The 57,671-nt window shown below is 40.3% G+C and carries 46 protein-coding genes, 5 tRNA genes and 7 pseudogenes; 29 read left to right on the top strand and 29 right to left on the bottom strand.

All coding sequences use genetic code 11. From position 1 onward, the window contains the following. A pseudogene (locus Q0Y52_RS15195) lies at positions 1–210 on the bottom strand (peptidase M61); the annotation flags it as partial. Between the two features lie 464 nt (positions 211–674). Here Q0Y52_RS15195 and Q0Y52_RS15200 point away from each other — a divergent pair. The 8 genes and pseudogenes from Q0Y52_RS15200 (at position 675) to Q0Y52_RS15235 (ending at position 7,120) form a co-directional block, all read left to right on the top strand. After that, positions 675–953, top strand: a complete 279-nt coding sequence (locus tag Q0Y52_RS15200) for a hypothetical protein (protein ID WP_297823055.1) — start codon at positions 675–677, stop codon at positions 951–953. Between the two features lie 184 nt (positions 954–1,137). Further along, positions 1,138–1,599, top strand: coding sequence for an Mpo1-like protein (locus Q0Y52_RS15205; protein WP_297823057.1), 462 nt, complete (start codon positions 1,138–1,140; stop codon positions 1,597–1,599). Positions 1,600–1,717: 118 nt separating this feature from the next. Beyond that, positions 1,718–2,826: pseudogene (locus Q0Y52_RS15210) on the top strand (histidine kinase). Beyond that, the gene (locus Q0Y52_RS15215) at positions 2,816–3,634 is read left to right on the top strand and encodes a LytTR family DNA-binding domain-containing protein (protein WP_297823058.1); all 819 of its coding nucleotides are present in this window, start codon (positions 2,816–2,818) and stop codon (positions 3,632–3,634) included. Before Q0Y52_RS15210 ends, Q0Y52_RS15215 begins: the two are co-directional and overlap by 11 nt. 579 nt (positions 3,635–4,213) lie before the next feature. Beyond that, positions 4,214–5,395: an FAD-dependent monooxygenase gene (locus tag Q0Y52_RS15220; RefSeq protein WP_297823060.1), complete on the top strand. Its 1,182-nt coding sequence runs from the start codon at positions 4,214–4,216 to the stop codon at positions 5,393–5,395. A gap of 52 nt (positions 5,396–5,447) precedes the next feature. Further along, positions 5,448–5,624 (top strand): hypothetical protein, encoded by a 177-nt coding sequence (locus Q0Y52_RS15225; protein ID WP_297823063.1) that lies wholly within the window; start codon positions 5,448–5,450, stop codon positions 5,622–5,624. Between the two features lie 59 nt (positions 5,625–5,683). After that, the gene (gene ylqF / locus Q0Y52_RS15230) at positions 5,684–6,697 is read left to right on the top strand and encodes a ribosome biogenesis GTPase YlqF (protein ID WP_297823065.1); all 1,014 of its coding nucleotides are present in this window, start codon (positions 5,684–5,686) and stop codon (positions 6,695–6,697) included. A 24-nt stretch (positions 6,698–6,721) separates the two neighbouring features. Next, positions 6,722–7,120 carry a YkgJ family cysteine cluster protein gene (locus tag Q0Y52_RS15235; RefSeq protein ID WP_297823067.1) on the top strand — a complete coding sequence of 133 codons (399 nt, stop codon included), beginning with the start codon at positions 6,722–6,724 and terminating at the stop codon, positions 7,118–7,120. 347 nt (positions 7,121–7,467) lie between these two features. On the opposite strand, the gene Q0Y52_RS15240 is transcribed toward Q0Y52_RS15235, so the two are convergent. The 5 genes from Q0Y52_RS15240 to Q0Y52_RS15260 form a co-directional block, all read right to left on the bottom strand. Then, positions 7,468–8,874, bottom strand: a complete 1,407-nt coding sequence (locus Q0Y52_RS15240; protein WP_297823069.1) for a sodium:alanine symporter family protein — start codon at positions 8,872–8,874, stop codon at positions 7,468–7,470. 184 nt (positions 8,875–9,058) lie between these two features. Then, positions 9,059–9,133: transfer RNA gene (locus Q0Y52_RS15245), tRNA-Gln, on the bottom strand. Between the two features lie 218 nt (positions 9,134–9,351). Continuing rightward, positions 9,352–9,426 (bottom strand) — tRNA-Gln (locus tag Q0Y52_RS15250). A 15-nt stretch (positions 9,427–9,441) separates the two neighbouring features. Further along, positions 9,442–9,526 (bottom strand) — tRNA-Leu (locus tag Q0Y52_RS15255). Positions 9,527–9,553: 27 nt separating this feature from the next. Beyond that, positions 9,554–9,630, bottom strand: a tRNA-Met gene (locus tag Q0Y52_RS15260). A gap of 579 nt (positions 9,631–10,209) precedes the next feature. Here Q0Y52_RS15260 and Q0Y52_RS15265 point away from each other — a divergent pair. The 11 genes and pseudogenes from Q0Y52_RS15265 to Q0Y52_RS15315 all read left to right on the top strand — a co-directional run bounded on the left by Q0Y52_RS15265 (position 10,210) and on the right by Q0Y52_RS15315 (position 26,498). Next, positions 10,210–11,082 (top strand): sulfotransferase domain-containing protein, encoded by an 873-nt coding sequence (locus tag Q0Y52_RS15265; RefSeq protein ID WP_297823072.1) that lies wholly within the window; start codon positions 10,210–10,212, stop codon positions 11,080–11,082. 258 nt (positions 11,083–11,340) lie between these two features. After that, a complete protein-coding gene (locus Q0Y52_RS15270; RefSeq protein ID WP_297823074.1) occupies positions 11,341–12,153 on the top strand; it encodes a hypothetical protein in 813 nt (270 codons plus the stop codon). A gap of 19 nt (positions 12,154–12,172) precedes the next feature. Further along, positions 12,173–12,796 carry a TylF/MycF/NovP-related O-methyltransferase gene (locus tag Q0Y52_RS15275; RefSeq protein ID WP_297823076.1) on the top strand — a complete coding sequence of 208 codons (624 nt, stop codon included), beginning with the start codon at positions 12,173–12,175 and terminating at the stop codon, positions 12,794–12,796. A gap of 38 nt (positions 12,797–12,834) precedes the next feature. Next, complete coding sequence (locus tag Q0Y52_RS15280; RefSeq protein ID WP_297823078.1) at positions 12,835–13,680, top strand: glycosyltransferase family 2 protein; 846 nt, start codon at positions 12,835–12,837, stop codon at positions 13,678–13,680. 2,411 nt (positions 13,681–16,091) lie between these two features. Continuing rightward, positions 16,092–17,492 carry a sodium/proline symporter gene (locus Q0Y52_RS15285; protein WP_297823081.1) on the top strand — a complete coding sequence of 467 codons (1,401 nt, stop codon included), beginning with the start codon at positions 16,092–16,094 and terminating at the stop codon, positions 17,490–17,492. 187 nt (positions 17,493–17,679) lie between these two features. Beyond that, the gene (locus Q0Y52_RS15290) at positions 17,680–18,039 is read left to right on the top strand and encodes a nuclear transport factor 2 family protein (protein ID WP_297823083.1); all 360 of its coding nucleotides are present in this window, start codon (positions 17,680–17,682) and stop codon (positions 18,037–18,039) included. A gap of 535 nt (positions 18,040–18,574) precedes the next feature. Continuing rightward, positions 18,575–21,248, top strand: a pseudogene (gene nirB, locus Q0Y52_RS15295) (nitrite reductase large subunit NirB). Next, positions 21,232–21,580 (top strand): annotated as a pseudogene (nirD, locus tag Q0Y52_RS15300) (nitrite reductase small subunit NirD). The pseudogenes nirB and nirD overlap by 17 nt, the downstream one beginning before the upstream one ends. A gap of 21 nt (positions 21,581–21,601) precedes the next feature. Beyond that, positions 21,602–24,340, top strand: coding sequence for a nitrate reductase (locus tag Q0Y52_RS15305; RefSeq protein ID WP_297823085.1), 2,739 nt, complete (start codon positions 21,602–21,604; stop codon positions 24,338–24,340). Next, the gene (gene cobA / locus Q0Y52_RS15310; protein WP_297823087.1) at positions 24,337–25,308 is read left to right on the top strand and encodes a uroporphyrinogen-III C-methyltransferase; all 972 of its coding nucleotides are present in this window, start codon (positions 24,337–24,339) and stop codon (positions 25,306–25,308) included. The genes Q0Y52_RS15305 and cobA overlap by 4 nt, the downstream gene beginning before the upstream one ends. Positions 25,309–25,424: 116 nt before the next feature. After that, positions 25,425–26,498, top strand: a complete 1,074-nt coding sequence (locus tag Q0Y52_RS15315) for a glycosyl transferase family protein (RefSeq protein WP_297823089.1) — start codon at positions 25,425–25,427, stop codon at positions 26,496–26,498. A gap of 409 nt (positions 26,499–26,907) precedes the next feature. Here the strand turns inward: Q0Y52_RS15315 and Q0Y52_RS15320 are convergent, their stop codons facing one another. Next, the gene (locus Q0Y52_RS15320) at positions 26,908–27,591 is read right to left on the bottom strand and encodes a hypothetical protein (protein WP_297823091.1); all 684 of its coding nucleotides are present in this window, start codon (positions 27,589–27,591) and stop codon (positions 26,908–26,910) included. Between the two features lie 339 nt (positions 27,592–27,930). Between Q0Y52_RS15320 and Q0Y52_RS15325 the strand changes: the two genes are divergently transcribed. Continuing rightward, the gene (locus tag Q0Y52_RS15325; RefSeq protein ID WP_297823093.1) at positions 27,931–28,167 is read left to right on the top strand and encodes a hypothetical protein; all 237 of its coding nucleotides are present in this window, start codon (positions 27,931–27,933) and stop codon (positions 28,165–28,167) included. After that, positions 28,164–28,592: pseudogene (locus Q0Y52_RS15330) on the top strand (family 43 glycosylhydrolase). The gene Q0Y52_RS15325 and the pseudogene Q0Y52_RS15330 overlap by 4 nt, the downstream one beginning before the upstream one ends. Here Q0Y52_RS15330 and Q0Y52_RS15335 read toward each other — a convergent pair. The 7 genes from Q0Y52_RS15335 to Q0Y52_RS15360 form a co-directional block, all read right to left on the bottom strand. Next, a protein-coding gene (locus Q0Y52_RS15335; protein WP_297823095.1) for an IS3 family transposase occupies positions 28,567–29,723 on the bottom strand; the annotation gives its coding sequence in 2 pieces (ribosomal slippage) (positions 28,567–29,477 and positions 29,477–29,723; 1,158 coding nt in all). The pseudogene Q0Y52_RS15330 and the gene Q0Y52_RS15335 sit on opposite strands and share 26 nt — an antisense overlap. A 378-nt stretch (positions 29,724–30,101) precedes the next feature. After that, on the bottom strand, positions 30,102–30,914 hold the full coding sequence (locus Q0Y52_RS15340) for a hypothetical protein (protein WP_297823097.1): 813 nt from the start codon (positions 30,912–30,914) through the stop codon (positions 30,102–30,104). After that, positions 30,838–31,002, bottom strand: a complete 165-nt coding sequence (locus Q0Y52_RS19600) for a hypothetical protein (RefSeq protein ID WP_366939301.1) — start codon at positions 31,000–31,002, stop codon at positions 30,838–30,840. Before Q0Y52_RS19600 ends, Q0Y52_RS15340 begins: the two co-directional genes overlap by 77 nt. A gap of 188 nt (positions 31,003–31,190) precedes the next feature. Then, entirely contained in the window at positions 31,191–31,553 is a 363-nt protein-coding gene (locus tag Q0Y52_RS15345; protein WP_297823100.1) for a hypothetical protein, read from the bottom strand. 169 nt (positions 31,554–31,722) lie between these two features. Then, positions 31,723–32,879, bottom strand: a protein-coding gene (locus Q0Y52_RS15350; RefSeq protein ID WP_297817961.1) for an IS3 family transposase whose coding sequence is annotated in 2 segments (ribosomal slippage) — positions 31,723–32,633 and positions 32,633–32,879 — 1,158 coding nt in all. Because the reading frame shifts where the segments join, the coding sequence is not laid out codon by codon here. A 404-nt stretch (positions 32,880–33,283) separates the two neighbouring features. Next, on the bottom strand, positions 33,284–34,036 hold the full coding sequence (locus tag Q0Y52_RS15355) for a hypothetical protein (protein WP_297823102.1): 753 nt from the start codon (positions 34,034–34,036) through the stop codon (positions 33,284–33,286). Between the two features lie 846 nt (positions 34,037–34,882). Next, entirely contained in the window at positions 34,883–36,103 is a 1,221-nt protein-coding gene (locus Q0Y52_RS15360) for a saccharopine dehydrogenase NADP-binding domain-containing protein (protein WP_297823103.1), read from the bottom strand. 672 nt (positions 36,104–36,775) lie between these two features. Here Q0Y52_RS15360 and Q0Y52_RS19605 point away from each other — a divergent pair. Both Q0Y52_RS19605 and Q0Y52_RS15365 read left to right on the top strand, forming a co-directional pair. Further along, the gene (locus Q0Y52_RS19605; protein ID WP_366939302.1) at positions 36,776–36,859 is read left to right on the top strand and encodes a GGIII-like transmembrane region-containing protein; all 84 of its coding nucleotides are present in this window, start codon (positions 36,776–36,778) and stop codon (positions 36,857–36,859) included. Between the two features lie 92 nt (positions 36,860–36,951). Then, positions 36,952–37,122, top strand: a complete 171-nt coding sequence (locus tag Q0Y52_RS15365) for a hypothetical protein (protein ID WP_297823105.1) — start codon at positions 36,952–36,954, stop codon at positions 37,120–37,122. A 515-nt stretch (positions 37,123–37,637) separates the two neighbouring features. Here Q0Y52_RS15365 and fadE read toward each other — a convergent pair. From fadE to purM, 4 genes are all read right to left on the bottom strand, one after another. Then, entirely contained in the window at positions 37,638–40,112 is a 2,475-nt protein-coding gene (gene fadE / locus Q0Y52_RS15370) for an acyl-CoA dehydrogenase FadE (protein ID WP_297823107.1), read from the bottom strand. A 185-nt stretch (positions 40,113–40,297) separates the two neighbouring features. Beyond that, a complete protein-coding gene (locus tag Q0Y52_RS15375) occupies positions 40,298–41,020 on the bottom strand; it encodes a DUF3108 domain-containing protein (protein ID WP_297823109.1) in 723 nt (240 codons plus the stop codon). Beyond that, on the bottom strand, positions 41,013–41,678 hold the full coding sequence (gene purN / locus Q0Y52_RS15380; protein WP_297823111.1) for a phosphoribosylglycinamide formyltransferase: 666 nt from the start codon (positions 41,676–41,678) through the stop codon (positions 41,013–41,015). The genes Q0Y52_RS15375 and purN overlap by 8 nt, the downstream gene beginning before the upstream one ends. Beyond that, a complete protein-coding gene (gene purM, locus Q0Y52_RS15385) occupies positions 41,679–42,716 on the bottom strand; it encodes a phosphoribosylformylglycinamidine cyclo-ligase (protein WP_297823112.1) in 1,038 nt (345 codons plus the stop codon). Between the two features lie 202 nt (positions 42,717–42,918). Between purM and Q0Y52_RS15390 the strand changes: the two genes are divergently transcribed. Both Q0Y52_RS15390 and hda read left to right on the top strand, forming a co-directional pair. Further along, positions 42,919–44,034, top strand: a complete 1,116-nt coding sequence (locus Q0Y52_RS15390; RefSeq protein WP_297823115.1) for a DUF2066 domain-containing protein — start codon at positions 42,919–42,921, stop codon at positions 44,032–44,034. Next, positions 44,022–44,741: a DnaA regulatory inactivator Hda gene (gene hda / locus Q0Y52_RS15395; RefSeq protein WP_297823117.1), complete on the top strand. Its 720-nt coding sequence runs from the start codon at positions 44,022–44,024 to the stop codon at positions 44,739–44,741. The genes Q0Y52_RS15390 and hda overlap by 13 nt, the downstream gene beginning before the upstream one ends. Here hda and Q0Y52_RS15400 read toward each other — a convergent pair. Genes Q0Y52_RS15400 through arsC form a run of 3 tightly spaced genes read right to left on the bottom strand, consistent with a single transcriptional unit; the run spans position 44,725 to position 46,163 of the window. Next, positions 44,725–45,159, bottom strand: coding sequence for a DUF2069 domain-containing protein (locus Q0Y52_RS15400; protein WP_297823119.1), 435 nt, complete (start codon positions 45,157–45,159; stop codon positions 44,725–44,727). The two genes, hda and Q0Y52_RS15400, sit on opposite strands and share 17 nt — an antisense overlap. A 25-nt stretch (positions 45,160–45,184) precedes the next feature. Further along, the gene (gene wrbA, locus Q0Y52_RS15405) at positions 45,185–45,790 is read right to left on the bottom strand and encodes an NAD(P)H:quinone oxidoreductase (RefSeq protein WP_297823121.1); all 606 of its coding nucleotides are present in this window, start codon (positions 45,788–45,790) and stop codon (positions 45,185–45,187) included. A 19-nt stretch (positions 45,791–45,809) separates the two neighbouring features. After that, positions 45,810–46,163 carry an arsenate reductase (glutaredoxin) gene (arsC, locus tag Q0Y52_RS15410; protein WP_297823123.1) on the bottom strand — a complete coding sequence of 118 codons (354 nt, stop codon included), beginning with the start codon at positions 46,161–46,163 and terminating at the stop codon, positions 45,810–45,812. A gap of 101 nt (positions 46,164–46,264) precedes the next feature. Between arsC and Q0Y52_RS15415 the strand changes: the two genes are divergently transcribed. Then, positions 46,265–46,732, top strand: a complete 468-nt coding sequence (locus tag Q0Y52_RS15415; protein ID WP_297823125.1) for a TlpA disulfide reductase family protein — start codon at positions 46,265–46,267, stop codon at positions 46,730–46,732. Here Q0Y52_RS15415 and Q0Y52_RS15420 read toward each other — a convergent pair. After that, positions 46,718–48,172 (bottom strand): M48 family metalloprotease, encoded by a 1,455-nt coding sequence (locus Q0Y52_RS15420; RefSeq protein WP_297823127.1) that lies wholly within the window; start codon positions 48,170–48,172, stop codon positions 46,718–46,720. The two genes, Q0Y52_RS15415 and Q0Y52_RS15420, sit on opposite strands and share 15 nt — an antisense overlap. Positions 48,173–48,328: 156 nt before the next feature. Then, positions 48,329–48,655, bottom strand: coding sequence for a hypothetical protein (locus Q0Y52_RS15425; RefSeq protein ID WP_297823129.1), 327 nt, complete (start codon positions 48,653–48,655; stop codon positions 48,329–48,331). A 345-nt stretch (positions 48,656–49,000) separates the two neighbouring features. On the opposite strand from Q0Y52_RS15425, the gene Q0Y52_RS15430 reads away from it, so the two are divergent. The 3 genes and pseudogenes from Q0Y52_RS15430 (at position 49,001) to Q0Y52_RS15440 (ending at position 51,433) form a co-directional block, all read left to right on the top strand. Beyond that, positions 49,001–50,068, top strand: a complete 1,068-nt coding sequence (locus Q0Y52_RS15430; protein WP_297823131.1) for an AI-2E family transporter — start codon at positions 49,001–49,003, stop codon at positions 50,066–50,068. Between the two features lie 66 nt (positions 50,069–50,134). Beyond that, positions 50,135–51,235: pseudogene (locus Q0Y52_RS15435) on the top strand (IS3 family transposase). Between the two features lie 36 nt (positions 51,236–51,271). After that, positions 51,272–51,433, top strand: a complete 162-nt coding sequence (locus Q0Y52_RS15440) for a DDE-type integrase/transposase/recombinase (RefSeq protein ID WP_297823144.1) — start codon at positions 51,272–51,274, stop codon at positions 51,431–51,433. Between the two features lie 148 nt (positions 51,434–51,581). On the opposite strand, the pseudogene Q0Y52_RS15445 reads toward Q0Y52_RS15440, so the two are convergent. From Q0Y52_RS15445 to Q0Y52_RS15470, 6 genes and pseudogenes are all read right to left on the bottom strand, one after another. After that, positions 51,582–53,134: pseudogene (locus tag Q0Y52_RS15445) on the bottom strand (IS3 family transposase). 550 nt (positions 53,135–53,684) lie between these two features. Beyond that, positions 53,685–53,761, bottom strand: a tRNA-Val gene (locus Q0Y52_RS15450). A 122-nt stretch (positions 53,762–53,883) separates the two neighbouring features. Then, positions 53,884–54,861 (bottom strand): DUF3080 domain-containing protein, encoded by a 978-nt coding sequence (locus tag Q0Y52_RS15455; protein ID WP_297823133.1) that lies wholly within the window; start codon positions 54,859–54,861, stop codon positions 53,884–53,886. Positions 54,862–54,890: 29 nt separating this feature from the next. After that, a complete protein-coding gene (locus Q0Y52_RS15460; protein WP_297823135.1) occupies positions 54,891–55,634 on the bottom strand; it encodes a pteridine reductase in 744 nt (247 codons plus the stop codon). Between the two features lie 108 nt (positions 55,635–55,742). Next, positions 55,743–56,603 carry a fructosamine kinase family protein gene (locus tag Q0Y52_RS15465; protein WP_297823138.1) on the bottom strand — a complete coding sequence of 287 codons (861 nt, stop codon included), beginning with the start codon at positions 56,601–56,603 and terminating at the stop codon, positions 55,743–55,745. Positions 56,604–56,985: 382 nt separating this feature from the next. Next, positions 56,986–57,636 carry an START domain-containing protein gene (locus Q0Y52_RS15470; protein WP_297823140.1) on the bottom strand — a complete coding sequence of 217 codons (651 nt, stop codon included), beginning with the start codon at positions 57,634–57,636 and terminating at the stop codon, positions 56,986–56,988. Between the last annotated feature and the right edge of the window lie 35 nt (positions 57,637–57,671).

A 57,671-nucleotide genomic window follows, 5' to 3' on the forward strand; every position in this document is an offset into this window, starting at 1 on the left:
TATATCTTTTCCCTGATCATCTTTAGCACTAATTTTGATAATGTTTTTGGCAAAATCACGGATCATATAACTACCTGGTATCCAGGCTGGTAAGGTTAGGATTTGTCCGTTTTGATCTGGGTTTTCTATGCGTAAGCTGACGTCAAATACATGCCCCGCGATAGATGAAACGTTAACATGGTAATGAATGGGTGAGGAATAAGTATGCATGATGTTCTCTATTTGATAGTAATGTAAAGATTTTGATGCTCTGATCTTGTAAATACCGTAATACGTTTTTGTTTGTATGTGATTTATTTATTATCAACTTAGAATACGTAAACCCAATGATAACAACAAATACCTTCAAGGATTATTAATTAGATAGCAATTTTCAGGTAAAGTTGAGCTGACTAATGAAGATCTAAAAAGCTCGGTTCTATGCTCCCTAACAGACCTCAATATTTACAATTGACTAGTTCATCACGACGAAAAAGGTAAGAACCAAATTGTATGTACGGAGGGTAAACGTTTATATTTTTTCTGTTACCTAGATGATGGTCAGTAGGGTTGACGGGTGATGCGATTATTTAAAAATAAGACGATGTTCACTAGGTACATATTTGCGGACGATACCGACGAAATCATTGCCTTCAAAGTTAAAGTCAAATTAAGTTACCACTAAACCAAGCCATTTGATTTTAACTCGCCTTCCTCTGATTATTCAAAAGCATAATTTACGTGCTGAGCCTAGAACAAAAACTCGTATTGCTACGAGTATCATTGATGCACAAAGTGATTTAGTAATATGCAACTCTGTGCTTTTGGCTATATCAGTGAATGGTTGCCGATTGAGTACCGATAAAAATGTGAGTGACTTTAAGCCAAAGGTTGAACAAATTGTCAATATGCGTTTTGCCACTTTCAAAGACAAAAAATTTTCTGACTGGCACTATCATGAACCGTCATTCTGATGAAGTTAATTTATCTTACGATATCAAGTGTGAAAGACCTTTTATTGACCTTAATCAGTTATTGCAATATTTAGTGATGGTGACTGGGTAAATTATGAATATAATACTAAGGTTAGCAGGTTTTAATTGATACAAGTCAATTGGGTTGTTAAATTAGCGTTAACAACATGTCAGTGAGATTTACATGCGTCAAATAGAATTTCTGTTAAATGAGTATGGCGAAAGTCATAAAAACAAAACCAATATTATTATCCACGCAATAGCCGTACCGGCAATATATTTTGTGAGCCTAGCGCTTTTATGGTCTATTCCCACTCCTAGTGTTGTGAATTATTTCGATATTACTTGGGCGCATATTTTGATTATACCCACTCTATATTATTACTTTCGTTTGTCTGGACCAATCGGCGCCGCTATGACGCTGTTATCTATATTATCTTTATTTGGGATTAAACTACTGGAATTACTAGATATTTCTGTATGGAAATTCAGTATTATATTGTTTGTAGTGATGTGGATATTGCAATTTATTGGACACAATATTGAAGGTAAGAAACCTAGCTTTTTAAAAGATTTACAATTTTTATTAGTAGGACCTGCTTGGTGGTGGGTGCATTGGTTAAAACGTTTAAACATCAATTATTAACCTCATTGATTCAATTTACAATCAGTTGCGATAAAACACAGCTAATCTAAGACCAAGGGACAGTTTCCTCGGTCTGATTTTTGTATCATTACTTTTTGTCTATTCTTCAGGAATACATGTGCATAAGTGGGAAAAATTAGTCGATAGCCAAGAAAGATTGTTTTGGACACTGCATACAGCAGGTTGGTGTGGTTTTGCTATCGTTTATTATATTGGCTCATTTCTTCAAGACATGCGAAGTATTTGGTTATTTGTCATAATACTTAATGCCTATGCAGGATGGTTGCTGACTATTCCACTTCGATATATATATCGCAAGGCATTAACATTAACACCCCTCAAGATGTTCATTCTGGTGGGTGCCAGTTTGTATTTTACTGCGTTGATTTGGACCTTGGTTAAAAATGTAAATAACTGGGAAATATACAAAAAAGGCTATCGGCCAGAAGAATGGTATTGGTATTTTAAAGACACAATCAATTCCTTAATCATGATTGGTTGTTGGACCGGCGGCTATTTCGGCGTCAAAAACTATCAGATGTTACTCAGAGAAAAACAAAATGTGCTCAGGGCGTCTTCTATGGCTCATCAAGCGCACATTAAGATGCTCAGATATCAGTTAAACCCGCATTTTCTTTTTAATACCCTGAACGCTATTTCCACGCTCATTCTTAATGAAAGAGAACAAAACGGCCGACGCTATGGTCAGCCGTTTAAGTGATTTTCTGCGTTACTCGTTAGATAAAGATCCTATTCGTCGTGTACCGCTTATCCAAGAAATCCAAGCACTAGAACTGTATTTGGAAATTGAAGAGGTAAGGTTTGAAGATCGCCTAACGGTAGTGTGGGACATAGAAGAAAAGACCAAACAGTGCCCTCGTGCCCAGTTTGATTTTACAGCCTATTATCGAAAACTCCATTAAGTTCGCTATTTCTAGAATGAGAAGACGGCGGGTGTATCAGCATTTCAGCTAAAACCTTTGGTCGTGATTTGATGCTAAACGTCAGTGATAATGGCCCTGGTGCTGAGATTAAAAATGGGCAATTACCCGTTAGCAGAAGGTGGAGGGAGTAGGCTTGCACAATATTCAAGAACGATTAGAGGCCTTATATGTCAATAAACATTCTTTTGTGATCTCCCATAATTATCCCACAGGTATCAAAGTTAATATCCGTATTCCATACGAAATAAGCGAGAGCGCAAGTGACAACAAAATTGAGAATTAGTACTGTCATAGTTGACGACGAACCACTCGCTCGAAAAGGTTTGTTTTTACGATTGGCTGAGTTTGAAAACATTGACATAGTGGGCGAGTGTAAAAATGGTTTAGAGGCAGTAACGCTTATTCCCCAGTTACGCCCTGACCTGGTTTTTTTAGATATTCAAATGCCTGGACTGAATGGTTTTCAAGTCATCAATAAACTACAAGAATTAAAGCAACCCATCCCTTTAATTGTGTTTGTCACTGCTTTTGACTCTTATGCTATTAAAGCATTTGATGTACATGCTTTGGATTATATCCTAAAACCAGTGGATGAAAGGCGTCTGAGAGATGCGGTTGATAAAGTTCAATTGACACTAGAGCGACAACAACAGGATGGTAATAATCAAAAACTTGCCAGATTGGTGGCTGATTTTACCGGTGACGATTGTGAAGATATTTTGCGAAAATTAGCCAGCGGTGAAACCATTACCACTAACCCTTATCCAGATATTTTAGCAATAAAAGATGGTTCAGAAGTAACCCGTGTGGCAGTAAAAGATATTCAATGGATTGACGCAGCGGGGGATTATATGTGCGTTCACACAACGGATCAGACTCACATTATGCGCCGCACTATGAAAGAGCTAGAGAAAGATCTTGACCCTAAAAAGTTCGTCCGTGCACATCGTTCAGCTATGGTTAATATCAAATTCGTGCAAAAAATGGTCAGTCATATTAGTGGCGAATATCACTTAATATTAAACAATGGTACTGAACTAAAAGTAAGTCGAAGTCATCGAGATCGTGTTAAAGAAATGATTCGATTATAATATCAAAAATAACTGCAGTTGGGTCTTTAACAAATATTCATCAAGAGGCTTTTTGTTGCCCACTTATTTAAATAGGGAAATGAAGTAATTGATTATTGTGCTCACTCACCCTGATATTGTAATACCCGTCAATGCTTGCTCAACTCCATATGCCCCCAACTTAATCGTTAAAATCCTGTCTTGGCTATCCGCTGAACCCGCCCTTTGTTTGTATACTAAGATAACGGAGCAACATTCAATTTGCGTTTTATCAATGAGCATATTCGCCAGACTTATTACACCATCGGGTAATAAGTTTCGCTAGTCACCACGATGTAACTGGGAATATCAGTCTGTTAGCAGCAGATGCCAATGACACACATTATTAAAACTGATTTTAATAATATTGACATAACATTTCCAAACACTTCAGAGGCTTAACTTACAACGACTGATCTCTTGCTGATGTATTACGAGTAGAGTCAGAATATTCACTTACCGATATTTTTTGTAATCTTCGTAAATTGGTATTATATGTTTTAGCGTATATCTTCGGCTTTTTTGTTAAAGTAGCTAGGTATAGTAAAAAGGAAAAATAACGTGTTTGATTTTTGTTTGGTAGGCGGCGGAATGGTTGGTTCGGCCATGGCTCTGGGGTTGGCAAAGCTTGGCTTTAAGGTGGCAATAATTGAGCCATCAATGCCTGTGCCTTTTGAGTCTATTCAGTCACCAGATATGCGGGTCTCTGCCATTAGCTTAACGTCAGAAACTTTGTTGCAAAATTTAGGTGCATGGACACATATTAAAAGTATGCGTCTGTGCCCGTATAAACGATTGTCAGTATGGGATGAGCCATCTTGCCGCACGGATTTTGATTGTAAGGCTATTGAGCAGCCTCATCTTGGTCACATTATTGAAAATCGACTCGTTCAACTAGGCTTACATGCTGCAATTGTCGTTGAACACAACGTGGTTTTTTATGAAAATCTAAAAGTCTCAGATATAGCATCTACAGATATTACTGAGATAACTCTAGAAGACGGTCAAATTATTCAAGCAAAAATCCTGATTGGTGCTGATGGTGGTCAATCTTTGGTGCGTGATGCTGCCAAGATTGGCGTGCAAGGTTGGCAATATTCACAACAGGCATTAGGCATTCAAATTAAAACGTACGATCTGCAACAGGACATTACTTGGCAACAATTTACACCTAACGGACCTGTTGCATTTTTACCTTTGTATGATGGTTTTGCGTCGCTTGTCTGGTATCACCTCGCTGAAGATATTAACTTTATGAAAAGTTTGTCTAAAATTAAGCTCAAACAACATATTTTGCAGCATTTTCCTGACGACTTGGTGGATTTCGAAGTACTTAATGTAGCTAGTTTCCCGTTGACCCGTATGCACGCTAATCAATATTATAAAGATAATACAGTACTCATTGGCGATGCAGCTCATACCATTAATCCTTTAGCTGGTCAGGGGGTGAACTTAGGTTTTAAAGACGTTGCTGCCTTACTTAGCGTGATCAATGAAGAGCTTGCAACACATGATCGCACAACAGTTTTACACCCAAATCATTACTGTCAATGGCTAAAAAAATACGAAGTCTCTCGGCGTCGAGATAACTTAGTGATGATGAGTGCCATGGATTTACTGCATTCCACATTTAGTAATAATCATATGCCGCTTAAAATATTGCGTAATCTAGGTTTGAAGTTGGCAAATCATTCCGGCCCAATAAAAAATAATGCCATGAAATATGCCATGGGCTTGGCATAAATATAAGTTTGCGGGTCAAGCTCACAGACTCCAATAAAAGAGAAGTTAACAGATGACAGTATTAATTATCTTAGGCGTGTTATTTATTGCTTTAGTTATCATTGTTCCATTGATTGAGCGTTCCACCTTCAGGATGTCGGGTGAACAGATGGGGCAGTTGGGTCGCTGGATATTACCTTTGTTAGTGATCATGGGGATCATAAACTTGGTAATGTTCTACGCTGATTAAAACCCTTACCCACAAAATATTTCCCCCATATTTTTAGATTAATTAAATAGGCAGATTAAATGGCAGTTCATTGGTATCCCGGGCATATGCACAAAGCTCAAAAAGAAATAAAAGAAGCATTGCCGCAAGTTGACGTATTGATTGAAGTGCTCGATGCACGTATTCCCTATTCTAGTGAAAATCCTCTGATTGCTGAGTTGCGGGGAGATAAACCCTGTATAAAAGTGCTGAGTAAAACCGACCTCGCAGATCCAGATGTGACAGCCGCATGGCAGGAATTTTTGGAACGGGAAAGATCAGTTAAAACCTTTACCACAACTACTGAAGAGCCGGCCAAGATGAAACAAATCTTGGAATTGTGCAGAAAAATGCTACCTGAAAAAGAGGCTAGCGTAAAAGCTATCCATACGATGATAGTTGGTATTCCGAATGTGGGTAAGTCAACACTTATTAATATTCTAGCGGATCGCGTGATTGCTAAAACGGGTAACGAAGCGGCAGTCACTAAAACACAGCAACGCATTAATTTAGGTAACGGCATTACCTTGTTTGATACACCAGGAATACTATGGCCAAAATTAGAGAATCCAAATAGTGGTTATCGATTGGCCTCTACAGGCGCCATCAAAGATACCGCTATGGAATATGACGACGTGGGCTTTTTTGCTGCAGATTATTTGATTAAAGCCTATCCAGAATTACTCAAATCACGTTTTGACTTAAAAAATATACCTGATACTGAAATTGAGTTTTTAGAGCTTGCAGCGACTCGTCGTGGCGCATTGATGACGGGTGGGCGGGTTAACTTGCATAAAATATGTGAGGTATTCATTAACGAATTACGATCTGGAAAACTGGGCCGTATTAGCCTTGAAACACCTCGGATGATTGAACAAGAAGTGATAGAAATGACTGAAGTGGCAGCTAAAAAAGCCGCGGCTAAAGTCGATCGTAAAGAACGCTTTAAAACAGGATCACTGACGCCTGATAAAAAAGACCGTAAAGAAAAACGCCAGAATGACAGGGCAGAGCAGTCGGCTCGTATGAAAAAACAATCAAGTCGAAGGAAATAGCTATGTCGGTTACACAGGGGCCTGATGCAAGATTGTAATTCTTGTGGTAAATGCTGTGTAAAATACAGTAATGGGGACTTGTCTGCATCCGATCAGGACATCGATATGTGGAAGCTGTTTAAGCCTGATATCGCTGCATATGTTAAAAAGGGTTTGATTTGGTTTTCACCGCAAAGTGGTAAACAATTATCTTTGTGCCCATTTTTGCGAAAAATTGACAACCCAAAAGAGCCTACAAAGACACATTATACCTGTGACATTTACTATGACCGTCCTGAAGATTGTCGTTTCTACCCAGTAACACTAAAACAGATGATAAACGATGAATGTGAGATGTTACAAGACAGGGATTTGCTAAACCCCAAACAGGCACAAGAAGACTTAGACCATTTGTTATCTGATAGCCGTCCAGCATTTGATTAAAGTTAAGAAGGTTGTCTAAAGAGGAGAAGATATTGGCTCAATCATGTGCGTAATATGCTACTCTTTGCACAATAATTTGAATCGTCCACCAAACCTATAATGTGGATGTGTCTCCATATACCTAATCTTGCAGTTTTTTTGGAGTGCCAGCAACACATGAGTATCTCATTTAGGCATTAGGTTTTAGCAAACAAAACAAAGAGCCACTTCACTCATCACTTGGCCGATAAATGTGTAGATAAGGCTTTTAGTGAGTTTGCTCGAAATAAATTAAATAAGCGTAATTCTGTGTGAATAAAAAGGGCTTACAAAAGCCCTTTTTTATTCAGTGTATTTGAGTTACGCAATTAATCCCAAATTCCCTTTTCAGATTTACCCTGTATCTCACAATCACCCGATTTGTATGTGATTTCTTTGCCACTGTCTCGTTTGGCAAAATAATCTTTACTGATTGAGACGATAGTGGGTGTCATCCAAACTAGCGCAGCAATATTGATAACCGTCATCAAACCTAATGCCATATCTGCCATTGCCCACACTTCTGGTAATGCGGCCATAGAGCCCCATAAGATCATCATTAGATAACCAGCTGTGTATGCTGCGCGGCCTGATTTGTTGTCAAGTTTAAACATATGCAAGTTACTTTCACCGTAAGCGTAATTAGCGACGACTGAGGTAAACGCAAATAAACTTATGGCTGCTGCGACAAAATCACCACCGACTTCACCTAAGTGCGAGCTCATAGCATCTTGTGTTAGGCGAATGCCCTCCATGCCTTCACCTGATGCACCGCCAGCTAGTAAGATAACGATTGCTGAACATGTGCAGAGGATCATGGTATCGATAAACACACCGAGCATTTGAACGTAACCTTGAGATACTGGGTGATTCGGATTAGGCGTGGCACTTGCTGCAGCATGAGGCACACTACCTGAGCCTGCTTCGTTAGAATATAACCCACGTTGTACTCCGTGTTTAAATGCTGCCCCCATTGCACCAGCGCCTGCTTCTTGGAGGCCAAAAGCCGAAGTAATAATGTCCCACAACATGGCGGGCACTAATTCGATATTTAAAAAGGTTATCGCTAGGGTCACCAATACATAAGTTACAGCCATAAATGGCACAACCCATTCTGCAAACTTTGCGATAGCACGTAACCCGCCAATCACAATTAATCCTGCTAAGACAATAATGACCATACCAGAATAATGGGTAGGGATTTCATAGGCATGATTAAGTGCGTCGGTAATAGTATTGGCTTGTACAGCACTGAATATAAAACCGTAACCCAAAAATAAGAACAGTGAAAATATGACGGCCAACCAACGTTTGTTTAAACCCTGTTGAATATAATAAGCGGGGCCACCACGATATTCGCCATTTGCATCTTTTACTTTATAGAGTTGACCGAGCACACTTTCAGCAAAACCTGTGGCCATACCAAGGATAGCGATAACCCACATCCAAAAAATGGCACCAGACCCACCTAATGATATCGCGACTGCCACCCCAGCTAAATTACCTGTACCCACTCTAGCGGATAAACTGGTGCATAACGCTTGAAAGGAGCTGATCCCCGCCGCATCACTTTTGGTGCTGCCTTTCATCACCGAAAACATATGACCAAAATGACGGATTTGGATAAAACCTAACTTTACAGAAAACCAGACACCAGCGGCTAATAACATGTAGATCAATATCTGACCGTTACCCCAAAGAATGTTATTGATAAAAGCGACAATTTCGTTGATCAAAGTTTGGCTCACATGAATTTGGATTGATGTTGGAAGTCTGCCGTTTAATGGCATTTATGTCTAGGGTACAAAGCAAATCAACACAAACAAAAAAGCCAAGCAAACGCTTGGCTTTTTCAAAGTATCTATGAATATCAGATTATGACATTTCATAAACTAATAATTAAACAAGTACTCATATGTATGGCTGGGGTAGCTGGACTTGAACCAACGAATGACGGGATCAAAACCCGTTGCCTTACCACTTGGCTATACCCCAAGAGTATAGATAACAGTTACTAGTTATCTAATTTAAAAAAAATTTAAATAAATTATAACTCTTTTATAAAGAAGCTTAATTCTAAAAATTTTCAAATATTAATAAGTTACCGAAATTTCTTATTAATATTTACTGGATAATGTATAAACGATAAATTTCAAAACTGAAATATAAACAGCTAGTTTGAACATTATTACATTAAATTACACCAGTAAAAATGGCTGGGGTAGCTGGACTTGAACCAACGAATGACGGGATCAAAACCCGTTGCCTTACCACTTGGCTATACCCCAACAATATCCTACAAATGGTGCGGAAGGAGAGACTCGAACTCTCACGCCGTGAAGCACTGGAACCTAAATCCAGCGTGTCTACCAATTCCACCACTCCCGCATACTTTTATCTTATACAAAATAAAAGTGGTGGCAACAGCGGGACTCGAACCTGCGACCCCATCATTATGAGTGATGTGCTCTAACCAGCTGAGCTATGTTGCCACTTAATCACTCCGTCTCCGAAGTGGCGCGTATTATGCTGATCTAGCTTTTTGTCGTCAACCGTTTTATGACATTAAAATGTCTGTTTGGTTAGATACTAAGCAAGTGACAGCGGAAATGGAGTCGTTGTAGGTAAATGTAGGTGGTTTTGGGAATATCTTCTGTTAATTAATTAGCATAACTTTATATGCAACTTGCAGGTTTTTTATTTTTAAGGAGAAAAATTGAGGATGCGCTGACGTCTATTGTCCTCTATAAATTTTTTCACACAGTATTCATGCAGTACGATTTATTTACTCGTCAACCCCTGACGTTTAGCCTACAAAAACCAGCCAATTATAGGTGTGCTTTGGGTCGAGTTTAGAATAAGAAAAAAAGAGTAAAACACAGACTCCGCCTGTTTTATTAAGTGGGTTTTTATACAATTATAATAGAAAACCGTGAAAGGTTTGCGTTTTCAATGGGCATAATTGGCCATTAAAGTTCTCACTACTGCAGAAGTGGTATCGTATACCACTATTTTAGATATGTTTTATTTTTACCCCAACTTCCGACTAATAAACTGTTAGGGATTAAAAAATGGATTTCCTATCCTTTGGACAACACATCATGACCAGCACTTCTACACCTTTGAATTTTATTATCATTGGTGCTCAAAAATCGGGAACGACAAGCTTGCATCAATATCTGAAGCAACACCCTTCCATTTTCATGAGTCACCAAAAAGAAACCCAGGTTTTTCTGAACGACACGAATGAAATCAACCCCTATGCAGTTGTTGAATCAGATTTTTATGGGTGCAGCAACCAAAAGAAAAGAAGGTTCCTCAACAATCAGCAGATTCTCCAAAACATGCTTAAGGGGCATCAAGATGAGCCTTTTATAGGAGAAACATCTCCTTATTATACAACCGCACCATCGGGCGGGCTCGAAGCACCTAAGAATATTCACGATAGCAATTCTGGAATGAAACTTATTTACATAATTAGAAATCCAATAGAGAGGATTGTATCTAATTATTTACATGATTCTTTTCTATACGAGAGAATAGGGAAATCTTTCAATCTAAGCCTGGAAGAATATATTTTTACATATTCTCATGCCGTAGACACAAGCCTTTACTACTACCAGCTAACAAACTTTTTGAGGTACTTCGAAATGAACCAGCTTCATATACTCATTCTGGAGGATTTGAAGATAGAACCTCAAAACACTCTTAATGATTTGCTCCAGTTTTTGGGCATCGATCCAGTATTTAGCTTTGACACCACAAAGAAATTCAATATTTCAAATAGACGAGTAGCTCTAAAACAGAATGAACTTTTACTATCCAAACAAGCTCATGAAATGATCATCAGTAAAGTAGCACCAGACATCGATAGCTTAGAAAAATTAGTTGGGATGACACTCAATCATTGGGATTTGTCCTCAAACTACTGGTGTACTACGTGAATATGCTTGATCAGCTAGGGCAGTGGATTTTGCGGAAATGCTGGGTTTCCTGCCGAGTACCATTTAAGCAAACACCATTGGATCGTGCCTATTCGTGTCTGCTTGTATTCTAACTCTTGGAAAAGTACAAGTGTTACCCCTATCCACTTGGCACTTTTGATGAAACAAAAGAACATGAAATACTAATCAATCTTATATATATTTACCTCGTATAGTGAAATGTTCAGCATAATTAATCGAATTTGAGAGGAAACAATTTTGAAATTATTTTTACCTGATGACTATAACCACAGACCTGAGGCCGTTTATTTTGACGATACACCGTTACATAGACACGAAAAAATACATCAGCCCCATGTCTATTATTATGCTGAGTACTTATTAAAAAACAAACATTATGATGCGATAATAGATATAGGTAGTGGTAATGGGGAAAAGCTATCATTCTTATCGCACTCTAAAAAGATGGGATTAGATTTCGGAAAAAACTTAGAGTTTTGTAAAGCTAATTATCCAGATAGTGACTGGGTGCAGGTTTATTTAGAAAGTGAAAGTGAAACAAAAGAGTTTGCCTTTCCTTCAGGTAAAGCGTTGATCATTTGTTCAGATGTAGTAGAACATTTAGTTAACCCATTACCTCTTTTAGCTCTGTTAAAAAGAGCTGTTTATGAGGGGCATTCGGTTATAACAAGTACGCCAGACAGAGTTGTATTACGAGGAAGAGAGCACAATGGGCCTCCAACTAATGTGTCGCATATTAGAGAGTGGTCGATTGTTGAATATTTTGAGCTATTAAAAACTTATTTAACAACCCCTGTTGTCTATGGTCATACGATTAACAACAATATAGATCGAAAGTACAGTACGTTAATTAGCTTTCACGATGCTGATATTAGGAAAGCGTCAATATTATCGAAGCTTGTTAGTTATAACTCAAAAAAAGATAATGAGATGTTAGACCTACTCTATCAAGCTATGCCGGTAGAACTTGAAACAGATATTTTAAAAGAACTAAGACGAGTTAATTACTCTGACAATAAATCCCCGAAAGCAATAGATAGATTACTATAAAAAATTATAGAGGTAAGGCGTGAAGTTAGGGCAAATATTTGAAAAATACTCTTCTTTTTCAATGATTAAAGAAGGTAAATATATTGAAAACCTTCAATTGATTCGTGAGTTTTCTCATATTTCTGGGGCCGTTGTAGAGTGTGGTGTTTGGAAAGGAGGGATGATTGCAGGTGTTGCTGAGATATTAGGCTGTGACCGAGCGTATTATCTTTTTGATAGTTTTGAAGGACTACCAGAAGCTCAGACGATTGATGGTGATGCAGCAATTAAATGGCAACAAGACACTGAATCTCCGATTTACTTTGATAATTGTGCGGCGCCGATTGAAGAATCTAAGAAAGCAATGTTACTTTCAGGTGCTACAAAGACTTACTTTATAAAAGGCTGGTTTTCAGATACGTTACCGTCGCAATCAATTGAAGGAGGGATTGCTATCCTTCGATTAGATGGTGATTGGTATGAGTCTACTATGGATGTTTTAGAAAACCTGTTTACACAGGTAAACCCTGGTGGGATTATTATTATTGATGATTACTTTATCTGGGATGGGTGTGCAAAAGCTGTACATGACTTTTTATCTAAAAACAGCTGTGTTGAAAGAATTAGACAGTATAAAAATGTCTGTTACTTAATTAAAAAATAGAGTTGCTTAATAAGTACATTTACTTTGGGGAGTTCAATTTGAAATTAGTTATGACACTGCTCGTGCGAGATGAAGAGGATATTTTAAGGGACAATATAGAGTATCATTTCAGTCAAGGCGTTGATTTTATCATCGCAACTGATAATAGGTCTGTTGACTCAACAAAAGATATTTTGATGGAGTATCAGCGCAAAGGAAAATTACTTTATATTTATGAAGGTGACGATACCTATAATCAGCATGCATGGGTTACATCTATGGCGTGCATCGCCTATCGGGAACATGAAGCAGACTGGGTCATCAATAATGATGCAGATGAATTTTGGTGGCCTTTTGAGAGGAATTTGAAAGATGCTTTTTTGAGCTTAGATGACAAAATCAATGTCGTTCGTGTTTCTCGTTATGACTATGTTTTACATGATCAAATTAATAAAGATATTCCTTTCTATCAGACTATGAATTATAAAAATTTGTATTCAAAAAATGCACTCGGTAAACCTCTACCAGGCAAGGTTGCGCACAAAGGGAGTGCAGAGGTGGCCGTAAAACAAGGAAACCATAATGTCGACGGACTTGGGAAGCTGGTTGTCGCTGACAATGTGATGGAAATTCTACATTTTCCTATTAGGTCTAAAAAGCAATTTTTAAATAAAATTAGCCTTGGTGGCGCGGCATACGCTAGAAATGAGGAGCTTGATAAGAACATAGGTTTAACTTGGCGAGTGTTATATGAAAAGCTTAAAGAAGAGGGAAACTTAGATAGCTTTTTAGAGGAGGTCTTGTACTCGCAATCAAAGCTATCTCAAGCTATTAAAGAAGGGGTTATAATAAAGGATCTTAAACTATCGAATTATTTTAATAAAATCAATGGGATCAGACCCTAATACCGATTCCTATAAAATAAATCATTTAAATTCATAATGTTATACATTTACATATTCACTTCTAGGTTTTGTCATAAGAGGAAAAGACTTGGGACGTTTTTTTATAACTCGTGGTTGATTGGGTCGATTGCGTTTGCCTATTTCAGTGTAAGAAATTGCTATTACTAATGGTTTAAGTAGTTTTGTTAATGCCCGACTTGTCATTGTCACGCATAACCCTGAAAAACTACGTATAAGTTGAACGGTTGCCATAAAGCTGACGTGACGGGGTTCCTTATTGGTAGCACAGACTGATTGGACTATGGCAGCACAAAGGGATAGAAGATAGGGGTGTGCGGCCGAGCGAGGTCAATAGTTCCAGTGGGAGAGTTCCCCACTCTGGTAAGGTAGGTCAACCACCAGATAGCAATCATCGGGCAGGCGGAGGCAACTCCAAATGTTAAGCACGATGTGCGCAAGACAGGCCGTAAACGTAAGTTGAAGTGATTTAGCCTCGTAAGATTCAAGCAAGCAGGGTGACAGCGTACTCCTTCTGGAAACCACCATTGTATGATGCGAGAGACCAGTATCATAGAGCTGCTTCGGGGTTGTACCAACAGTAGGCTCTTTAGGAGAAGCATGGCATGCTGGATAGTAGGAAAGATTGGTAACTCGGGAGATCCTAAGATGTCTCTCAAGAAAAGAGAGTAAGTTGAACAAGCGATAATAAAGTAAGAACAACTGATGCAACTTAGGAAGTCGGATGGTGGCGTAGTACCGATGAAAGAGAGTAATTTCTCTGGAGGAAAGGCCATCACAATAACAACAGCTTTGTAAGGAAACAGACATCGTGCACAGAAACGATTAAAGTGTGACAACAAAATTGCAACGCATAGCTGAAAGAGCCAGCAGAGATAACTACTGCTGGTATGCTTTATGCTGTTATGGAAAAATTCAGCATTAGGCATAGATAATGTATTTATTATTGGCTTAAAGTGAAGTGTGTTATTGAGGAGCCGTGTGCGTAAATAGCGCCAGCACGGTTCTGTGAGGGGCGTGATGCCAACTAATGAGTTTAAGATATTTATAGAAATCACATAGTAGCTGCGTGCAGCGAGGTGTACAATAAAAGCATTATCTATTAATAACAAAGGCTTTGAGGGAGAATTCCGTCTACTCGACCAAGTCTAATATTGCACTATTTAAATAGTTATTTTGATATCATCAAGTTGGGAGTATAATTTTACCTAACAAAAATATGCACGTGGATTCAAAAAAGCTTGGCTGAAAAAAACCAGCCAAGCTTTTTTGAACCAGTGATATAAGCGTTATATTGCCAAGGAAATGTCATGCGTAAACTATTACTTATATTATTTTGCACCCTTTCTTCTCAGCTTCATGCAAACGAATTGTGTCAAATAGTAGATGGCTCTGTGAACATTGCCCAAGATGATAAAACACTTATCTTGGAAAAATTATAAATAGTTTTGATGGTGAGTCAATTTTCAATGAATTTGGTACTTACGGTAACGAATTTAGTGGAGAGTCTATCTGGAACGAGTTTTCGACTATTGGAAATGAGTTTAACTCTCTTTCACCATTTAATGAGTTTTTATCTACTCCACCAATGATAATAAAAAACAAAAATAATTGGTTATCTTTCTACAAATTACGCAATTCAAGGAGCTGAAAGTCCAAATATTTTAAAAGCAATGTGTGGTGGTTAAATGGCAATATAACAAGCCAATCAAGTAAAACTAAAAACAGTTTGCTCGGTTCCGCTTCGCTTTACATTTTAGCAAACAATTTTTAGCCCCTTATTGGGGCGTTATGTGTCATTGAGGGAAAGTGAAACTCCGTGTATCTATTCCTAAAAATTTAATTTTGTTTCTGATTGCGATTGCGATTGTGATTTTTGGCTTGGTGGCACTTATTATCTTGAGAATTTGGGTTTTTCAACAGAGATTAGCGAAAACCAAGTAACTAATTTACAGCAGACGATTGAACGTATCGAATCATCTGAAGTTAGGGAGGCTGAAATATTTGAAGTTTTTTAATTTCAAAGTGAATTAGTTGATTCAATGAATAATATGATTAAGCAAACGATTAGCTTTTAAAAGTCATTCGGCTGGGTAATTTTAACTTTTCTCACTTGGCATTTGTTGTCCCTTATTAAATATGACAAGAAAGTTCGCGAAAATGAAACATAACAAGTTATTAAACATTATTCCGGCCAAAAAGCGTTATGGGCTTAAAGAATTATCTCAATCGAAAATAGCATAACCGCAAGGACACTACAATTGCCTTAAAAAGGCCTTATATCTTGAGTCTGATAATTAAGGTAAGCTCAAAAATAATTATATTTTTCTTTTGCGGTACATATCACCGCACCATCCATAAAAAAATTTTATATATAAAAACTAGGCTGTTTAATGATTTACTCATTTCTTGGATTTTTAACTCTTTTTACCCTTATAGGACTCTCTTCTGCTTGGAGCAGTCGCGGTACAAAAAGAGACTACTATCTTGCAAGCGGTGACGTGCACCCATGGTTGGTCGGGCTTTCGGCGGTTGCAACCAACAATAGCGGTTATATGTTTATTGGTGTTATTGGTTATACCTACACTACGGGCCTTGCCTCCATCTGGTTAATGATCGGCTGGATTTTTGGTGACTTCCTAGCTTCCACCTTTGCCCATAGACGCTTACGTAAAGCCACCGAAAGTACCGATGAAGTAAGTTATGCTGGTGTACTTAGCCACTGGAATGGACAATCATTCACCACTCTGCAACGTTTAATTGGCGTTATATCGCTTATATTTTTGTTGACCTACGCGGCAGCACAACTCGTCGCCGGCGGTAAAGCGCTTCATGTATTACTGGAATGGCCCCAGTGGTCTGGTGCCGTAGTGGGTGCTTTGATGGTGGCGTTTTATTGCATTGCAGGAGGTATACGCGCATCAATTTGGACTGATGCAGCACAATCCATAGTGATGATTTTTGCAATGGGTGCACTCGTTGTTGTAGCGACAATGCAATTAGGAGGCCTCACAGGTGCTATTGATCAGATGAATACTATAGACGGCTTTATGGATTGGTTACCAAAAGATTTAGTCGTCTCAGGCTTAGCAGGTGGCGCACTTTTTATTGTTAGTTGGATTTTCGCCGGTCTTTCTGTGATTGGCCAACCCCATATTATGATTCGTTTTATGAGTCTCAACAGTAATAAAAATATGGTTCAAGCCAAGCTTTGGTACTACCTCTACTTTACTTTATTCTATTCCCTTGCAACGTGTGTTGGCTTATTAGCACGTATTTACCTTAGCGATACCGGCAGCTTTGATGCTGAACTGGCACTCCCCACTATGGCACAACAATTATTACCTCCCGCAATGGTTGGATTAATTCTTGCCGGTATTTTTGCCGCCACGATGTCTACAGCAGACTCGCTCGCCTTAAGTTGTTCAGCGGCGCTTACTCACGACATACTCCCGCACAATATTGAAAAACCATGGATGCTAAAAGTGGCGACCATCGTTATTGTTGGCACAGCACTCTTGTTCGCATTATCCAACAACCAAAGTGTGTTCAGTATGGTCATCATGGCTTGGTCAGGCCTAGCCAGTGCTTTTGTACCACTATTAATAACCTTATGTTTCGGGGCTAATCCATCACAAAAAGCGTGTGTTATTGCGATGTTGGCAGGGTTTACTACCGCATTAATGTGGCGATACTTAGGCTTACAGAATATGGCGTATGAAGGGTTACCAGGGATAATATGTGGCTGTTTAATTTTGTATGGGTTTCATCTATATCATGAAAAAACAGGCTAAGTAACGATCAAGGCGAGCGTGATTCATACTGGTATAAAAACTCATAACAAACAAAATTTTCATGTACATTCTGACACAGCTGATTAAATGAAATATATGAATATTGGAATGATATCTCTTAAAGCCTTACTCTTTGGAGTTTTCACACTTAATTTGATCGGTGAACTTAAAGAAGGCCTTGTATTGCATGGAAATACTTGAGAATCGCCCTGATCTTGAGCCACAGGAAAGCATAGATATTTTGCGTAATGAATGTTACGGCGAAAACTTTATTGAGCATGCACCGAATATACCTGATGGGCGAGATGCGTTGTTGAGCTTGTTTGCAAGCCGTTATAAGAAGTACCCAGAACTTTCAATGACTGTCAATCGAACCGCTTCTGACGGTGATCTTGTTTGGCTCCATCTTCACGTCAAACATACACCTGAATCCCTTGGTGGTGCTGGTATCCAGATATTTCGAATGAAAGAAGGGAAAATTGTTGAGCTCTGGGGAGTTGGGCAGCCTGTTCCAAAGGAATCTAAAAATAATAATACAATATTTTAGGTTAGTTTATGGAGCGTTGCATATAACAAGTCATTCAAAGGGATAAATTCACGAGTTAAAACTAAACATAGCTGATCATTCGTAATTTTCCACACTGATGCAGCTTGTAGGCTCAGGGTAAATAATAGAATAGTGCACAGTGTGAACGTTTTTATCTAAGTTATTTTGTTATTTCTTCCAATAGGTATCTAGGTGTAAAACTGGCTACAAGAATATCTTCGCTGTATGACTTAACGCAACATCACTCAGTCTTTTTTAATGCTCTATATTGGTGCTGTTGCATTGAATAAGAGCAATATTTGTAGTGTTACACCTCTATTTTTCAAATAACCAATTGAATTATATAGCATTAATTATTGGCATCATTTCTGTATGGATTAAATGTAGAAACAATAAAATTGTTGCTAAACATATTTCATTTTCTATACAAAAATTATATGCAAGGTAACTTGGCAAAGAAGCCCACATATTCCTGAACTAGAATATTGGGTTTTTTTTTGCACTCAAAAAATACAGAAAAATGCAGAGGTGACTCATGTCTGACTTAATAAATGTACATAACGGGAATAACATGCGAATAGTAGTAGTAGGCAATGGCATGGTGGGTCACCATTTTGTTGAGCAACTCATACAACAAAATAATGTGCCTAGCAACGCTGACAACGCAATTAATGCCACTCAATTAGATATTGTGGTGCTGTCAGCAGAGCCAAGGCTTGCTTACGATCGTGTTCATTTATCCGAGTATTTTTCTGGTAAAACTGCGGAAGAGCTGGCCTTAACTTCACCAGAATATTATCAAGCACACAATATTAAATTTGCACTCAATGCCAAGGTTACCAACATTAACAAGTTGACTAAATCAGTTACCACCGAGGCGGGAGACGTGTTTGAATACGATAAGTTAGTTTTATCAACTGGCTCGTATCCTTTTGTTCCGCCCATCCCAGGGAACGACCAACCTCATTGTTTGGTATACCGTACTATCGAAGATCTTGAAAACATCAGTGCTTCTTCTGCCGTCAGTAAAGTAGGTGTGGTAGTGGGCGGTGGTCTGTTAGGTTTAGAAGCAGCCAACGCCCTAAAAGAAGCAGGCTTACATACTCATGTAGTTGAATTTGCCCCGCAGCTGATGGCCGTGCAGGTAGACAGCGGCGGTGGTCGTGTACTGCGCAGTAAAATCGAAGCTCTGGGTGTACAAGTCCATACACAAAAAGCCACCCAAAGTATTGAAGCCGGTGACACGTGTCGCTATAAAATGTGCTTTGCTGATGGTGAAGTGTTAGAAACAGACATGATTTTGTTCTCGGCAGGTATTCGTCCGCAAGATGCATTAGCCCGTGAATTCGATATCGACATCGGTGAGCGCGGTGGGATAGTCGTAAATGATCAATGTCTTACCAGCGATGCCAGTATTTATGCGATTGGTGAATGTGCCTTATGGAATAACTTTATCTTTGGTTTAGTGGCGCCTGGTTACACTATGGCCAGAGCCGCGGTTAGTCATATTATGGGTGGCGATGTCACTTTTCAAGGTGCTGATATGAGCACCAAATTAAAACTAATGGGGGTAGAAGTTGGTTCAATAGGTGATGCTCATGCTAGAACCGAAGGGGCTTTATATTACACCTACGAAAATCAACCATTAGAAGTATACAAAAAAATTGTGGTTGACGCCGAGCAGAAAAAACTATTGGGTGCAGTTCTGATTGGGGACAACAGTGATTACGACACCTTGCTGCAATACGCATTAAACGATATTGAATTACCAGCACATCCAGAAAGTCTTATTTTACCAGCGGGTGCCGATGCAGCACCTGCGCTTGGTGTGGATGCACTGCCAGACACGGCCACTATTTGTTCATGCCACAACGTATCAAAAGGTGACATCATTGAAGCCTTTGATACCGGCAGTTGCAATTTAGCGGATATCAAATCTTGCACTAAAGCCAGCACAGGCTGTGGCGGTTGTACTGCACTGCTTAAAACAGTCGTGGACAGCGAACTCACCAAACGTGGCGTAGAAGTGAAAAAAGACATTTGCGAACATTTCGCTTATTCACGACAAGAAATGTTTCATCTCGTCAAAGTCGGCGCTATCAAAACCTTTGACGACATGCTTGAAAAACACGGTAAAGGTTTAGGCTGTGAAATTTGTAAACCTGCAACAGGATCGATCTTAGCATCAGTATGGAATGATTTTGTCCTCAAGCCTGACCATATCAGTCTGCAAGACACCAACGATACTTACCTTGGAAATATGCAAAAAGACGGCACTTATTCTGTTATTCCTCGGATTGCAGGTGGCGAAATCACCCCTGAAAAACTCATTGTGTTAGGTCAAGTGGCCAAAGATTATAAGTTGTATACCAAGATCACCGGAGGCCAACGTATCGATTTATTTGGTGCCCGAGTTGAACAACTGCCTGCTATTTGGCAAACCCTTATCGATGCGGGGTTTGAGACCGGCCACGCCTACGCCAAGGCGCTTAGAACCGTTAAATCCTGTGTAGGCAGCACTTGGTGTCGTTACGGTGTGCAAGACTCCGTGGGCCAAGCCATCGAGTTGGAAAATCGCTACAAAGGTTTACGGCGCACCGCACAAAATTAAGTTTGCGGTCTCAGGGTTGTACCCGCGAATGCGCCGAGGCTCAAAGCAAAGACATTGGCGTCATCGCCACTGAAAACGGCTGGAACTCTATATGTCTGTGGTAACGGTGGCATGAAACCGCGCCATGGCGATTTGTTTGCAACCGACTTAGACACCGAGACCTTGGTTAAATACATTGACCGAGTACTGATGTTTTACGTCAGAACGGGCGACCGTTTGCAACGTACTTCGGTATGGATGGAAAACCTTGAGGGCGGTTTAGCCTATTTGCAACAAGTGGTGATTGAAGACTCGCTAGGCTTAGGTGAAGAGCTTGAAGCCCAGATGCAAAACGTGGTCGACACCTACCAGTGTGAGTGGAAAACCGCGATCGAAAGCGAACAATCTCGTAAACGTTTCCGCCAGTTTGTTAACAGTGATAGAGTCGGATCTGAACATTGTGTTTGTGGAAGAGCGTGAGCAAATCCGCCCGGCAACGGAGTCAGAAAAGGAACATTTAATAAAACTCAAAATATCCAAACACAAAGCCGTCAAGAAAAAGACACTGAACTTGCCACAGAATTGGTTTAAGGAGAGATATTATGAGTACACAACATAATTGGATCACGGTATGCCGCGATACAGATTTAGTCGCAAACTCTGGAGTTTGCGCTTTATTTAACGACCAACAAATTGCCTTGTTCAAAATAAAAAGCGCTAATGTCGAACAAATTTTTGCAGTCAGTAACTGGGATCCTATTGGCAAAGCCAATGTGTTGTATCGCGGTTTGTTGGGCTCGGTGCAAGACGCTAAGGTGATCATTTCACCGCTGTACAAACAACGTTATTGTTTAGAGTCAGGCCAGTGTCCTTGACGATGATGCCATTAAGTTGATCGTATACCCGGTGCGTATTGAACAAAACCACGTGCAGTTGCAGTGGGTTGACTAATTAATGTCACCGGGTCGTTTTATGCCTAAAAAACTCAATTGCAACGCACCTTCTTTGTTCAGCACTACTTGCCCATACTGCGGTGTGGGGTGTGGGGTAGATGTGCAAATTAGTACGGATAAGATATTAACCGATCTTGTAGGTAGTAGCGAACACCCGGCGAACTTTGGGCGTTTGTGTGTTAAAGGCAGTAAATTACTGGAAACTAACACGGTATCAGGTCGTTTACTTAGCCCCATGATTGGCGGTAAACAAGCCAGTTGGGATGAGGCAATTACCCAAGTGGCCAGTCAATTTAATCAGGTCATCGCAGAGCATGGACCTGATTCAGTGGCGTTTTATGTGTCGGGGCAATTGTTGACTGAAGACTATTACGTCGCTAATAAACTGATGAAAGGTTATATCGGCAGCGCCAATATCGATACTAATTCGAGACTGTGTATGTCTTCTGCCGTGGCAGCCTATAAACGTGCCTTTGGTGCTGATGCCGTACCTTGTTGTTATGAAGATTTAGAACAAGCCGAATTATTGGTATTGGTAGGCTCTAACGCCGCGTGGACCCACCCCGTATTATTTCAACGTATCGATCGAGCCAAAAAGCTTAACCCTGCCATGCAAGTGGTGAACATTGATCCTCGCAAAACGGCCACCTCAGAATTAGCGAATCTGCATTTAGCCGTGAAGCCGGGATCAGATGTGGCCTTGTTCAATGGTTTATTCACTCATCTAGCAGCCCAAGATGTTTTGGATCTCGATTATATTTCAGCCTATACCCAGGGGGTTGCACAGGTATTAAGTAACTGTGCGTCTTGGACCTTGGCGAAGGTCGCCAAACAATGTGACATAACAGAAGCAGAGTTACTCAGTTTTTACAACTTGTTTAGCCAAACCGATAAAGTCGTCACCGCTTATTGTATGGGCGTGAATCAGTCTTCTTCTGGTACTGACAAAGCTAACAGTATTATTAATTGCCATTTAGCCACGGGTAAAATTGGCCGTGAGGGATGTGGGCCGTTTTCGCTAACAGGTCAGCCTAATGCTATGGGGGGGCGCGAAGTAGGTGGCTTGGCCAACATGTTGGCTTGTCATATGGATATTGAAAACCCAGAACATCGTCAAACAGTACAAACTTATTGGCAATCACCAACTATCGCCAATAAACCAGGCTTAAAAGCCGTAGATTTATTTGAAAATATTCATAGTGGTAAAGTCAAAGCCTTGTGGATCATGGCGACAAACCCGATGGTGAGTATGCCCAACAGACAAAAAATTGCTGCAGCCTTAAAAAAATGTGAGCTGGTGGTGGTGTCTGATTGTGTGTCTAAAAACGATACCCTGGACTATGCACACATTGCTTTACCCGCAACGGGATGGTCAGAAAAAGATGGCACGGTAACTAATTCAGAGCGGCGTATTTCACGTCAGCGCGGCATGTTACCTGCAACAGGCGAAGCCAAACACGATTGGAAAATCATTTGTGACGTCGCCAAAGCCATGGGGTTTGCTAGCGGTTTTAATTTTGAGTCGCCCAGTGAGATATTTGCCGAGTACACAGGGTTAACGGAGGTGGATAACCAAGGCCGTCGTGATTTAGACCTTTCTGGTTTATGTCATTTGACAGAAACACAATACAACCGTTTAAAACCGGTGCAATGGCCGGTCAATAAATCTTCTCCTGACGGTACTAAGCGATTATTTACTAATGGAAAATTTTACACTCAAAGCGGCAAGGCGCAGTTTGTGGTCACCGAATTTTCTGCGCCTGAACAATTAACCTGCAGTGATTTTCCCTTTGTGCTCAACAGTGGCCGGGTGCGCGACCAATGGCATACCATGACGCGTACCGGCAAAACCTCTGAATTAACCGCACACGTTAGCCGCCCGTATTTAGCTATTCATGCAAAAGATGCTGAAAGCTTAGGGGTGATTAATGATGATTTAGTCAGCCTTGATGCGGCACATGTGTTGGGCGAAACACCTCCAGTGGTATTACCTGTATGGATTGATAACAATCAACGCCGTGGTGAAGTGTTTGCGCCTATTCATTGGAGTGCTAGCAATGCATCCAGTGCCAATATCACTGGGCTTTATACCGACGCTAACGATAAAATATCAGGCCAGCCTGAACTTAAACATGCTGCGGTGAAACTGCAAAAAGTCAGTTATCAACATTATGGACAATTGTTTATCCAGCAAGATCTTAAGGTGGAATTACTAGGTAAATATTTTGAATATTTTGTCACCTGCCCAGTTGAAAAAGGTCAGCTGGTATTTTTTGCCACTCGACAAGTGCCAGCAAGTATCAAACATAACTTACAATTACAACTGCCGTTGTATGACGAATGGATTAATGCCGCAGGCCCAGACTTAAACATTACCTGCGCCATGCGCCAAGGTGTGATGTCATTGATTATGTTTTCATCATCTAAAAATATTGCGGTTGACTCTAGCTGGATTACTAGTTTACTCAACAGCGAAGACGTTACCTCTGAACAACTTAATGGTTTGCTAAACATGCAACCAGATGAGGCATTCACACAAGGTAAGTTGGTGTGTAGTTGCTTTAAAGTGGGCGAAAATATTATTGTTGACGCCATCAAAGGCGGCTGTGATTCAGTCGATAGTTTGGGGAAACAGTTAAAATGCGGGACTAATTGTGGCTCATGTAAGTCTGAATTGAGCCAAATAGTTAAACAACATAAGTCAAAACAACGCGTTATTGAACACGACCCATTCATTACTTTGGAGGCATTATCATGAATACCGACAATACATTGCTACCATCGGTCTTACAAAGATTACAGCAGTTTTTGTCAAGTCATAACGCCAATCCTTTGAATCAATTGCCGAATTGGTTAAAGCATTACTTCACTAAAAATCAGTTTGTGCAGCGCAATAAACGCGGCGACAAAGGCCATGTGTATTTGATTGGTGCAGGACCGGGTGATGCAGAGTTACTGACCCTAAAAGCCCATCGCTTGATTCAGCAAGCTGATGTGGTGATGTACGACTGGTTGGTCAATCCAGATATTATCAAGATGATCCCAAGCCATGTCGAACGGGTATTTGTGGGGAAAAAGTGTGGCCGGCATAGCATGCAGCAAGCTGTTATTTGTCAATTGATGATACAGGTGGCACTCACCGGTAAAAACATCGTCCGTTTAAAAGGGGGGGACCCCGCTATTTTTGCAAGGGCTGCAGAAGAATGCGATATCTTAGCCAAACACCACATCAACTTTGCCATAGTACCAGGTATCACCGCCGCATCAGGGGCATCGGCCTACGCAGGCATTCCCCTTACACACCGAGAATGCGCTCAATCAGTGCGTTTTATTACCGCGCACTTAAAATCAGTCACGTCAGCCACAGGCACACTAAAATCATCCACAGACGAGCCGAACTGGAAATCCTTGGTGACTGGAGCCATTGCCTCACACTCTTCTACGAATGGCGAAACCTTAGTGTTTTATATGGGGCTTAAACGCATCGACACTATTATGCAGCGCCTCGAAAGCCATGGATTACCTGCCAATACGCCAGTTGCAGTAATCGATCAAGCCTCCACACCTCAACAACAAGTGTGTGAAGGCACGCTAGAAAATATCGCAAAACGCGTCACTGAGCGAAATTTTCAAGGGCCAGCCGTGACGATTGTAGGTGAGGTAGTGAATAAACGTCATAAGGTCAACTTATCGCTGTTATCACCATCGGTCAGCGCCCATGCTTAACAAATACTTAAATAAAAACTAAATTCTACCTGCAATACAACCTAAGTAATATTATTAGGTGATAATTTTTTTGTAATTTAGCGCCGTTATTCAGGATAGAATATTAAGCAGAGCAGATGAGAAATAAGCAGGCTATGTCAGACACCCCAACAGATTTTAAACACTTTATTCGCATCATTGGCCGTGGCCAAAGGGCAGGGCGCACGTTAACTATGCTCGAAGCAAAACAGGCCATGAGTATGCTCATCAATGGCCAAGCCACAGCGGAGCAAAAAGGCGCTTTTTTGATGTTGTTACGGGTTAGAGAAGAAACGGCAGAAGAGTTAGCCGGTTTTAGTCAAGCGTTTCGCGCATTCACACCTACTGACATATCTGCACTAACCGCTGATTTAGACATGGGCTGCTACGCCGGTAAACGCAGACATCTACCTTGGTTTTTTTTAGCGGTCATGTTGCTAGCGCAACAGGGTAAACGCATATTTTTACATGGCACACACGAGCCAGATTCAAAACGTTTGTACCTCAAAGAAGTGCTGCCACAAATAGGTTTTGATGTGGCGCAAGACTCTGGTCAGGCGCGGATTGCCTTAGACACATTCGGTTTTGCTTATATGGACTTAAAACACATTAATCCGCAACTCGACGATATAATTCAATTGCGGGAACAGTTTGGTTTGCGCTCGTGCGCCAATACCTTGGCCAGAATGCTCAATCCATCCAATGCCACTCATAGCCTACAAGGTATTTTTCACCGCCTGATAGACGAAAAGCACCGTAAAACTGCCGCATTATTGCATGACCAGAATGTATTGTGTTTTAGAGGCGAGGGTGGAGAAGTTGAATTTAATCCACTACGGGATGTGACCTTACATATGAGTCGTGATGCACAGCAAACATGCAGCGACGTGGAAGCGACTTGCGAAACCTTTATTACCAAACCTCAAGAGCTAGATGCCAAACAGCTCATCAATGTGTGGACCGGGCAAACAGACGAAATTTACGCTAACCATGCTGTGGTGGGCACCTTGAGTTTGATGTTGGTATTAGTGAATAAACTAGACTGGGCAGAGGCCTATCAACAAGCAGAAATTATGTGGCAGGGGCGTGATAAAACATGGCCAGTTGCTTTGCCTGAAAATAATGTAGGCGCAGAGGTTTTTGATACTACGGGCAAGCATTACGCCCATTAAAGGCGGGACAAAGGACTCACCACTGAATTACATCCACGCTGTAAAATATAGGTATATATTTGTGTATTAAATCTGCGTGGCCTAGTTGCTCCTGAACAGTGCGGATGCCTTCACCTGATTGTAGTAATTGAGTGGCGCAAGGTTTGAGTAGTGACAGGTTTGTCAATATTCACTTTATTGACGGCAAATCGAATTGCTTTTTGCTCGGTGTATGTATCAATATGATGACGTCCCGATGATGGGTCCTCAGGATTTCAACAATTGCCGAGATGCAAACAGATATTGCTATTGTAATGAACGATTGGCCTTTTAACATTTTAGTCTTAAACGATGAGGTAAATATACACCGCTGTATTTGAGGTTTGACAAATCTGCATCCAAATATTGTTCTACTGAAAGTAGGAAGTATTCAGCCAAATTTTCTTTTCATGTTCAGCTTCAAATCATTTGTCATATGCCTCAAAAACGCCTTAAATGTGCCTAATTGAAGCTCAGGTGCTAAGCTTTTAGATAGTCGGATAATTTGCCAGTAATAAAATCCTACTTGGCCAAAACTATTGATGGCTTTTATCAAATTTGAAGAGCTGTTGTTACCCCAAAAGCCGGTACCTAAAACCAATTTATCCTCATAACAGTCGATTCTCTGAATCGTCTGCTGGATAAGCTTTGCTGAGCAATCATGCTCGGTACACAATGGCCTAGCAAGTCCAATCACATCTACCTCACCACTTTCAATCGCCCGTTCCATAACGTCACGGCTACGAAAACCTTCTGTGTTCATCACAGGAATTTGCGCGGACTGTTTGATACGTTCAGCATATTCGATAAAGTAAGCTTCACGTTTGCAAGTGCTTTTTCGCACGTCTGTGGGTTCAACTCCTATTAAGCTTAATTGTTCGTAAGTGCCACCTGACATTTCTAGTAGTTCGACCCCATCTTCGCCCAGCCAGCTGGCAACGGTTAAACAATCTTCAAGGCTGAAACCTCCTTTTTGAAAAATTTGCTGAGTTGAATTTACATTAATGGGAAAGTCAGCATACGGCTGCGCGAACACCGACAATAATGCGGCGAATAATTCGAACCCTGTTTTCAAAAGAGCTCAGTCACACTCTATTATGTGGCCTACTATTCGAAACAAGAATCTATGATCAACATGTTTATGACCAATGCCATGCCTGACGGAGCAATATTTGCTAATTGAGTAAGTGCTAGGATGTGTAAAATAAAACTGATAAAATTCACTACTGTAGGCATTATCGTGTTTAACGGAGCAGCTGTTTTGTCCCGGGATCTGGCTTATGTGTAGCCTTAACCTTTTCAATTGTAGCCAACTTCGCACAGATGATTTTATCCCACTACTCTACTCTTCTCTACTCTTCTCTACTGTGCCTGATACTGTGTATTACGGAGTAAACGTTGAGGTCGCGGTGCTATGTCAATGAGCTTTTTGTGGCATTTACAGGCTCTAAAATTTAGCATTGCAATAGTTGGTGCCATGGGGGAGTGGATGCTTTCGGGTTATGGCTATCAGCCAAATGAAACCCAAACCGAACAGGCCATATTTGGTATTTTATTAATCTTTGCCATTAGCTTAGTAGTAGCAGGGATAATTGTGTTGTTATTTCTCTATCAATTTAAATTAGTAAAAGGCTTTAAAGACTCAATATGACGCATTTTGTAATTACCAATCCTATTTTACCTGGGTTCAATCCTGATCCTAGTATTGTGCGAGTTGGCGATGACTTTTATATTGCTACTTCAACATTCGAATGGTATCCGGGTGTGCAAATTCATCATTCAAAAGATCTCAAAAATTGGCGATTGTTAACACGCCCGTTAAATCGAAAGTCTCTGCTGGATATGCGTGGATAGCCAGATTCATGTGGCGTATGGGCGCCTTGTTTGACTCATCATGATGGGTTGTTTCATTTGATTTATACTGACGTGAAGCGTTTTGATGGTGATTATAAAGACGCTCATAACTACTTAACGACCTGTGCCACTATCGATGGAGAATGGTCTGAGCCAGTTTACATGAATTCTAGTGGTTTTGACCCGTCTGTTCTGGTCAAGTCCAACCGGACACTTTTCTAAAGGAGTTTTCAAATTCAATTGGCGATTGATCCAAATTAGCTGAATGCAGTCGCTCAACATTATAATATTTCATGTACCTAGCAACATCTTCTCGCATATGTGTTCGAGTGGGCTGCGGTACTTTAAACAACCAATCATGCTTTAAACTTCCAAAGAAGCGCTCCACAACAGCATTATCCCAGCAAGCTCCAACATCTCCCATACTAGCTCGACACTCTAATCGCGACAGTAGATTTCTAAAGCCTTTACTCGTGTACTGAGAGCCTCTGTCACTGTGAAACACCAAACCTTTGACTGGCTTGCGTAAGTTATGAGCCTTTGTCAGTGCTTGCTCGACCAAATCACGCGTCATGCGTTTTGATATATGCCAGCCCACAATCCGGCGTGAATACAAATCCATGACAATGGCTAAGTACAACCAGCCCTCACCAGTCTTTAAATAGGACACATCACCCGCCCAAATTTGATTGGGTCCAACAGGATTGAAATTCATATTTAGCAAGTTGTCAGCCACAGCATCACTGTGTTTGCGCTTGGTTGTCACTTTATAAGCTATTCGCTGAGTCACGACTAGTTTAAGGCGTTCCATTAACTTAATGGCGCGATACCGCGTTATTTCAAAGCCTTCTTTGCGTAGTGCTTTAGCAAGCTCTCTGCTGCCTAAACTGTTTCGACTTGCCTTGAATAATGCTTTGGCTCGTCGATACAATCTCAGCGTTTGAGCGCTAATGAGTTCACCAGGTTTTTTTAGCCATGCGTAGTATGCTGACGAACTCACTTCCATCACTTTACAAGCAACTGACACCGGATACTTCGCATCAAGCTCACTTATAAAAGAATATCTTACTTCATTTCTTTCGCGAAGAAGGCACTTGCCTTTTTTAGGATTTCACGCTCCATTTGTAGACGTTTATTATCCTTCCTGAGTTGAATTAACTCTGCTCGTTCATCGCCAGACAACACGTCACCTAGTGCCTGTTTCTTATGCTTAGCTACCCAGTTGTAAAGTAGTTTGTCTGTCACACCCAAAGATGCAGCAGCTTGTACGATTGGATAGTCTTGCTCTATTACCAGAGCGACCGCTTCTTGTTTAAATTCTGCGGGATAATGTTTATTTGTTCGTTTAGTCATATTCACCTCAATTAACAGGATTATAATCCTTTATTGAAGTGTCCGGTTAATTCAACCACAACACAACTGGTAGGTGAGTTTCGCCGGTGATGGTGATATGAAAGCCTATGACTCCATTTACTAAAAAATAGAAGGAATATTCATGACATTTTCTGATCAGGTATATCACCAAGATGAAAACAATCAGGTAACGCCATGAATGCCGCAACTATCTTGTACACAAGCCTTTTATTATCACTCAACTTACTCAGGCCCAGCGTGAGTGCAGAAAAACTGCTTAGGTCAAACGGGCGCTATTGTAAAAGGGTAATTTAGCGCCAAACTTGTACTTAATTAAGATACCTTAGTTCGGCATCAGCTAAACCTCTCAGCACTGGGCTATTCCAAACGGATTGCATCGAATAAAATATCAACTGGAGGAAAATTGCCGTCGGCATCTGTGGGGTTCCAAAGCGCAAACGGTACCGCTATTTGGTCAAGCTCTAATCCATTAGCAACAAAGTCGGCAATTGGAATTCTGAATTCTTCCCAACCATTTCCAAGATCAGTGGACGTATAGTTTTCCAAAAACAGTGAGCCATCGCTCGTTTGGTTAGCTCCTTCGAGTTTAATCTCAATTCCAGTAACATTAGCGGGTCGATTCAGTGCGAATAACAAGTCCGCGTTACTGAATGATGAAAAGTCTGCAGAGGTATCCATAACAATCCACGCTCCACCCCAACTCCCGCCAGGATAATTAAAGCGAACACTTTGCTCTCCGTCAACCGCATTATTAGAATCAAACCAATCGGGCTCACCTCCGGCACCAAAGCGAGCAAATTTGATCGTACCGAAGCCGTCAAAGCCCTCTTGAATTGCTGATGTAGGATCTGCTTCTCCCGCAGATCCTCCCACGGTTTCCTCATCTAAATCTAACGAAGGTGGAGCCGCTGGTGTAAAACCATCTTGTTCATATACGCGAATATAATCAACATACATGGTTTGTGGAAAAACTGTTGTATCGTCTGGATTACCCGGTAATCGGCCACCTACAGCAATGTTAAGCAGTAAGTGAAAACTGCGCTGAAATTCTTTCATGTCATTCGTAATAGGGATTGTGTGCGCTTCGTTTCCATCAACGCTGAAGGTGAGTGATTCCTGGCGTCCAGTCCAGCATATACTCGTGGTAATCCTCACTGAACTTGGTGGCATTAAGATACTCATTGCCGTTGTTTTTATATGACTGCTCACCATTTACATAATGAATGGTATGGAAAGTTTTATCTGGTTTGTGACCCAACAGCTCAAGGATGTCGATTTCACCCGAGCCAAGGCCAACTCACTTCGTCGATGTTATCACCCAACATCCAAAATGCAGGCCACATTCCTTGAGTTTCGCGGCAATTTCATACTAGCAATCACTTTTCCGTAGCGGATACTTGACTTTTTTTTTCCGTTGTCATTCTTGCTGATGTGAAGCCATCTGAGTCATCTGCTCTGGCGGTGATCATTAATACACTCTCTCCCCGCGTCTTCTGCAACAGAGGCATTCTGTGGGGTTGAGGTATAGATTTGAAGTTCATCATTTCCCCAGCCGGGAGGCAAATCAAAGTCGGTGCCATTTCCAGTTTCAAAATTCCAGCTATTCGTGTCTATATCTGGGCCATCGAACTCATCTTGCCATACCAGAGTAAAGCCCTCGATATCAGTGGAAGGAGGTGCGGGTGTCTGCGGTTGATTTGAGATGGGCGTCGTTGCGGGTAAGCTTGAATCACTCGAACCTCCGCATCCAGACAGCACAGCAATCAACACAGACGAAAGTGCAAAATTTTTCACAATAATACTTCTCACAATAATACTTCTCCAAATGGTTGATTCATTATGACCGAACACGGACTTTATAACCTTTAATTAACATCTCAAATCTTAGCCTTGAACCTTGGAACAGAATACCCAACTAGTCGCAAAATTAGTCCTCTCTGTCGCGAATTCAATAAAAAAGCCAAAGGGGGTGTTCTGGTCAAGTCCAACCGGACACTTTTCTAAAGGAGTTTTCAAATTCAATTGGCGATTGATCCAAATTAGCTGAATGTAGTCGCTCAACATTATAATATTTCATGTACCTAGCAACATCTTCTCGCATATGTGTTCGAGTGGGCTGCGGTACTTTAAACAACCAATCATGCTTTAAACTTCCAAAGAAGCGCTCCACAACAGCATTATCCCAGCAAGCTCCAACATCTCCCATACTAGCTCGACACTCTAATCGCGACAGTAGATTTCTAAAGCCTTTACTCGTGTACTGAGAGCCTCTGTCACTGTGAAACACCAAACCTTTTGGTGGTTTGCGTAAATTATGAGCCTTTGTCAGTGCTTGCTCGACCAAATCACGCGTCATGCGTTTTGATATATGCCAACCTACAATCCGGCGTGAATACAAATCCATGACAATGGCTAAGTACAACCAGCCCTCACCAGTCTTTAAATAGGACACATCACCCGCCCAAATTTGATTGGGTCCAACAGGATTGAAATTCATATTTAGCAAGTTGTCAGCCACAGCATCACTGTGTTTGCGCTTGGTTGTCACTTTATAAGCTATTCGCTGAGTCACAACTAATTTAAGCCGTTCCATTAACTTAATGGCGCGATACCGCGTTATTTCAAAGCCTTCTTTGCGTAGTGCTTTAGCAAGCTCTCTGCTGCCTAAACTGTTTCGACTTGCCTTGAATAATGCTTTGGCTCGTCGATACAGTCTTAGCATTTGAGCGCTAATGAGTTCACCAGGTTTTTTTAGCCATGCGTAGTATGCTGACGAACTCACTTCCATCACTTTACAAGCGACTGACACAGGATACTTAGCATCAAGCTCACTTATAAAAGAATATCTTACTTCATTTCTTTCGCGAAGAAGGCACTTGCCTTTTTTAGGATTTCACGCTCCATTTGTAGACGTTTACTATCTTTCCTGAGTTGAATTAACTCTGCTCGTTCATCGCCAGACAACACGTCACCTAGTGCCTGTTTCTTATGCTTAGCTACCCAGTTGTAAAGTAGTTTGTCTGTCACACCTAAAGATGCAGCAGCTTGTACGATTGGATAGTCTTGCTCTATTACCAGAGCGACCGCTTCTTGTTTAAATTCTGCGGGATAATGTTTATTTGTTCGTTTAGTCATATTCACCTCAATTAACAGGATTATAATCCTTTATTGAAGTGTCCGGTTAATTCAACCACAACAGGGCAAGTCAAATTAAAGGACACAGAGTAAAAGGGGCCGCTCCAAATTAAAATTACAACTCATAAACTAAGTCATTTTTATGACAAGAAAGCCAAGGGTCAAGATTGTGAGTGTGTCACAACACGCTATTCATTGGTGTAACAACCGGCAAGTGATCTTCGCTGGTGATACTAAAGCTTATGACTTTTTTTATCTAAACGATTGTTGAAGAGGTTCAAGCCCTGCAGGACAGAGGCTAAAGGAGAGAATAACGGGCCGGCTAGTCAGATGGTTAAAAGAAGTAAACCTTGTTAACTTGGATCTTGACCCCATTTCTTCCCTTCTTGGGGCAAGGTAATTCCTTATGGCGTTTGGTATAACCTAGGAGATATTCTCATCATTGCCCCGGCCAATCCAGTTACGAATAGTAAAAATATCCCGGGCTCGGGAATATCATTTACGTGCTGTAAGGCCACACTGCCATTAAGATAGAAGGTGATATTCGAGTCTGAATCCGTATGACTTAAACCACCGATATTATTTAAACTGATATCGAAGCTTGCCAGTAGACTCTGACCGGATAACAAAGTGCCGATGTCAAAGCCCAGGGCAAGTGATACATCCTCTTTAAGCCCGGCAGGCACGGCATTAAAGTTATCCAGAATGCCTGCCAATATATTATCGTAGATATCACCAAAAACAAAACCGGGCTCATCAATTTCCCAGGAATCTGCTGCGGTATCTGACGCTCCAGCTCCAGTGATACTGACTAGCGCGCCCGATTCATTGAAGAAGTTGTTGATTGACTCGTCTATGTCGGCATCTAAAAAGCCAAAGAAGCTGACGTCGGTCAGATCGCGTCCCGAATTGTTGACGACCTGCCAGGAAACGTTACCGATGTCATCTAAATTTAAGGAATTGGTGAAAGTAACATCTAAGCCTACGGTTGCAAAATTATTGGAGGCATTGAACTCCAGATCTATCTGAGTATCTTCAAAGGAGCTTAATCCAAGGTCTGGTGAATTGATGAAAACCGAATACTGATAGATCGTGATAGACCATGTTTGGGTACTCCAGAGTATAAGCAAGGCAACGATTGTCATTGTTAATCGCATATATTTACTCCCTGTAAATTACTATTTGTGCCAATTAAACAGCTCGGCGGATTCGTTTCTTTAGAAAAGAAGTCTAGTCGCGTTTATGTTATTTTCCAATTAAAGGCTAAAGTGCATGTTAAGTTTTAATATCTTGGGGGCAGGGGGATATGCGTTTACACGTAAATCTACCTTGATTGAAAGACTGCTCTGGTGTCTTTATGATCTCAAACAGAATGGTGCGTCGATACATAGCTTTCACCTACCTTATAAACTAAGTATGGCTTGTAAGGTCGCATTAATAAGTGCTTAGCTGTAAAGTTTAATATCGGCATTTAGGGTAACTTATGAATATTAATAATATTTTGATTTCTAAAAAAAATATTTATATTGTTTTTCTTGGAACGTTTTTTATTTTGTTACTTCCTTTAATTGCCATGCAATTTACCAAAGGAGTTAATTGGAGTGTGGGTGATTTTGTTGTGTTTGGGATACTGCTTTTTTTTTTGGCTATATCTACAAAGTGTTAACAAAGTCATCTAGCAAGCCAATAAAAAATATAGTCATTGGTTTAATAGTTTTTGCCTTATTCATTTTCGTATGGGTGAGTTTTATTTGATTTCAAAAGTTGCAAGGTTTGCAGATAACTTAAATGTTACTAAACCGGGTTAGGATCAAATTAACTTAAAGTATGGTCAGCCCCGTAAATGTGCCTCAACATATTACCCAGCGCAAAGATAATTACCAAGTATGCTTTGCCAGTGATCAAAATTTCGCAAGTTATGTGAGCTAGTTGCCCTGGTTTCACACATCCAATAAGCAGTTCACTTCGCATTTATGCAAAGTGAACTGAACTGCACTGCGCTATCAGGCAATATAAAGTTGCATGAAGGTTCCATTCTCAGCGGCGTCGAGTCGCTCAACCAGCTTATGGCCCATTGCTGTCGAAGGTGTTAGAACGCCGCCGCCAGATGTCTGTTGTTGGCGATCGTTTAGCAGGCAAAGAGCGACCTCGCTGAGCATTTTTGAGGTTGCGCCGTAGCCTGGGTCACCCTTGCCCGAGATGATGGCTTTTGATGAGCGGCCGTCAGAGGCTTGAGCAGTAATCTCGACCTTAAAAGCACCTTGGGTGAGCATCCATTTGGGTGGTCCCTGCCCGGACTTGGGTTTGAAGTTGATAGATTCGCCTAGCGGGTATCCAAGACCTCGGCTGATGTAAAGCCAGGCGACCTTTAACCACATACCGGGTGAGCAGCACTCTCGGTAAGTGACTACACCCGCAAGGCCTTGGAGCGCGAGTGAGCGCCGAACTACCGGTGCGTTGATTTTGCCCATGAAAAACGGCAGGAGCATTCCAAGTTTTTTGTCTTTCTGGTATCGAAACTTGTGGGGCATGCCGTCCAAAGTCGTACATTCCGAGTCTGCGCGCTGCGCCCCCGGTGCAAGTACGTAAGGATCGCAAAGGGCGTCGCGCGTCAATCGTCCGCTCTTGATGGCTGCTTCGCGAGCTCTCCCCGAGGCTAGGGTTCCCCCAGAGAACGAACCGCTATATTCTTTATATACGCCGGACAGCTGAATACTCTCCGCATTCTGGGAACTCTGGGACTCTAGCCCAATTTCCTGTAGTGCCATGAACGCACCTAGGTCGCTGGGAATTGAGTCAACGCCACCGCCGAGCACAATTTTGGCACCGCTTGCCTGGGCTATTTCGTGGTATTGGTCAATCATCTCACGCTGCCAAAAGCCTTCACCCGACAAGTCTGAATAGTGGACGCCCGCACGCGCACATGCGCCTAGGAGCTTATCACCGTCGTAAGTCGAATAGGGGCCTGCGGTAGTGATCACAACATGAGTTGATTGCACCATAGCCTTTACTGCGCCCGCATCATTGAGCGGGCATGTCACCACTTCTACTTGTTGGCTCGTGAGTGTCGCTCGCACTGCCTCCAATGCCCCAGCATTGCGCCCAGCTATAGCCCAGCGCCTGCCGGCCAGTTCCGGATGGCGATCCAGGTAGGCAGCCGTAAGCTTGCCGGTAAAGCCTGTCGCGCCGTAGAGAATGAGATCAAATTTGGTAGAATGCTGCATGGTGGATACTCCAAAAATTGTGAATGTTTAGTAAGGCAAATACGACCCTAAAGTCAGAACTAAAACTTAGCAAAACTGTCTCAAATATACGATTAAAATGTGACAAAAGTGATTAGTTAAAACTGGAGTCTGAGTCTGACTTATCCCACAAAATAAGTTGGCAAGTAATTTTAAAATAATTTGGAATATTCATGGTACTTGATGATCAGATCAATCGCCAAACATCACTAAAGACCAGTACCATGAAAGAAGATGTTATTTTGAAGAAGTGCCTTACAGCTGTCACGCCTAAAATACATGAAGTGGGATCCCTTAGGGACACAGTAAACTTTTAGGTCAGGGGTGGGGCGTTTACACTTAAATCTACAATGATTGAGAGTCTGTTTTGGTAACTAGATGTATAAAAGGGGGCAGACCAAAATTAAACCATCAAACAGACAGGCGGTTTAATATTTCATCTAAATGTGGTTCTGTTTTATTCTGTGAGTGTATGCTTTTGATAATAATTCTTGCATTAACTGCTGTGTTGATAGATGATTTCCTCCTAAGTTGCAAGGCGAGTATAGCTTGTAAGGTCGCACTAATAATCTTTTTGATTGATGTTCAATCTCTATCTACTGATGCTAATGTAAACATTTAAATAACAGTAAAATTTAATGAAAAGGAATCAAAATGACTTGGACAGCAATTGGCGGTGTAGTGGTGGTATTTATTATTATATTTATAGCAGTATCATCGTCAAAAAAGAAAAAATAATCTCATTTATTTCAATAAATGAGAACACATAACGTACCGATTAAGGCGGGGCGTTATTTTTAAAGTAGGTGTTGCCTTTATGACATTTCCGCATGCCTATTTTTATTGTCATTACCTTAGCCAATATTGCTCTTGCTGTGGATAGGGGGGTAAACCGTTGTGAAGCCTCTAATGAAAATAGCGTATCATGCGGCAGCCAGTTCAACCGGAGTGAAACAAACAATGAAGGTGGTGTATCTTGTGGCAGTCTATCAGGCAGATGAGAAGTAAAACTGGTATAGAAGCAAACTCTATAAACATCCATTGTAATAAATCAATAAAAAATTGTTAAGTATAGTATTTCGAAGAGTTATATAGTTTCGAATTTGGCTATATAGATATTATGTGACTCCGCCACTGCTTAAGCACTTTTTTTTAGAGGTTAAGAGCTTTAGTCGCGGCAGCATTTATACAAAGTACGTCCCGCGGCCCGTCCGCTGTAATTTGTCCTTCGGTTATCTTGCATATGTTCAAAATGGTTTTCAACCATTTTGTCTGGTCACTTATTTTGCTGTTAACCCTATTTGTGGGATAAATATGGAATAAATGACTTGAAAGGTAAGGTCGGACGCCCAGCATGTATAAATGTACTTTATAAAAAGAGTATTTGGCTTAAAACTTCCGAAGCGAGGAATTCAAATCAAAAACCCTTAGCGGACACCGCGCCGGACAATGGCGCAAAAATGTGTGTTAACTGCAATAATAAAAAAACCTGATTCACAGAGCTTTAAAGAGAAGTTTAAGTGGCTTTAGGTGCCCTTGGTTTTCTTTTGGGTTTTTCTTTTTGCTCGTTTTGAACACTTTGTACTAATTCACTTGGGTCAAAATCATCAACATTGATGGTTCGCAATCGACCTTTTTCTGTTTCTCTGAGCAGCTCAGCTTGTTCTTCGGTAATCACTCCTAATTCAAGTCCTCTATCTGCCACCTTATCTAACTCGGTAAAAGGTAAATATTGTTTTGCGGTCTTGCATATCTTTTTATAAATGGGCTCTGCTGCCAGAACATTTTCAAGAGTTTGTTCCAGATCACCCATCAAGCTTCCGGGCACGCGAGACAAGTATTGGCCGGCGCCTAAACGGCTCCTGGCTTCACTTGGCGTTTGTAGCAGTCTGGCGATATCATGCTCTAATTGATCCGAAGGACGCTTATAGTTTTTACCAAATGGCATAATGATTAATTTGAGTGCTTTGCCCATTATCACAGAAGGGAAGTTATCGAGTAGCTCTTCTAACGCCACTTCTAATTTATGTAAACTGTCTTGCATAGCCCAATGCATTAGAGGTAAATCGTCAGCTTTGCGACCTTCATCATCAAACCGTTTCAACACACATGAGGTGAGATACAAATAACTTAATACATCACCTAAGCGAGCTGATATGCGTTCACGGCGTTTTAATTCACCACCCAATAAAGCCATGGCAACATCAGATAGAAAAGCCATATTAGAACTATAACGTTGCATAGAACGATAGTAGCCTGTCGTTTCATCAGTAAAAGGAGCCTGAGTAAAACGCGCGCCTGTCAATGAGAACCATAAACTGCGGAATAAGTTACTGATAGTAAATCCAATATGCCCAAATAAAGCTTGATCAAATTGATCTAAACTTTCTTCAGCATCAGGGTTGTTGGCAGCGAATAACTCTGTCAACACATATGGGTGACAGCGCATTGCACCTTGCCCATAGATCATCATATTACGTGTCAGAATGTTGGCTCCCTCTACTGTAATAGCAATAGGTGCGCCTTGGTAAGCGCGGCCCAAATAGTTGTTTTGTCCAAGCATAATACCTTTACCACCATGTACATCCATGGCGTCATTGACGACCTGACGCATTTTTTCTGTTAAATGATATTTGCAGATAGCGGATATAACGGAAGGCTTTTCACCCAAATCTACACCTTTGGTTGAAAAGGATGTGACTGCATCCATAAGGTAAGCGTTGCCACCTATACGTCCTAACATCTCTTCAATACCTTCCATTTTACCAACAGGCATTTTAAATTGACGACGGATACGAGCGTAAGCACCAGTGGCTAAGGCAATACTCTTAGCACCACCCGCAGAAGTTGATGGAAGCGTAATTACTCTACCTACAGACAAGCATTCTACTAACATTCGCCAGCCTTGGCCGATCATTTTGGTACCGCCGATAATGTAATCTAAAGGTACAAATATATCCTGACCTCTGATTGGCCCATTTTGAAAAGGAACGTTTAATGGGAAATGGCGGTTGCCTATTTCCATACCTTTAGTGTTTCTAGGCAATAAAGCACAGGTAATACCCAATTCTTTTTCATCACCTAATAATCCCTCTGGATCATACATTTTGAAAGCCAAGCCAATGACAGTCGCAACTGGTGCTAAGGTAATATAACGTTTGTCAAAGGTAAGGCGCATGCCGAGAATTTCTTCGCCATTCCACTGTCCTTTGCATGCAATACCACTGTCAGGCAATGATCCTGCATCTGAGCCTGCTTCTGGTCCCGTTAGTGCAAAACATGGAATTTCATCACCCACTGCTAATCTGGGTAAATAATGGTTTTTTTGTGCTTCAGTTCCATAGTGCTGGAGTAACTCACCAGGTCCTAATGAATTAGGCACACCGACTGTTGTGGATAAAACTGCACTCACGCTGGATAGTTTTTGTAGTACACGAGATTGGCAATAAGCAGAAAAATCTAAGCCACCAAATTCTTTCTTGATGATCATAGCAAAGAATTTATTGTCTTTTAAATACTGCCAAACTTCTGCAGACAGATCTGCATTCTTGTGTGTCACTTCCCAGTCATCACACATTCTGCACACTTTTTCTACAGGCCCGTCTAAAAAGGCTTGTTCTTCAGTTGTGAGTCGAGCTTGTGGAATACTATGCAGTGTCTGCCAATTTGGATTACCACTAAATATCTCGCCATCCCACCAAACAGTGCCCGCATCGATAGCATCTTTTTCTGTGCTAGACATTTCAGGCATAATTTTTTTGTAGAGTTTTAAGATAGGTTCGCTGATGTATTGTTTACGCACAGATTCAATATTAAGGGGCAGGGCCGCAAGTAAGAAGATTACCCAACTGAATTCACCTATCACCCCTAGAATACTGCCAAGTATGAACAAGCAAAACAAGGCGACAGTAGCATTAAACAACTTCATTCTAAAATAGCTTACTGCACCGAGCGTTGCTATCACATATAAAAAACAAATTAAGATTTGCATAATGACTCCAATTAATAGTGGTCAGACCTCAATTTAACAGTATATTTTAGTCATGTGAAATTCAAGTTTAAAGATCAAGTAATTACTTTTATTTGGATAGAAATTTCAAACAATACTGTACAAATTAAAATGATAGCTTAGCAACATAATCACAGACGGGTTAATGCGGTATCAGTTATTTGTTTCTAATGGGTATTTTGTGATTTGAAATGTTTCAAACGAATTTCACCTTGTTCATTACCACTTTTGAATTGTTGTAACTTAACTAACTGATAATTTAACTGTGGTGAAAACCAAGCTATTGTTTCTCTTGTTGAATTTTCTCGAAGAATTTTGACCTTGATACCTTCAATCATACCGAAAGGTAAATCGAGCTGTTCTTTGCCTACTACTTTCAAGACATAATGACGCATCTGTCCTCTATTATTAATAATGTCATAGACAAATTCACACTTACCAGAGGCTAATTTTAATTGCACATCCAAGCGATAAAGCTGGTTATCTAGTTGACCTAGCCAATCTATTGACTCTGCTTGATTGATGGTAACTGTAGATTTATCAGCATTAAAATGAATTTGTGTGTTTTTATTTGAACCGGTTCCGCTGCGGCTATAAGCGTAGGTATGTGGTTGTAATTGATTATTTTCAAACGAAAAAAAACTGGTTTCAGAACGAATGTCTGATAAAAAGAAGGCTGCCACTTTAGAGTAGTAATCTAATCTATATAGATTATCCTCATCGGCTTTTAAACTCAGTCTGGCTTTACCTAAACGTCTACCAAATCGATAGACTGTGTATTGCGCCTCAAAACCTATTAACTGCTCAGTTTCGGCATGAACACGTGTATTTACGCCAAAAGTTAAACCCAAAAATAAGGTTATTGTTAATAACGCAATCAATTTAGCCAATTGCGTAACCCTCTTCAGCTAATATTTCATTATCTAAAACTGCTTTGTTATTGACCATTTTAAGCCTGTCTTCACAAAACCATTGAATGACAAGTGGATACATTTGACGCTCTTGTTGTTGAACTCTATCAGCTAATTCTTGTGTATCTTGTTGCTCAAATACAGGCACCTTAGACTGCAATACTACCGGCCCACCATCTAACTCTGGCGTGACAAAGTGAACTGATGCACCGTGTTCTTCATCTCCTGCGTCAATCGCTCTTTGGTGTGTATTTAACCCTTTGTACTTGGGCAACAAAGATGGATGAATGTTCAACATCTTACCGATATAATTTTCTACAAAACCTGAAGTAAGAATGCGCATAAAACCAGCCAATACAATAAGATCCGGATTGTACTCGTTTATGCAACGAACCATTTGAGCATCATATTCCTCTCTACTTTCGAAACCTTTATGATCAATATAAATAGCTGGGATACTAGCGTTTTCAGCACGAGTCAACCCATAAGCTGTTGCCTGGTTTGCGATAACCGCTGAAATATTAGCATTAATTTTTAGCTGAGAAATATCATCGATGATCGCTTGCAAGTTCGAACCATTTCCTGAGACCAATACAACTATGGACTTTTGCTGTTTATTCGCCTGTCGCTCAGTCACTTAATTTATCTCAACCTGTTGTTCGGCGTCACTATTTTCTATATACCCAATCTGCCATGCGTTTTCGCCAAGTTTGCTCAAAATATCAATCGCTTGAGCAGCTTTACCATTGGGTAATGCGATCATCAAACCGACACCACAGTTAAAGGTACGGTACATTTCATGAGTCGTTACATTACCTTTTTCTTGTAACCAATTAAAAATTGCGGGCCATTGCCAACTATTTCCATCGATCACAGCTTTGGTTCCCTGAGGTAAAACTCTTGGAATATTTTCCCAAAATCCACCACCAGTAATATGAGATATAGCGTTAACTTGTATTTGTTCTAACAAAGACAGCACATTCTTAACATAAATGCGGGTTGGCTCAAGTAAATGTTCGGATAAGGCTTTACCTTCTAGCACTTCACTTGTATCACTTGCGGATATTTCTAAAATTTTACGGATCAAAGAGTAGCCATTGGAATGAGGACCAGAAGAGGCTAGAGCAATTAGCGCATCTCCGTGAGCAACACGTGAACCATCAATCACATCATCTGCTTCGACTACACCTACGCAAAAACCAGCCACATCGTAATCTTCACCATGATACATACCCGGCATTTCAGCAGTTTCACCGCCTATGAGTGCGCAGCCTGATAATTCACAACCTTTACCAATACCAGACACAACTTCTGTTGCTGTTTCTATGTTCAATTTTCCGGTGGCATAATAGTCTAGGAAAAATAAAGGCTCTGCACCTTGTACAATTAAGTCATTCACACACATTGCAACTAAATCTATGCCAATACCACTGTGCTGTTTTAAGTCCATTGCCAATCTGAGTTTGGTACCTACACCGTCGGTGCCTGATACTAGTAATGGTCTTTTATATTTATCTGGTAATGAGCACAGAGCACCAAAACCACCCAAACCCCCTCTGACTTCAGGCCTGTGAGTTTTTTTTGCGACCGATTTAATTCTTTCAACTAGTTGATTACCTGCATCAATATCAACCCCAGCGTCTTTATAACTTAGTGATGAATTTTTATCGCTCACGTATTTTCCTCAGTATGACCGCAAAAAAGAGGGCAGATTTTAGCAGCTTGCACAAATAATACCAACGACAGAGTTACTCAAATAACTGTGAATTTTCATTTTAAGGTGGTTTGATTATATTGTTTGATAAACAATTGATGAATTTTGTTCTCAAATAAAAGACAATACCCATAGAAATATGTTTTGAGGAGAGTTGGCCCTGATGCCAATAAAAATACACCCTGTAATATTAGTTTTTTTGCTTATGTGGATACTCACTTGGCAGACTGTTAATGCAGCGGTTATTGATGATTTATACGATGCTAAGATCCCCGTAAATAATCAGTCAGAACAAACACAAAATAATGCTTTTAGTCTCGCCTTTAAGCAAGTGCTTATCAAAGCTCGAGGGAATGACGATTTACTCACTGACCAAAAAATTAAATATGCTATCACTAGGGCGACGCGTTTTGTCAGATCTTATAGTTATGAAAAGCAACAATCCCAACTCTATTTAGTTGTTAACTTTGATCCTCAGCGAGTGGAAAGTGTGATCCGCAGTGCTGGTTTTCCTGTTTGGGACAAAAGGCGTCCTGACTCATTAATTTGGTTGGCTATCAAGTCGTCTGATAATTCAGATAGAAGAATTGCTAGGCCATCAGAATATTCTGACATTTATCAACAATTGAGTTTGCGCGCTGCTCAAAGAGGCATTACTTTAATGTTTCCTGTATGGGATCTTGATGATATACAAAATTTGGGGGTATATGATATCTGGGGCGGGTTTAGTGCTCAAATATCTCTAGCTAGTGAACGTTATTCAGTTCCGTCTGTGCTTTCTGCGAGAATCTATCTTAGTGATAATCAATCATTTGAAGTGGATCAAAACGGTGAGATGACACAATCAAAACCGGCTCTCAAATGGTCGGCTGACTGGACCATGATAGAGGGGGAGGGATTATTGGCAGGACAATTACAAGGTGAGCACCCATTGATGATTGCAGAGGGTTTAATAAATACATTGGCTGATCAGTTATCGTTGAAATATGCGATTGATCTGGCTCAAATTGATCGAGCAGATACTAAGGTTCAAATTGTTGTTAACAATATTGACACTCTCACATACTACAGCTTAGCTTTGAGGTCTCTAAAAAATATGAGTATTGTAAATGGCGTCACTTTGATTCAACAACAAGGACCACGTGCCACCTTTGAGTTGGATTTGTTAGGTGACATTGATGATTTAACCAACGCCCTGAGCTTAGATAGCAAAATTAGACCCGTTGTTGATGATTTTGGTCAGCCTATACTTGGTTTGGAGTTCTTTTGGGTCAAGTAAGTAGTCAACTTTCATTGCCTATTGGCTTAAAAGACACTGAATCATTTGCCAGCTTTATCCCCGGCCAAAATGCTCAAGCATGCAGTCATCTGAACGCGCTATTTAGCCAACTTCAAAATAAAAAAGTGAATAATTGGCTGACATATTTGTTTTCTGACTCTGGTTTGGGTAAAAGTCACTTGTTGTATGCAACATGCCAACAAGCCGAGTTGGCTGGTGATACGTGCATTTATCTAAGCTTTGATGAAAAACAACATTTGTCACCAGATGTGCTGTTAGGGCTAGAATATTATCGTTTGATTTGCCTCGACGACATTGAAAAATTGCAGAGTGAAAGTGCTTGGCAAATAGCTGTATTTGATTTGATTAATCGGGTGAAAGAACAGAACAATAGTTGCTTAGTCATAACAGGGAATCAACCTCCTCAACTCTTATCCCTAGAGCTACCTGATCTCACATCAAGGCTGACTTGGGGCACTAATTTTCAACTCTATTCATTGACTGACGAACAGAGACAAAAGGCGTTGATAGTTAAAGCACAACATAGAGGGTTGAATATGTCGAAGGATGTAGCCAAATACTTGGTCAATCATTGGCAGCGAGATATGCCAGCCTTGATTGCATCTTTGGATATCCTTGATGAGCATTCGCTGCAACAGCAGCGAAAACTCACTATACCCTTTGTTAAATCTATTTTAACTCTTTAGTTTTTAAACTTTCGAATGCTTGTTTTTCTTCTAATAGTTCTTCTTTAAGTTTGCGAATACCCAAGCCAAGTTCACGCCCTCTGACACGCGCATAAAAGCTACAGCCGGTGAATAATAAAGTACATAATATTATTTCAACTAGGGCATACAACCTTTCACCTTCAACGGCATATACAGCAGTTAAACCATGCAATAAATAATACATTACAATAAAATTGGTCCATGCATAAGTATAAGGCTTGCCTTCTATTAGTCCTTTAGATGGTAATAAAATTGGCAATAACCAAAATAGCAAAGTAAACAGAGTTGAGGTGGTTTTATCTATGGTTAAGATAAAATGCCAGACCACTAACCAAACAATCAGAAGTAAATAGCCGGTTAGGGTTAGTCGTCGAAAGAAAGTGCTGTTAAATGTCATGTTGCTTATCTCGTATACAGGTTGCTTATTTCGTATTTAGGTTGCTAAGTTTAACCGCTAAAAAAGCCAGCCTTCTGCCTTGCTCGATACACAATGTTTGCTCTTCATTAGTGAGTTTGGTTTTGTTGTCGCCCTGGGCCAAATGTGTGACGCCGTAGGGGCTTCCACCAGACAATGTGGTGTGTAATTCTGGGTTAGAGTAAGGCAATCCACATAATACCATACCGTGGTGAAACAAGGGGATCATCATAGTAAGTAAGGTTGTCTCTTGCCCACCATGCATACTGGATGAAGAAGTGAAAACACAAGCTGGTTTACTTTCTAAAGTACCTGCCAACCATTGAGCGCTGGTGTCATCCAAAAAGTACTTGAGAGGTGCTGCCATGTTACCGAAACGAGTGGGACTGCCAAGTGCCAATGCACAACAATCATCTAGGTCTTGTTTTACCACATATGGGTCGCCAGAACTGGGAACTGAATTCTGAATATTGCTGAAATTGTTGCTAACTTCAGGAACACAGCGAAGGCGTGCCTCAAGTCCTGATTTTTCAACTCCTAATGCGATGCTGTTAGCCATAGCTTGAGTAGCGCCATGACGACTGTAGTATAAAATCAGTACTATTTTACTCATGATATATCCAAAGCTTGGCTCATAAAATATCCAAAATAGATTCAGGAGGACGACCGATAGCGGCTCTACCGTTAAATATAACGATAGGTCGTTCGATGAGTTTTGGCGTACTAAGCATCGCGCTAATGAGTGAGTCCTCGGTTAATGTTAGGTCTTCTAAATTTTGTTGTTTGTAAGCGTTTTCACCTTTTCTCATTAATTGCCTTGGCGAAGAAAAGCCTAATTGGTTAATGATAAGCTTCAATTCCTTTGCACTGATGGGCGTTTTTAAATACTCGATAATGTGAGGCTCGAGTCCTTTTTGATTCAGTAACTTAAGGGTTTGGCGACTTTTCGAACATCTAGGGTTATGTAAAATTTTAAGATCAGTCATGAATGTATTTTTACTTAGAATGAGATATCTTATTTATACGTAGTATTCTACATTTTATTAATCTGGTTACGAGAGTAACCCATATTTTGGGCACTATTATTTTGAAAAAAATTGTTATTGTACTGATTGCGTCTTTAGCTTTGTTAATAGGTTTGTGGGCTCAACAAGCGTTAAGATTTGATTTTACTACACTTGATGGAGAGACTCATCGTTGGAATAATTCACAAGGAGACTGGACCGTAGTTAATTACTTTGCCGAATGGTGTGCGCCATGTTTGCGAGAAATACCTGAGTTGAACCATTTCTATCAACAAAATAAAGATAAAGTAAATATTTTTGCAATCAGTTTTGACCCCTTGAACAATGAGCAACTATTGGCACTTCAACAAAAATATAATATCCAGTTTCCTGTAATAGATAGTCTTAATTCAATGCCATGGAACCGACCACCTAACGCCTTGCCGACAACTTATATTCTTGATGCCAACGGGAAAGTACAAAAGCAATTGAAAGGCGAACAAAGTGCGAAACAACTAATACACACTATTAATGTGCTAAAGGGTTTGTAATCGTTCTTGCGCGGCTCTGAATTGCTGTATTCTGGCCCTTATCCTTTGTTTCTCAATTTTACGTTTGTCAGCATAATTGTAAGCTGTATGTAATTCATCTATTGCTTTTGGATAAGCCGCCACTAATGCATAAACTTCGGCTTTTACCTGGTGCATCTCTAGCTTTTGCTGGCTAATGCGATAGGCATCTGAAAGCAAATCGTAGGCCAACATATTGTCTGGATTAATGAGTAAATAATCTTTTAAAAGGGATATGGCCCGCTCAAAATTTCCAGATTGGATCAACACATTGGCCAAGTTTAAGGTCAACACTGGGTTGAAAGGTGCATGAATAATTTGTGCTGATAATCTGTCAATGGCATTTGTATGTTGATTCATTTCTATAGCAATATCGGTATAGGTATCTAAATAGAATAAATTATCTGGGTTTTTGCTCAACAGTATATTTATCAATTTTAATGCGGGTTTTAATTGTTCGTTGGCCAAATATGATAACGCTAAACCATATTCAGCTGCTTGTTTAAAAATATAACTTTGTTTTTGCAATATGTCAGAAAAATACTCAATGTTACGCTTAGGATTGGCATAGTAGCGCGCAATAATTCTTGTCTTAGCTAAGTGAAAGTTGATACTTTCGGGTATATTCCGTGTTCTGAAAGCTGCTGCTCGTGTTCTTGCATCGGCAATCCGAGATTCAGGTAATGGATGAGTGAGTAAAAATGCTAAGGGTACTGATTTAAGACGATTTTTTTCAGCCAATATACCAAAGAAACTGCTTGCACCATTGGGATCAAACCCTGCTTCCGCTAATATCGCAATACCGACTCTGTCAGCTTCTTTTTCATTTTGTCTTGTATAATTAATTGAAGATTGCGCAGAGGCTGCATTACTAACTGAGATAGCCGCCATACCTGCTTCTGGACTCACTACGGCAAGTAATATGCTGCCCAGCAAACTGGCAATTTGCAAAGGTGACGATTTTTGTCTCGCTTCAATACTTCGAGCAATATGTCTTTGAGTAACATGACTCACTTCATGAGCTAACACAGAAGCTAATTCAGATTCATTTCTGGCATTAAAAATAAGCCCAGTGTGAATACCTATATGTCCACCAAAAAAAGCAAAAGCATTGATATCCGGACTATTAACAATAAAAAACTTGTAGGGGAATTTAACGTTGTCCGCTTGAGTTACCAAGCGATTACCAATGTCTTGAATATATTCATCTAACAATGGATCGTTAATGATAGGTGCCTGACCACGCAGTTGACGCATAAGCGCGTCGCCAATCAACACCTCTTTATCTAAGCTGATAGCGCTAGATGCCACCACACCTATTTCGGGTAAGACATTTTTCTTATTCACTGCACCAACAGACATAGTGCCTAATATAAATATACTCAAGGCAGAAATAACAATGTTAGCAATAGGTTTTCTCATAGATTACGTCTAATTTAGTGTGTCTATATTATATGTCAGTATTCATTATTAAATACATACGTTTGTTATGGATCAACTTGCCGCTAATAAGTTCAATCCTATCTAATATGTTAATCTAGTTTGTTTTTTTTATTGTTGTTCAACAGACAAAAATATCTAGTGGATTGACTGCCCGCTATTTTCAACAACGAGCAATGATGTAGTCAATAAATCTAAAACTTGTCCTATTAATATATGGGCATATTTTAGTAATTCCATATCTGCCTCATCTCCATAATGGATTGTCATGGCGATAAAGTCTCTTAATTTGTGAATAACAAGCAGTGGACCCAAACTAGATGGATTGAATTCTTTAAACGGTGAATCCGCATCAAAAGGCTTAATCAGCGCTTGAGGTAACTGATTAACAATAGGAAAACAATGTAAATTAAATGCGTATTTGTGACAGTTTTTCTTCAGGGCTATCGCCGGTTTGCCTTGCATGCAATTAGTTAAATGCCAGTTTTTTATCCAGTAAGTATCTAATATTACTATCAAAACCGTCGGTAAACGTGCCTTCTTATAATAATTGTTTGCTGGCTACTATTTGAAAATGTTTCGAAACATCACCTAAATTAAGCGATTTTTAGTCGCAAGATAGCTTTAACGTTGCCAAAACGACATAACCAATCTAATTGCAAACGTAGCCCCTTTTTATTTCTGTAATCTGGGTTAAGTTGTATTTTATCGGGCGACGGTTGTGCAATAATGTATCCATCGTGAAGATGAATTTCCATTATCACCAATAACCATTTTTTATTGGTGATGCATAATATACAAGGACATTAGATGTTAAACGTTTTTGAACGTTGGTATAAGCGAAAATTTTCTGATCCTGATTCAATGATGCTTTTATTATTATTGCTTATCAGTTCATTATTGCTGGCGGTTTGGGGCGGAATTTTAATGCCTGTTTTAGTCGCCGCGGTTATCGCATATTTACTGGATTGGCCGGTTGCCCAACTCTGTAAGCTAGGTCTATCTCGCACATATACCACTATGCTGGTGTTATTTGGTTTTATCAGCGTATCAATTTTAACATTCGTAGGCCTTGTGCCCGTTGTTGCCCAACAAAGCATTAATTTGATCAAAGAAATGCCGCAGATATGGGATAAAGGGCAGGTGTGGTTATTAAAATTGCCCGAGACCTATCCCGATCTTGTGCAACTCACTCAAATTCAGGATGTGTTGGATGGCATCAATGAAAGAGTAGTGGTGTTAGCAGAACAATTATTGTCGGCATCATTTAGTTCTTTGGGTGGGCTTGGTGCTTTATTAATTTATATGATTTTGGTGCCGCTGATGGTGTTTTTCATGGTTAAAGATAAAGAAATGCTAGTATCTAATATCTCTTCATTATTACCCAGTGAACGACGGTTGATCAAACAAGTAGGCGCTGAAATGAACCTGCAAATTGCTAATTATATTCGTGGTAAGGTCATTGAAATTATCATTATAGGTACAGTATCGGCAGTAACTTTTGCGTTTATGGATTTACGTTATTCTTTATTACTGGGGGTGTTGGTCGGTTTTTCAGTACTGATCCCTTATATAGGTGCAGCTGTTGTCACCATCCCTGTGGCTATAGTCGCCTTATTTCAATGGGGGCTAACACCTGATTTTTGGTACTTGATGATTGCCTATGGCATTATTCAAGCATTAGACGGCAACGCATTAGTACCCATATTATTTTCAGAAGCGGTAAGTTTACATCCTGTATATATTATAATTGCGGTGTTGTTTTTTGGTGGTTTGTGGGGTTTTTGGGGCGTGTTCTTCGCTATTCCGTTGGCTACGCTCGTTAAAGCCGTTGCTAACGCATGGTCAAGTCCAAAAAAATCGATGGCTGAGGTATAATACCTGTTCTTCCCCTGAAACTGTAGACACTTTTTACTTAGAAACCGAAGTAAGGTAAAAAGTGTTATGAATAAAAAATATCCCGATGAATTTAAACAAGAAGCCGTTCGCCAAGTGGTTGAAAAAGGCTATTCCGTTCCTGATGTTTCTAAGCGTTTAGGCATATCAGATAAGTCACTTTATTATTGGGTGAGTAAGGCGAAAGTACCCGCCAGTCAATCCGCAGAGCAAGCAGAAATACGCCAGCTTAAGGCAGAGGTCAAACGCCTGACAGAAGAGCGTAACATCCTAAAGGAGGCCGCCGTGTACTTTGCAAGCGAGTCAAAGAAAAGTACACGTTCATAAAATCACGACTCCATGTTTATCGCGTTAACACCTATGTGCAAGGTGTTAAATGTCCACCGCAGCGGTTTTTACGCTTGGTTGAAAGAGCCTCAATCTGATGCAGAAAAAGACAATGTACGATTGCTTGAACAGATTAAAGCCAGTTATGTTCAAAGTGGCGGTGTGTATGGCAGTCCACGCATCACACATGAGCTGCGTCGTTCGGGTGAAACATGCGGTGAAAACCGTGTTGCTAAGTTGATGAAGCAAGCCAAACTCAGAGCTAATATTGGTTATAAACGGCGCTACTTTAAGCCTTCTACGCTTCATATTGCAGCAGATAACCATCTACAGCAGCAATTTGTGGTGTGCGAGCCTGATACCGCTTGGGTTGGAGATATTACCTACATCAAAACCTAAGAGGGCTGGTTATATCTGGCTGTCGTATTGGACTTGTTCTCACGCAAAGTGATTGGTTGGTCAATGCAGCCGACTATGACATCAGATATTGTGATTAAAGCACTGCTCATGGCAGTATGGCGACGACCCAAAGCAACACAGGTGATTGTTCATAGCGATCAAGGGAGCCAATATGCAAGCGGTGATTATCGAGATTTCCTAAAAGCGCATAATCTGACTCCGAGTATGAGCAGACGAGGACATTGTCTAGATAATGCTGTTGCAGAAAGTTTTTTCCACTCTATTAAGACTGAACGTGTAAAGCGAAAAGTGTACGCAACCCGAAGTGAAGCCAAAGCAGATTTGTTTGATTACATAGAAGTGTTTTACAATCGAACTCGGCTGCATAGCCATCTTGGCCATGTGTCTCCAGATGATATATGAAATCATGTATTCACAGGCAAGCTAAGTGTCTATAAAATTGGGGGAAGATCAGTCGATCAAAATGGCAACGAGCTGGACATTTTTGTTCATGAAAATAGGAACAAAAAAGCCGCCATGAAATTCTTTAGAAAATTATTAAAGGGCCAGCAGGCAGCGCCATTCGAACCTTTATTATTTGGGCTTCCAATCGAATATTAAAAATATTCCACACCAATTGTTAATTCAACCCTCCTAGTGCTGTTTATCTATATGCCAAGCATAAAAAGATGCCGTATAGCTAACCTAACAGGAAATTGAACTATGAATCATCACAACGGAGTTTGTCAAACTAGTTGTCGCGATCACATTACTTTACACCTTCAACTTTAACGCTATTTCGTGCCGGATTTAAGTGTACTTCTTCAGGTAGATCCCAGTTACGAATATCACCTCGCCAACGGTTAGGGTTTCGTTCTTTTGCACGTTGCTAAACTGCTTTTCTATTGTCCAATAACCTGTCTGCCAGTCCAGAATGCCGTTGATGTGGTGTAATGAACTTGATACCACTGTGTTTATGATTGAAATTGTACCAATGGCTAAACTTCAACACCCAGTCTCGTGCTTTTTCTATGCTTTCAAACCCCTTGTAAGGATAGTCAGGCCGGTATTTGCATGTTTTGAATATAGACTCTGCATACGCATTATCATTGCTAACACGTGGACGACTAAAAGACGTGGCAACGCCTAATTGGTATAACGCTTCAAGCATTGACGAGCCTTTCATTGGGCTGCCATTATCCGAATGAAGCACAAGTGGTTTGTCTTGAACCTCTTCTCGTAAATGCGCTTTTCGGATCAATTTCGCTGCATTTTGCGCTGATTCATCTTCATGGATCTCCCATCCAACGATCTTTCGACTGTATATATCCAGTATTAAATATAGGTAATAATAGATCCCTTTAGCAGGGCCGGGTAACCAGGTAATGTCCCAACACCACACCTGATTTGGCCCATTGGCAGTATGGATAGTCGGTTGTTTTGCTCCATTGACTTGACTACGCCCCCGCTTGTTTTGCAATTTTTCGGTATGAAGAATGCGATAACATGTCAACTCAGACGCAATATAAATACCCTCATCAGCCAAGGCTGGAATGATTTGGCTCGGCGGTATACTCTTAAATTCACTACTATTAACTGTCTCAAGTACATGCACTCGCTCTGCCGGTGACAGTTTATTCTTAGGCTCTGGATGAATGGCCTGAGGCCTTCCATCCGTTCTGATACCGCCACAGGCAACCCAGCGCTGATAGGTTCGCACACTTATTTCAAGTTCAATGCAGGCTTTAAATTTGGCTGCACCAGCCAAGACTGCTTCACTAATTAAATCGACGGCGCACAAGCGATCTGAGTCAAGGATCATTCGTCCTCGGCTTCCCCCCAGATCGCATTTGCTTTTTTTCTTAATACCAACAAGGCTGCAGTTTCAGCCAGCGCTTTGTCTTTCCTACGTAATTCTTTTTCTAATGATGAGATTTGATTTTTATCTTTTCTTGCTTCGACCTTAGCTAATTTTTCATGCTCTTTTACATTGGCATTAGCATCAACACAAGCGCTTTTTCACATCGCAATTTGTTCGCTATAGAGTCCCTTTTTACGACAATATTGGGCTAACTCAGCTTCATTCAAAGACGCAGTCTCTAATACCACTGCAAATTTATTAGCTGAAGACCATTGTTCAGCATTATTTCCTTCACCAGGCACTAGCTGCCCCTTATTAGTGGCTTGTTTGCGCCAATTGTACAAGGTTGACTCAGTAATCCCCATATCTAAAGATAACTGATTAATCGACATGTTATTGGGCGGCATCATTTTCTTAAGTGCAGCCTCTTTTCTTTCTAATGAATATTGTTTCATTGTGATCTCACGCTCTCTACATAATTTAATTGATTAAATTATGAGCGCGACAGGTAGTCTGACAGAGAGGGTCATAGAGTTGCTCTATAGTTTTTTCAAAGGGGGATAATTTTGAAGCTTCGGCATTGAATGCAGTTGCGAATATTACAGACTAATTCACCATTTCAAGACATTCGAGCTTATGCTTCTCTGGGTAATGTTGAAGCTGGAATTCATCTCCAGATGCAGCTTTCAAAGACACGCAGTGATCGAACTTATAGTGGTGAAACATAGAATACCCAACGTAAATGCTCACTGTGAGCATCAAAGAAGTAAATGCAATTATTGAGAACGCTTTTTTTAAGCTGACATTCATCGTAAATCCTTTTATCTAAAAAGTAGTATGTATGTGAACAGTCTGAATGTAGCGTATGGCGATAAAAATTCCAAACTTAGCTTATCAATAGATGGATGTTTGCATGCAAACAGGGGTAATTTGATTAATGTTTGCGTTTTGTTTGCAGATTTAAAAAATAAGTGTGATTTATTTTTGAATCGGACTGAAGCTCTTTAGAATTGGTACAACCGAGTGGACTCGAACCACCGACCCCTACCATGTCAAGGTAGTGCTCTAACCAGCTGAGCTACGGTTGTATTGATTGACAACTTCGCGGCAAATACTGTGCGTTGAAGTGGCGCGTATAATAACGACGAGGCTATTTATCTGCAAGCCCTTTTTTAGTTATATTGGTTTGTTTGCACAGCAATCGTACGAATTAGCGTTTACCTGGCTTGATATTGCAGCGTTTAAACAAACTTTGCCAAAAATGTATATGTTGCTGCATAGCCATTTGATAATTTTCAAAGCCTTGTTGATTGAGTTGATTGATGAAGTGCTTAAAGCTGGGGGATAATTTTGGATGGACCACCATGTTTTCTAAAATTGGACTGAGTTGGTATTGGTAGTGATTCATTTGACTGGCAATAGGTTGAATTTTTTCGATGAAAAACTGTTGAAAAACGTTAGTCAAATAATCCACTTTTTTCTTTGACTCCTTAGTTGCACATTTAAGCTGGTCTTTGTGTTGTATAAGCCATGCGGTTGATTGATGTATGTGTTTGGTTAATGTGAGCTGGCTTAACCATAATTTAGCGGGTAGCGGATTGTTCATCAAGTGTTGTAAATGCTGCTCTAGCTCTGCACTATTAACGTGCTTGTTTTTGTCAATTTGAACGAGGTAATTTAATGCTACTTTGGACAGGCTCAAGCCGTCTTTTTCGTTGCCTTTTATTAAGCCAAAATTGGCACTGAATCCTTGTTTTAATTCACTACTAAGTTGGATTAAGTCTGCCCACACCATCGATATCTGCTGTGTTTTTGTTTGTTCCCAACTGGTTAACTTCTCTCGTAATTTTGTGTCTGTGGTGTCCATAAGACATTGCCGCAACGCATCGAGTAAATGTCTTTCGTATAAATAACGAGTTGAGGGTAATTGGAGATTGCCAAGGGAAGTATTGCGCTCGGCAATCAGAGAATACAATTCACAATGTTGAAGAGTGTAAAACTCAAAAAGTTTGATTGTGGTGGCTGGAATATCTAGTTTTAATTCTCTAAGCGCCGGGTAGGGAGGCAAACTAATGGTCAGGTTGTCTGGGCTTTCGACCTCCAATACGTTCGCCATACGCTGTTGATAATCTTGTAAATGGTTTTGCAGTGAGTGGCTGCTGTCACAGCCTATAACTAACACCATCATAAACAGGATCAAAGAGTGGTGACGCACCGTTACCCTTTTGTATAGGAAGAGATACTGCGTCCTCCATCAACTGCAATAATTTGTCCTGACACATACGAGGCTTCAATTAAGAACTTAATGGTATGCGCAATATCTTGCATGGTACCGAGTCGCTGCGCGGGCACTTGATTAAGAATTTGTTGTTTATCATCTTGATTCATTTGCATCTCAGGCCATAATATTGCACCTGGAGCAACACCATTAACACGTATGTCAGGTGCTAATTCTAGTGCCAAAGATTGGGTCATGGTGACTAGCGCTGATTTGGCCATGCAATAAAGCGTGTGATCTTTTAAGGGTCTTGCAGCATGGATATCTACCATATTAATGATGGCACCGGTATTTTGAGCTAATGCGGGTGCACAGTATTGAGATAAAAATAATGGCCCTTGCATATTACTGCCCACCAGGCTTTGCCAGTCTGTTGTTGTGATAGTACCAACGGGAGTGGGATAAAATGATGAGGCATTATTAATTAACACATCTAAACGACCAAATGAATCGATGGCTTGTTGACCTATGCGCTCAACGCTCGATAAATTGGATAAATCACCTTGCACTAACATCGCTGACTTGGCTCTGATGTGGTTGAGCTCCAGGCATAGTTTTTCGGCTTCTAATCTCGACTCATTGCAATGAACCACGATGTTTGAACCAAAAGAATGTAGGTATTTTGCTGTATGCGCGCCGATTCTTTTGGCACTACCTGTGATGAGGGTGACGTTGTTTTCCATTTTACTCAAACTTAAGCTTTTAAATGCTAAGAGTATCTCTGAACGATGTTAAAGAACAGGGAGCTGAATAGGAAAAATCAATCGACCCTCACATTTGTCCAATGAAATCTAGATATCCAAGTTTTTAAGAGTGAGTTTAGCGCTATCTAAATAATGACCACCAAAAAGTAATGCATGGTTCAATACATGGTAAAGCTGATAAATCGGCTTACGGTATTGATAGTTAGCTTCAAGTGGCCAAACGTCTTCATAGCCCTGATAGAAGCTTTCAGGAAATCGACTAAATAATTCTGACATGGCTAAATCTGTCTCGCGATCACCAAAATAAAGGGCTGGGTCGAACAATACCGGCTGATGGTTAAAAAAACCGGTGTTGCCTTGCCAAAGATCACCATGTAACATCGATGCTGTTGGCTTATGTCCTAAGAGTAAGTTTTTGATTGCTTCTACTACAGCATCGATATTGACTGAAATATGACCTTTTTCAGTTAACAATTGCAGCATAAACCCAATACGTTGCTCAGCAAAAAAATAACACCATTTTTTTTGCCAAAGATTAGGTTGTGGCGTTAGTCCAACAAAATTATCTTGTTGCCAACCATACATTTCTTGGGTGTGTGTCTTATGAAGTTCTGCTAATTTTTGCCCAAAGTGAAACCAATTTTGGTCATCACCTTGGGTCATAGTGATATGTTCTAAGACTAAAAAACTATGATCTGACACCACACCGGTACAAATAATTTTGGGTACTTTAAATAGATGGGTGTTTCTAAAGTGTTTTAAACCTTCCGCTTCCGCTTCAAAATTAGGTCTATGTATTTTTTCATTGATTTTGACAAAAAAACGCTGTTTCCCGTCTGATATTTTGTAGGCTTTGTGACTCTCGCCAGCCTTGACTTCACGAATGTCGTCACAGATGAAATCTTGTTGAATACACTCACTGATTTGTTCACTAATAAAGTGCCACATGTGCAGGCCTGATTGGTTAGGTGATTGCCTAATTATGGTGTAACTGGCCAACTTGAATGGATGATTAAGTTATAAAGAGTGAGTTTTTATATCAATTTGTGGTGTACATACATACATACCACCTCAACATGGGCGCTTAATTTAAGGTGGGTTTTAAAGTAATTAACTCTGACCGGTGAGGTATGCGTTGGCTCTCATTACCTCTCATTACCTTAAATTACTGGGTATGTTGATAGCACCCTTGCCTAGGCGAAATCATGGAAGTGGCAAGGGCTAATACTTATTAATATCTCACTTAAAATCTCACTTAAAATAGTGATGTAACATATTTAAAAACGGAGTTTGTCCTATGGTGAATATCATTAAGGATAGTTATTATTTGTTAATTTAATGAGGCTTGAGTATCGATTGGCTGGTACTCATCTAATAAAATGACCTTTTTTAAATTTTGAAATGTTTTAAACATAGAACTAATCATTTCTTTATTAGCAATAAAGGTGGGTAGTTTGCCACCTGGATTGCCACCCCCTGTGTAAGTGATTTCGCTTTTTCCATTTTCTAGTGCATTGGCTTCCCATAATCCATGCATGTTTTGCATGCGCACATACTTTGGATGGTGAGGTGTTGCATCGTTTCTGTCAGATATTGTAATTTGAAAGGTATTGTTAGTGAATGTGGTGGTAGATAAAGTCACCATATCGCGATCTTTTACTGGCCAAGGCGCTGCAAAAAAAGTATGGATCAAGCGTTCTGATGGTGAGGCTTCATTCAGTATTTTTACTTCGAGGCAGTTATCAATCCATTTAGAAGAAAACGACACATCAGCCAGTAAGGCGATTAAGGTATGTGGATTAGTTTCGACAGTGGTTTTAACCAATATCTCTTTGTAGCCAGAGTCGGTTTGTTTACTGTAGATACTGACATTGTTTTTTTGTTTTTCCAGTTTCCAATTGTCCGCCCAACTAAGTTTTGTGTTTAGTATTGTTATTAGACCCAAGAAACAAATAGCAGTTTTTATTGCTTTACATTGCATCACTAATCCTTATCTCGTTATAATACGTGAAATTG

It is taken from the genome of uncultured Paraglaciecola sp. (assembly GCF_943787955.1).
GTDB lineage: Bacteria > Pseudomonadota > Gammaproteobacteria > Enterobacterales > Alteromonadaceae > Paraglaciecola.

Excerpts from the sequence above, each read along its gene's own strand:
- Q0Y52_RS15205 (WP_297823057.1), top strand. The coding sequence starts at position 1,138 with ATGCGTCAAATAGAATTTCTGTTAAATGAGTATGGCGAAAGTCATAAA.
- Q0Y52_RS15225 (WP_297823063.1), top strand. The coding sequence starts at position 5,448 with ATGACAGTATTAATTATCTTAGGCGTGTTATTTATTGCTTTAGTTATC.
- ylqF (WP_297823065.1), top strand. The coding sequence starts at position 5,684 with ATGGCAGTTCATTGGTATCCCGGGCATATGCACAAAGCTCAAAAAGAA.
- Q0Y52_RS15235 (WP_297823067.1), top strand. The coding sequence starts at position 6,722 with ATGCAAGATTGTAATTCTTGTGGTAAATGCTGTGTAAAATACAGTAAT.
- Q0Y52_RS15265 (WP_297823072.1), top strand. The coding sequence starts at position 10,210 with ATGGATTTCCTATCCTTTGGACAACACATCATGACCAGCACTTCTACA.
- Q0Y52_RS15285 (WP_297823081.1), top strand. The coding sequence starts at position 16,092 with ATGATTTACTCATTTCTTGGATTTTTAACTCTTTTTACCCTTATAGGA.
- Q0Y52_RS15290 (WP_297823083.1), top strand. The coding sequence starts at position 17,680 with ATGGAAATACTTGAGAATCGCCCTGATCTTGAGCCACAGGAAAGCATA.
- Q0Y52_RS15305 (WP_297823085.1), top strand. The coding sequence starts at position 21,602 with ATGCCTAAAAAACTCAATTGCAACGCACCTTCTTTGTTCAGCACTACT.
- cobA (WP_297823087.1), top strand. The coding sequence starts at position 24,337 with ATGAATACCGACAATACATTGCTACCATCGGTCTTACAAAGATTACAG.
- Q0Y52_RS15315 (WP_297823089.1), top strand. The coding sequence starts at position 25,425 with ATGAGAAATAAGCAGGCTATGTCAGACACCCCAACAGATTTTAAACAC.
- Q0Y52_RS15325 (WP_297823093.1), top strand. The coding sequence starts at position 27,931 with ATGTCAATGAGCTTTTTGTGGCATTTACAGGCTCTAAAATTTAGCATT.
- Q0Y52_RS15340 (WP_297823097.1), bottom strand. The coding sequence starts at position 30,914 with ATGCCACCAAGTTCAGTGAGGATTACCACGAGTATATGCTGGACTGGA.
- Q0Y52_RS15355 (WP_297823102.1), bottom strand. The coding sequence starts at position 34,036 with ATGCGATTAACAATGACAATCGTTGCCTTGCTTATACTCTGGAGTACC.
- Q0Y52_RS15360 (WP_297823103.1), bottom strand. The coding sequence starts at position 36,103 with ATGCAGCATTCTACCAAATTTGATCTCATTCTCTACGGCGCGACAGGC.
- Q0Y52_RS19605 (WP_366939302.1), top strand. The coding sequence starts at position 36,776 with ATGACTTGGACAGCAATTGGCGGTGTAGTGGTGGTATTTATTATTATA.
- Q0Y52_RS15365 (WP_297823105.1), top strand. The coding sequence starts at position 36,952 with ATGCCTATTTTTATTGTCATTACCTTAGCCAATATTGCTCTTGCTGTG.
- fadE (WP_297823107.1), bottom strand. The coding sequence starts at position 40,112 with ATGCAAATCTTAATTTGTTTTTTATATGTGATAGCAACGCTCGGTGCA.
- Q0Y52_RS15390 (WP_297823115.1), top strand. The coding sequence starts at position 42,919 with ATGCCAATAAAAATACACCCTGTAATATTAGTTTTTTTGCTTATGTGG.
- Q0Y52_RS15400 (WP_297823119.1), bottom strand. The coding sequence starts at position 45,159 with ATGACATTTAACAGCACTTTCTTTCGACGACTAACCCTAACCGGCTAT.
- wrbA (WP_297823121.1), bottom strand. The coding sequence starts at position 45,790 with ATGAGTAAAATAGTACTGATTTTATACTACAGTCGTCATGGCGCTACT.
- arsC (WP_297823123.1), bottom strand. The coding sequence starts at position 46,163 with ATGACTGATCTTAAAATTTTACATAACCCTAGATGTTCGAAAAGTCGC.
- Q0Y52_RS15420 (WP_297823127.1), bottom strand. The coding sequence starts at position 48,172 with ATGAGAAAACCTATTGCTAACATTGTTATTTCTGCCTTGAGTATATTT.
- Q0Y52_RS15425 (WP_297823129.1), bottom strand. The coding sequence starts at position 48,655 with ATGCAAGGCAAACCGGCGATAGCCCTGAAGAAAAACTGTCACAAATAC.
- Q0Y52_RS15430 (WP_297823131.1), top strand. The coding sequence starts at position 49,001 with ATGTTAAACGTTTTTGAACGTTGGTATAAGCGAAAATTTTCTGATCCT.
- Q0Y52_RS15455 (WP_297823133.1), bottom strand. The coding sequence starts at position 54,861 with ATGATGGTGTTAGTTATAGGCTGTGACAGCAGCCACTCACTGCAAAAC.
- Q0Y52_RS15460 (WP_297823135.1), bottom strand. The coding sequence starts at position 55,634 with ATGGAAAACAACGTCACCCTCATCACAGGTAGTGCCAAAAGAATCGGC.
- Q0Y52_RS15465 (WP_297823138.1), bottom strand. The coding sequence starts at position 56,603 with ATGTGGCACTTTATTAGTGAACAAATCAGTGAGTGTATTCAACAAGAT.
- Q0Y52_RS15470 (WP_297823140.1), bottom strand. The coding sequence starts at position 57,636 with ATGCAATGTAAAGCAATAAAAACTGCTATTTGTTTCTTGGGTCTAATA.